The sequence below is a fragment of the Pseudoalteromonas sp. HM-SA03 genome (genome assembly GCF_002289345.1).
Taxonomy (GTDB): Bacteria; Pseudomonadota; Gammaproteobacteria; order Enterobacterales; family Alteromonadaceae; genus Pseudoalteromonas.
The window spans coordinates 7388-65058 of sequence record NZ_NSDG01000004.1; the positions used below are offsets into that span (position 1 = coordinate 7388).

Genomic DNA, 57671 nt, shown 5'->3' on the forward strand with positions numbered 1-57671 from the left:
CGTGCGCAGAAGTTTGATCGGTCACTACGTCAGGCGTGATATTGCGCTCAACCAATTCAGCATAAACATCCGCTGCATTGCCCAGCAGGCCAACTGATACCGGTTGCCCTGCAGCCTTCGCTTCATCAATGATAGCTAACGCATCATCAAGTGTGGTTGCCTTTCGGTCCACATAACGTGTGTTAAGACGAAAATCGATTCGTGACTCATCACACTCAACAACGAGGGCGCTAAAGCCTGCCATTGTTGCCGCGAGTGGTTGTGCGCCGCCCATGCCGCCAAGGCCACCCGTTAAGATCCACTTGCCTTTTGCCTCACCATTAAAGTGTTGCTTTGCCATTGCTACAAAGGTCTCGTATGTGCCTTGTACTATGCCCTGTGAGCCAATATAGATCCAAGAACCAGCGGTCATCTGGCCGTACATCATCAGGCCTTTTTTATCGAGTTCGTTAAAGTGATCCCAGTTAGCCCAATGTGGTACTAAATTTGAGTTAGCAATTAATACGCGAGGAGCGTTGCTATGAGTTTTGAATACGCCAACAGGTTTACCCGATTGCACCAGTAAGGTTTCGTCTTCTTCTAAGCGGTCTAACGTTTCAACGATTTTATCGAAGCATGCCCAGTCGCGAGCGGCGCGGCCAATACCACCATAAACCACGAGTGCATTTGGGTGCTCAGCAACTTCAGGGTCAAGGTTATTCATCAACATGCGCTTTGCGGCTTCAGTAAGCCAGTTCTTTGCGGTAATGTCTGTACCTCGTGGCGCGCGGATCTCGCGGCTAGGGTCTAATCTTGGGTTATCACTCATTCTGCTCTCTCCTATTGTATATACAACCTAAGTGAAACGTCTAGTTGTTGCGATTGCTTAGTTTCGCTAGGTTGTTAGTCTATTTGTATTGCATGGCAATCTAGGCCGCCATGTCGTTTTAATTTACCTGTCGCGATGTTTGGCGACACTTTATGTGTTACGACCTTTGCTTAAAGGTAAGATGACCACCTAAGCGATATTTACTGCCAGGCGAAATTAATCTTGCGAAGCTAACAATCCCTTTTGCAGACCAAGTTCGGCGGATCATTTGTAAGCATGGTTCTTCATTATAAAGCCCAAGCCACTGGCAAACCTCTCGTGAGGGCATAACTGCTTCAACGGTGTGTCTAGCCTCTGTGAGTGGCGCGACTTGAGATAAATATTCATGAGGGGTAGTCAGTTCAAAGTTTTGGTCTAAATACTCCGGTGCCAACTGTGGATTGACAAAGCGCTCTTCGACTTGCAGTGGTTGTTCATTTTCATTATGTACAATTACGCTTCTATAGACTGGTGCGTCTGCTTCCACACCTAGTGCAATGGCGATAGGTGCTACTGCTGCAATAAGTTCAAGCGTTAGTACGGTGCATGAGTATTTGCCATTGCGTGCGTTGACCTCGTCGGCAATATTGCGGATCTCAAGTAACGAAGACTGAGATTTAAAACTGGCAACAAAAGTACCTAGACCTTGGCTACGAGTTAAAATTCCGGCTTCAGTTAGCTCGCTTAGTGCTCGTCTTGCGGTCATTCGGCTAACATTAAATTGGTCAGCTAACTCATTCTCCGACGGCACGCGCTCGTTTTCGAGCCAGCGCGCGGCACGAATATTATCGATAATATATTGTTTTATCAGCGCAAATTTAGGAAGCTCAGGCACAATTGTTGTCTCGAGTTCATATTTATGTAAATAAAGATGGCACACTTCTCTTGTATATACAAGTATCCCTGATAGACTCAATGAATAAATCTCGCAGTGAGCGAGTTTATTTTAATGTGTTGGCATATGGATTTGATTTAGATTAGGACAAGTATGATGTTAGAAGCCGATTTGCTTATTATCGATGTCAATATTGCAACTATGGATCCCAATTTGGATACCCCTTATGGTGCGATAGAAAACGCAGCGATCGCCATTAAAGATGGCAAAATTAATTGGTTAGGCCCTCGTAGTGAACTACCTGAGGTTGACGCCATTGCAACACCTATCCATAAAGCCAATGGCCAATGGTTGACCCCAGGGTTAATCGACTGCCACACGCATATTTTATTTGCAGGTTCTCGGGCCAACGAATTTGAGCAACGATTACTGGGGGCGTCATATCAAGAGATTGCCGCGCAAGGTGGTGGTATCGCAAGTACCGTTAAGGCGACACGATTAGCAGACAGAGAAACGCTTTATGTTAACGGTAAGAACCGTTTGAATAGTTTACTCAAAGAAGGGGTTACCACGGTTGAAAGTAAATCGGGTTACGGCCTTGATGTTGAAAATGAGCTAAAACTGCTAGAAATTAATCAACTACTTAATGAGCATCATCCGATTGATGTGCATAGCACGTTCTTGGGCGCGCATGCATTACCCCCAGAATACAAAGACAATAGCCAAGCCTACATTGATTTAGTCTGTGATGAGATGCTGCCACAAGTTGCTTCGCGTCAGTTAGCGACAGCTGTTGATGTATTTTGTGAGAACGTCGGATTTACTTATCAGCAAACCGAGCAAGTATTTACTCGAGCACAACAGTTGGGATTACAGGTTAAATGTCATGCTGAGCAGCTATCTAATCAACATGGCAGCGAGCTGGTGGCAAAGTTTAAAGGGCTTTCAGCGGATCATATTGAATATCTTGATGAAGCCGGTGTGGAAGCGATGGCGAAAGGGGATGTGACTGCGGTACTTTTACCCGGCGCTTTTTACTTCTTACGAGAAACGCAATTACCACCAATTGAGTTGCTCAGAAAGCACAAAGTAGCAATGGCACTTGCGAGCGACTTCAATCCAGGTACAGCGCCTTTGTGCTCACTGCGATTGATGCTAAATATGGCATGCACATTATTTAGGATGACACCGGAAGAAGCGCTTAGCGGTGTTACAGTTAATGCTGCGAAAGCCTTGGGTTTGAGCGATCGCGGAGTATTGAAAGTTGGAACACGGGCGGACTTAGCTTTATGGGAGATTACCCATCCTGCACAGCTAAGTTATCAATTTGGTGTAGCGGACCTGTCAAATTTGTGGATCTTGGGTAAACTTAATCAGTAATGATCCTTTAATAAGCAACAAATTATGCTTTCAATTTCAACAGCTAGTGGCGGAGCCACAGAATTATTGCTGTCTGAAGGAATAGCGATATTTATTACACCTATGATGGCTGGTATGGCCGGAGCCATTTTAATGGGGGTGTTAGCATTAATGCTACAGCGCCCCTCTGGTATGCTCAAGTTAGCTCACCTTAGCAGTGCAACATTTGCGATACTGCTCGCCTTTACGGGCAATATCACTATATTACATTTACTTACTTTGACGTTACTCCTTTATTTGTTCCATGGCTTACAGGAGCACAAAAGCGGCTTACTGCTGATAAGTGCGGCGGCGATAATCACTTTGGTAATGTGGACGGTATCTGAATATTTATGGGCATTTCCTGCCCAGCGTGGCGCAATTGTCATTGTGTTTATGTATATTCTTTTTCTTGCCTATCAAGCGTATAGCAGCGCAAATGAATTCGAATTGAAAGAACGCGATGATGACCACACCGAGCATGAAAGTTTGGGGTTACCTGGTCGGCAAAGTTTTAAACGTGCTTTTAATGAATTTCGCCAAACGGAAGGGAGCCCTTGTATGCTCGTACTTGTTCGTCTCATGGGTTTCGAGCAGGTGAATTTTCATTTAGGGCGTGAGTTTGGTGACTTGCTGTTAGCTCAGTCGGCTAATCGTATTGCACAACGTTTGCAATCTGGCGATGTTATGACTATCACTCATGGCAATGAAACTGCGAAAATGGCGCATCTAGGTGGCCTTAACTTTGCGTTTGTGTGTTCGTTAAAGCATGGGAGGCACTTTCATGAGCAGTTGATAGAAGAAATATCAAATAGCACTTTGAAGCCATTCAATGTTGGTAGTTGTACGTTAGAGATCATGATGCGTGCGAGTTACGTGAATTGCGATGAAGAAATGGGGCAGCTTGAGAACCTGATTTCTTGCGTGTTTTTAGCGCTGGATACACAGTCAGAAGCGCATCAATATGGCCAGCAACAGGTTGTTCCGTATCAGCAACGTATGCAAATCCATCGGCTGGAGCAACAGGTTAGGTTGTCGGAGTTAGCTAAAATCAACTTTAGATCTGAATTTGAGCTCTATTTTCATCCTGTCGTTCGTCATGAAGATAACAGCATTGAGTTTGTGGAATTACTGTTGCGTTGGCAGCATCCAAAGCAAGGGATTTTAAGTGCCAATGAGTTTATTGATGATATTCGTTTAGTTGGACTTGCCATTCCCGTTGCTGAATATGTACTAGAGCGTGCTTGCGAAATCGCATTGGCACTGAAAATGGAAGGGATCAGCGTTCCCATCAGTATTAATGTCTTTGGTGCTGAGCTCTTGAGCGAAAGCTTTATCGAGTTTATTGATTACACCATGCTCAACCATCAGTTAAGCTCTGGGGCTATCATTATCGAGTGTCCAGCTAGTATGCTTGCCGAACTAGATGAGCAAGAAATTGCGATGATCAGTCGTTTGAAGAACTTGGGTGTAAAAATGTGTGTCGATAGCTTTGGTGATGCGCCGCTGGTGCTCGCTAAATTACCGGCGCTGCGTTTTGAGTACGTAAAACTGTCGCGCAATATGACGCAAGAACCAGAGCATATGGGGCATACCAAATCCTTGGTAAAAGGCATTGTAGAGATGCATCAAGAAAAGCACTGTCGCGTGATTGGCGAGGGCATTGAATCTCTCGGGCAACTCGAGTTTGTAAAAAGCATTGGCACGGTGGCAGCGCAAGGGTTTTACTTTTCTCGACCACAGAACAGCAATATTTTGATCAGCTGGCTGAAACAGAGGCTGCCTCAATAACTAAGAATGGCTTACCGTTACATTGGTTTTGGCTACGACAGTGTTTAGCGTTTCTGTTGACGGGTACTTAAATAAGCATTCGCAAGGTTTGTTAGTATTTGACCACAATGTTCGATACCCGCCTGCTCACCGAGTGGGTGTCTAGCCGGGGCTGCTTCACATAAGTGCAAATATTTAGCATTTCGAGCCTGAGCCATACGGTAAACAAAATATTCGGCATCGCTACTTGTGAAACCTTGATAGGTCAGGGCGCTTGCAGGCATATCGACGATGGCATCAACGTCTAACTCTACGCCTAATGGAATGTCGCTTGGCATGGTCGCCAACGCTTTGTCGAGTGATGCGGATAAACTCTGAGTTTGTCTGGTTTTTATCGCTTGATAACTTGAAAATCCGAATCCTGCATTTTGCAATTGAGTAAGGATTGTTTGGTTATTTTTGTGCTCGTGCAAGCCGATGACATGATAATGCGACAAACTACCAGCTTGATGCGCGTAACTGAAGCCATTACCGCTATGTCGACCTTCACAAGCTCGAAAGTCAGCATGAGGGTCAAAGTTGATGGCACCAGCGGCACGCTTGCTGGCCTCAAAATGTGCCTGCAAAATACCAAAAGCATTATTGTGACCACCACCAATGATAATTGGCTCCAAGCCTGCAGCAAAGATAGGTGCTAGGGTTGCAATAACTTGGTTGTCGAGGTCTGCACAGAGAGTGCGTAGCTGCGCTAGCTGTTCGCTATTAGCGTTATCGAGCGATAGTGCACGCGTTTGAAAAGCATGGGTATCCACTTCGCCTAGCAACAAAACCTTATCGCCTGACAAAAACTGGTTATCGGGCTGATTCAAAAAGCGTTTTAAGAAGGCTTGCCAACCAAGCTCGGCACCGCCTTGCCCGCAATTGGCGCGCGGACCTATATCCTCGGGGATCCCCAACAACACGTAACGGATCCCAAATTGGGCCGCGTCTCTAAGCGAAGCCGCGTAGTCATGATTACATTGTAAAAAGCTTATACTTTGCCAAATTCTGGTTTCACCGGCTCTTGCACTGACAAAAGTGGCAATATCGCTTTCATCATATATGCGGACTGCTGTACTCATGACTGTTACTTATAGCGCTTAATTGTCTTCGTTATCATCTTCTAAAATTAACTCTTCCGCAGAGATGATAATGCCCGTGGAGTCGGCGTAAACAAAATCATCTTCGTAAAAAGAGACACCTGCGAAATTAACGGGAATGCCAACTTCACCGCTACCACTGCTATCTGCTGCCACTGGGATAGAAGCGATTGCTTGAATGCCAATATCGCTTTCTTCTAGTTCATCAACATGGCGCACCGCGCCGTAAACGATGATGCCTTGCCAGTTGTTCTCGACCGCCAGCTCAGCTAAATCAATATCAACCAGTGCACGACGAGTTGAACCACCACCATCAACGAGCAGCACACGACCAGTACCGTCTTGTTGTAGTACATCTTGGATCTGCTCATTGTTTTCAAAACATTTGACGGTAGTGATACGACCACTAAATGACGTCTGGCCGCCAAAATTGATGAACATAGGCTCTAGCACATCAACCACATCAGCAAAGTGGTCACAAAGATCAGAAGTGCTGTATTCCATATTGAATCCTCGAATATTGATTGTCGATAACCAGTATACTCTCATACTTGTGCTTAGCAATGCTTTGATTCAACTTACATATTTGTGTCTTAAAAGTGTCACCCATTTGTTATTTTGCTCTTCTATGCTGATATTGTGAGCAATTAGGCGTGACTCGAATGATGAAAGCAAAACTAGCCGAGCTAGACACTGCATTATACTTTGTAGTGTTTTGCCCTAAACCAAGAAACTGGTTTAGATTGATAGCATTAGGTCTATCCAAAAGTGGCAACGGTGGACTCTATGTGTTGGTAGCAATTGCGTGTGCTCTTTTTATGGAGCAGCTAGGTCAGCAGTTAGCACTCACCGTGATTTTGGCCTTTGTAATTGAAAGGCCGCTTTACTTCTATCTAAAAAATCGTTTTGCACGATTACGACCATGTGACTGCTACGCAGTGAAAGCTCTACTAACGCCGAGTGATAAATTTAGTCTGCCTTCGGGGCATAGTGCTGGAGCTTGGCTATATGCAACATGCTTGATGGAGCAAATTCCACTGGCTGCTTTTCCATTGATGATTTGGGCTTCAGGGGTGTCATTGTCACGCGTAATTGTAGGGGTACATTATCCACTTGATGTGGTGCTTGGTGCGGCAATGGGTGTCGCCTGTGCAAGTTTAGCGATAGTGATATTAGGAAACGTATGAAAATACTATATGGTGTTCAAGGAACGGGAAATGGTCATACGACTCGGGCTCGGGTAATGGCAAGTTGCTTTCGCAACATGGGAGTTTCTGTTGACTACTTTTTTTCTGGACGTCCTTCGGAAAATTACTTCGATATGCATGATTTTGGTGATTATCGCAGTTGCCGAGGGTTGTCATTTGTTACCGAGCGTGGCCAGTTAAATCGCTTAAAAACTTTCCAATCGCTCAAGTTTGGTGAGTTTATTCGCGACGTAAAAAAGTTAGATGTATCAGGTTATGATTTGATCTTTAACGACTTTGAGCCTGTTAGTGCGTGGGCTGGAAAGCTGGCGAAGGTTCCGGTGATAGCAATGAGCCATCAAGCGTCATATTTATATGATGCTGTTCCACAATTTGCCGTACAGCCTTGGCACAAAGCCCTGATCCGGTATTTTGCGCCAGCAGATATTCATCTTGGGGTACACTGGCAACCGTTTGATAAGCATATTATTCCGCCTTTTATTCCTTATGAGGCAGAGCAGGAACAGTGTGCATCGATAATTAATAAAGTCTTGGTCTATCTGCCGTTTGAAGCATTGGATAGCATTATTGAGTTGTTAAAAGACTTCCCCGATAAGGAGTTTTACTGCTATCACCCAGCTGCCGAAAATGCTTCTTTGCAACATATTCATCTGAGAAAACCGAGTCGTTCTGGGTTTATTCAGGACTTGAAAAATACTAGTGGTGTAATTGCAAATGCTGGGTTTGAGCTTTCTAGTGAAGCGTTAAAACTCGGCAAAAAACTGCTACTTAAGCCATTAGGTGGTCAATTTGAACAGCAAAATAATGCGCAGACGCTATCCGAGCTTGGTCACGCCCAAGTGATGAATTATCTCAATGCTGGGGCGCTGGAAGAATGGCTGCGAACAGGCGCGAAAGCATCGTTTTATTTTCCATCCGATCCTAGCTTGCTAGTGGACTGGTTGATAGGGGGCCAATGGCACAATATTGATTTATTGCACAATCAACTCTGGAACGGTGTTAATAATTTGCATGTAAAAGCGGCGTAAATGTAATGGTTTGCAATATAAACCCAGAATAATTACCTATTATGAGGCAAGGTAGAAAGGCTTCAGCTATACTTTAGCCAGTCTATTAATATTGTAGGTAAGCCGATGGCGGTATTAGAAAATCTGACTATCAGACGTCGTTTGCAAGTGAATGCATTAGTGGTAGGGATTGCCTTGGTTGTTATGTTAATTATGATCATGTACGAAGCTCGTACTATGCTTAAATTGAATGAAACCATTCAATATGCAGAAGAGCTCGACATTCATGAATTGGCAATGCGCAAATATGAGAAAAACTTCCTTTTTTACAAGCAAGTAGATGCACTTGATGAGTTTGAAAACGAGTATCGTGAGCTACAAACTAAGCTCGCTTTGTTGCAAGGTACTTTTTCTGATTTTGATATCGATTTAGGTCGGATCAACGAGTTTGAACGCTTAGCAAAAAGCTATTACGATGATTTTCAAAAAGTGGTGCAGTTACAAAAAACGATTGGTTTGCACCCAAAAGATGCGCTTTACGGTGAGCTTCGCGGTGCGGTACACGAAGTAGAAACACTGTTGAAAGAGCAGCAGAACTATCAACTCCTTTCAACTATGCTGCAGCTTCGCCGAGCTGAAAAAGACTTTATGTTACGTTTTGATATCAAATACTTGAAACGGTTTGACGAGCTAGTTGCGCAGTTTTCTCAGGAGATTCGCAGCGCTGGATTTAATGCTCAATATCAATCGACATTGCTTAGCTTACTGAACACCTATCAATCCAAATTTGCGAGTTTGGTTAAAGCTCAAGAAACACTTGGCTTAGATTTAACGAGTGGTGCGTTAGGTAAGATGAAAGTGAGTGTTGAAAAAAGTGATGCGGTAGTCTCTGAGGTTGTAGAACAGGCAAAAACAGAGATTAAAGAAAACGTAGATCAAACTCAAATGCTCGCCATTGGTGTATTTATTGTGGCTAGTATTATCGTGATGACACTCGTACTATCGACCAGTCGCTCAATCATTCAACCCGTAGAGCGTGTTTATCAAACCATTGAACGCATTCGCCGTGAAAACAATTTAAGTCTGCAAATTGAGCAAAGCGGCAACGACGAAATCACGATTATGACCCGTGATTTTAATAGCTTAATTTCTGACTTTAGAGATCTCATTGCAGATGTGAATGGAGCATTGGCAACCATTAATGAAGCCACGGATCATTTAACGGAGACAACTGCTCAAACGAGTACTGGTATGGCTGAGCAGTTGCACGAAGCGGATATGGTCGCAACCGCTGCGACCGAGATGCAAGCGACGATCCAAGACATTTCTCATAATACGGGTGAAGCGGCGCATAAAGCCGAGACAACGAATGAAAATGCGCAACAAGGTCGCCGTGAGGTCACAGCAACAATTGAGCACATCATGCAGTTATCGGAATCGTTAGGTGGTGCTTCAAGCGTTGTTGCTCAGTTAGAGCGTGACGGTGAAACCATTGGCTCGGTGTTGGATGTGATCCGTGGTATTGCAGAGCAAACAAACTTACTTGCGCTAAACGCTGCCATTGAAGCCGCGCGCGCAGGTGAGCAAGGTCGCGGTTTTGCTGTTGTGGCGGATGAAGTTCGGTCGCTTGCGCAGCGTACTCAAGACTCCACGCAAGAAATCGAAAGCATCATTTCTACGCTGCAACAGCGTACACGAGAAGTGGTGAATATCATGGATCAATGCCGTGAGCAGGGTAATGAAAGTGTGTCGCAAGCTGAAAAAGCAGGGGAGTTGCTCAGTATGATCACGCAAGATGTACAAACTATTATGGAAATGAGTACCCATATTGCGACGGCAATTGATGAGCAAAATCAAGTTGCTTCTGAAGTAAACAAGAATGTAGTAAAAATCAGAGATATTGCACAGAGTGCTTCTGAGCATGCACATTCTAACGCACAAAGCAGTGAAGAAGTTGCAGAGCAAGCGCGCGTATTACACGAAGCCGTTGCTAAGTATCAGGTATAAATACCAATTCAACCTAAGGTTCTTCTTTATGTCAAAGCCCCACTTAATTTATTGTGGGGCTTTTTATTTAACCTGAGGTTTGGATAAGAAATGAACTAGCTTATTATTTTTAAAGTTCAGGTTGATTGCCATTTTGAATATTGAGAAGCATATTGCATTTAAAGTGATTCTATTCAACATCGTGAGTAATATGCACTGTTGCAGAAATTTTCCGTATCGTCTTGGGTAGGGGTTTGTATCTTTAAAAGGTATGTTTTATAAAAAGAAAATCATATGTTAAAAAGGAATATTTAAATGAAACTTTCCACACGTAATTCTTGTATCCGGGGGCTATTTTTACTTTTGGCTATGGGAAACTTTTCTGTTCAAGCCTCGATGCTATGCAGAGATAGCTTTGATACTTTACGCAATAACATGACTAATATGAATTATAAAAGCTTTGATCAAACACCTAACTCTGGGTGGCGAGTACTGTATAATCAGGGTTGTTATTTAGAAGCTGCAGTGCTCATTGAGCAATATAAAACCATTACTGGAGAGCAGCAAGCAAGTTTGCAATGGCATCTATTTCAGAATTACGCGATGGCGGGAAAGCGAGAAAAGGCGATAGAGGATGGAGAGGCAATTCTGCTCTCTGCGAAGAATAACCCTGCCGAGTTCCTTTGGGTAGAGTATATAGCTGCGAGCGTTGCGTTTTTAAAAGAAGATAGAGTGACACCAATGAAGATGCGTAACAAACTGGCGGCACAAGCTAATTTCTTCCCCAATAAGATGAATCTAAAAGTTTTAGATAGCTTGGTCGATAATATCAAATCTTCGTATCAGTCTGCTTATCAACAGTAAATTTAAGGCACAAACTTGATAGGTACGCTGTCCTTTTGGGTTTTATACTCTTCTACCGCGTTTACGTATTCTTGCCACAGCGCATCGTGTTGCGTGGCTAAAGTGTATAAGTATTGCCAGCTGTAGAGCCCTGAGTCGTGGCTATCATCAAAAACAAAGCGTGCAGCATAGTGACCAACGGGCTCAATTTTCTTTATGGTGACATTCTGTTTGTTTAGCACGAGTTGCTTTTGCGCTGGACTATGTCCTTGCACTTCGGCTGATGGTGAATGTGTTCGTAAGAATTCGGCACTTAGCGTAAAACAGCGGCCGTCCTCAAAATAAACATCGAGCACTTTACTGAGTGTATGATAATGAAGTTTGGTGACTTGATACATAATTGGTATAACTCAAAAAGCGGAGCAAGGCTCCGCTTTTGATTTTAATTTACAGAATGAAGCGGCTTAAATCTTCATCCTGAACAAGCATGTCTAAATGCTGTTCAACGTAGGCGGCATCAATCGTCAAGGTATCACCGGCCTTTTCACTGGCATCGAATGAAATCTCTTCCATCAGTTTTTCCATCACAGTGTGAAGGCGGCGCGCACCGATGTTTTCAGTTTTCTCGTTGACCTGATATGCAGCTTCAGCCAGTTTGGTGATAGCGTCATCGGTAAAGTCGATAGTGACGTTTTCTGTTTTCAGTAGCGCTTGTTGCTGCTCTGTAAGAGATGCATTTGGCTCAGTTAGAATACGTTTGAAATCACCCGCAGTCAGTGCTTCTAGTTCAACGCGAATAGGTAAACGACCTTGTAGTTCAGGGATTAAATCCGACGGCTTGGCCATTTGGAACGCACCTGACGCGATAAATAAAATGTGGTCGGTTTTTACCATGCCGTGTTTAGTATTAACGGTTGAACCTTCGATAAGTGGTAGTAAGTCGCGTTGTACACCTTCACGGCTAACATCTGGGCCAGAAGATTCTCCGCGCTTACAAATTTTATCGATTTCATCAATAAACACGATACCGTTTTGTTCAACTGACTCAATAGCTTGCTCTTTAAGCTCTTCTGGATTAACAAGCTTTGCAGCTTCTTCTTCAATCAATAGCTTAAGTGCTTCTTTAATTTTCAGCTTACGGTTCTTTTTCTTGTCACCCGACATGTTTTGGAACATGCTCTGTAGCTGGTTGGTCATTTCTTCCATACCAGGAGGAGACATGATCTCAACATGAGGTGCCGTTTCTGCGATATCGATCTCAATTTCTTTGTCGTCTAACTGACCTTCACGTAGTTTCTTACGGAATACTTGACGTGTTGACGAATTTTCATTTGGCTGAGACTCACCCCAAGCGTCTTTTGCTGGTGGTAATAGTGCATCTAAAATACGCTCTTCGGCGGCTTCTTCAGCGCGGAATTTGAATTTTTTAGTTTGTTGTTCACGTGTTAGCTTAAAAGAAACTTCGACTAGATCACGGATGATGGTTTCAACTTCTTTACCAACATAACCCACTTCGGTGAACTTAGTCGCTTCTACTTTGATAAATGGTGCGTTAGCAAGCTTTGCTAGACGGCGGGCAATTTCAGTTTTACCCACACCCGTTGGGCCGATCATCAAAATATTTTTTGGTGTAACTTCTGCACGCAACTCTTCATCAAGCTGCATACGACGCCAACGGTTGCGCAGTGCAATCGCGACGGCTTTTTTGGCTTTGTCCTGACCGATAATGTGTTGATCAAGCTCGTGCACAATCTCTCTTGGAGTCATAGCTGTCATGACGAGTCCTATTACAATTCTTCGATAGTTTGGAAATTATTGGTAAATACGCAGATATCACCAGCGATCTTCAGGCTCTTTTCCACGATTTCTTTCGCACTTAAGTCGGTATTTTCAAGTAGTGCGGTTGCAGCCGCCTGTGCGAAATTACCACCACTGCCGATAGCAATAAGGTCATGCTCTGGCTGCACCACATCGCCGTTACCTGTGATGATAAGCGAGGCGGTTTCGTCGGCTACCGCAAGTAGGGCTTCAAGCTTTCTTAATGCTCTGTCGGTACGCCAGTCTTTTGCCATTTCTACGGCTGCTTTAGTGAGATGGCCTTGGTGCATCTCAAGCTTTGCTTCAAAGCGTTCAAATAATGTAAATGCATCAGCTGTACCGCCAGCGAAACCTGCCAGTACTTTACCATTGTATAGACGGCGTACTTTACGTGCGTTGCCTTTCATAACTGTGTTACCAAGCGAAACTTGGCCATCACCGCCGATAACCACTTTGTCATCGCGACGAACACTAACGATGGTAGTCATAGTAATCCTTATCTGGGCTTGTGCCCGTGTAACTCTAGATTAGTAGGAAATATGGGTGGACTTATAAAAATCAAGTCCAGCCCCAAATCCCGCAGCCAAATATCCCAACACGCTGCAATTTGTTTTTATCGCTTTCCGCTAAACGCTTGGTATCGTAGGGGCCAAGACGGACACGATACCAGACACCGTTACTCCCTTCGGTACGGCGGATCTCCGCGATTAGTCCAGCAAACGCAACTTTGGCTTTCATGGCTTCGGCTTGGCTATGGGTTCTAAATGAACCACACTGCATTTGATAGGGACCTTTGCTCTCGATCTCTTTAACTTCGACCTTAATTTCATGATTTTTAATTTCTTCAATGAACTCAGGTGGGCGAGGCTTTGGTTTACTAACCTTTTGCTCGGCAACTGGGTGCGGGTTTTTGGCTTGCTCTACTTCTTTAGGATCGGCATTGGTTTTTATAAACCAAAGACCGTAGGCAAACCCACCGATCAGTAGAAATGCAAAAATAGCAGCAATAACAGGAAATTTCGCCGATTTTTCTGGCTTGTCTTTCCCCTTGCCTTTAGGTTTCTTATTGATGTAATCGTGCTGTGCCATAGGTTATTTGATTTTAATAGCTATCCATTGGATCAACATCTATGCTCCAGCGTACTCGATTGGCAGACTCATGCGTAGCGATATAGTGCGCAAGTTGCGAAAGGTAGTCCCGCAGCACAGTGCGTTGTTGTGCGTGTATATGTAATTGATATCTGAACTTTCCAGCTATTCGTTCAAGTGGTGCTGGAATTGGACCCAGCAATTGTATACCAGGATAGGGGGTAGCTGGAACCAAATCCGATAAAAAGCGCAATACTGTATTTATATTTGTTGCCTCGGCGCGGATTATAGCTAAGTGTGCGAAGGGAGGAAGCATTGCTTCTTCACGCTCTTGTAAGGCATATCGCGCAAAGTCGCCGTAGCCGTTATTGATTAAATCTTGCAATAATGGGTGTTCTGGAAAATGCGTTTGCAATAATACAGTTCCTGCTTCACCGGCGCGTCCGGCTCGTCCAGCAACTTGCGTAATAAGCTGCGCCATTTGCTCGGTTGCTCTAAAATCACAAGAGTAAAGCCCTGAGTCCACATCCAAGATAATCACAAGACTGACATCGGCAAAGTGATGGCCCTTGGCAAGCATTTGAGTGCCGACCAGAATTCGCGCGCCACCTTGATTAATTTCTTCAAGGGCGCTTTCAAGGCTGCCTTTACGGCGCGTAGAATCTCGATCAATGCGAGTGACGGGAATATCAGCGAAGCGTTCGCTTAAAAACCCTTCGAGTTGTTCTGTACCGAGTCCTGTCGGCATGATTTGGGTGCTGCCGCAATCTGGACACTGTCTAGGTACAAAGTCCTGCTCACCGCAATGATGGCATACCAAGCGGTTCATATTTTTATGGTACGTGGCGCTGGTAGAGCAATGTTTACAGGTATTAAGCCATCCGCATTCGTGACACATCAATGTGGGTGCAAAACCCCGACGATTTAGAAACACCATAACCTGCTTTCCGCGAGCGAGTGTTTTTTCCATCCAATGTAAGCTCATTGGTGAAAACCCGCCTTGTTCTGGCTGACCTTTCATGTCTACAAGGTGAAATTGGTTATCGTGCTGGGTCTGCGCTCGTTTACTCAGTGTGACGAGTTGATATTTGTTGGTAATGGCTTTGTGTAATGTTTCTAATGCCGGTGTTGCGGTTCCTAAAAGCAAAGGGCAGTGTGCCTGATGCGCTCTAAATGCAGCGAGATCTCTGGCGTGATAGCGCAGGCCTTCTTGCTGTTTAAACGAGTTGTCGTGCTCTTCGTCAACGATGATCATGCCGAGATTTTGAAATGGCAAAAAAATGGCCGAGCGAGTACCGATAACCAAAGCGCTCAGACCCTTTTCGGCGCGACGCCAAGTATGTAGGCGCTCGTTATCGGTTAGATTTGAGTGCCATAAATCAATGGGTAGATTATTAAAGCGTTTTTTGAAGCGGTTGACCGTTTGTGGTGTGAGCCCAATTTCAGGCACCAAGATCAGTGCTTGTTTACCCGCTTTTATTATGTTTTCAAGGCTCTGTAAGTAGACTTCGGTTTTACCACTTCCCGTTACACCTTCGATTAAAAAGGTACGGTAACCGACTTGTGCATTGACGGCGCTGCAAATAGTCGCTTGTTGGTCGTTTAGGCGTGGCTTTTCGCCTAGCTGTAATTCGTTTTTCGACCAATCACTATCATGCTCAATAGATTGTGAGATAAGCGCTTTTTCTTCCAATGCTTTAATTGTTTGGCTAGCAAATCCGAGCGCTTTGAGTTCGCTTAATTTTATTGCGCCACCTTCATATAATTGAGAAAGCAGTGCTTGTTGCTTTTTGGCTCGCAGTGTTGGTAGTTTCTGCCCTTTTTCCGTTAATCTGACGACAGGGATCTGAGTTTTGTCTGGGCTTCCACCATCTCTGAGTACTGCCGGTAGTGCTGTAAATAAGGTATCGCCAATTGGATGACAGTAATACTGGGAGACAAAGTGTAAAAAGCTAAGTTGTGCTTGATTAAAGACAGGATGCTCGTCCAACACCTCAATAATTTGCTTGAGTTTTTCTTTTGGTACATCGGTGTCGTCTTTTTTAGCAAGCGCAATCGCTGTGCAACGACGGTTGGCAAAATTGACGGTGACTCTCATTCCTGCTTCAACTTGCATGGTTGGTGCTAGCAAATAGTCGAATGTTCGGTGCAGTGGCAGCTTTAAAGCTACTTCAAGAATGAGCATGTATTACAATTCCATAAAGTGAGCGCAGTGACGAAGTATATACCTAAGGCGGTACGAATTGAAAACGTACTCTGCGACGGCGATAAAAAACTCTGAAATATTGCTTGTAGATTGTTCAGTTAAGCACTAAAATACGCGTCCACATTTTTGTATAACTACGTATGGTGCCAGACTTCGGGTTTGGAGAGCGATACGGCCTTAACTAGAGGTTGCTATGAAAGAAGGTATTCACCCTAATTACGAGACGATCACTGCATCGTGCTCTTGCGGTAACAAGTTCGAAACTCGTTCAACGCTATGTAAAGATATTCACCTAGACGTATGTTCTGCATGTCACCCGTTCTACACTGGTAAGCAGAAGATCCTTGACACAGGTGGCCGTGTAGATCGCTTTAACAAGCGTTTCGGTGCACTTAGCAGCAAGAAGTAATCTTGTTGGTCTAGTCGAAAGAAGCACCTTAGGGTGCTTTTTTTGTGCCTGTTTGAAAATACCTTCCCGATTTATACATCCTGTTCTTCATCAACATACAGACCGTCAGTCATCCCGTCTTATTGTGACTTTTACTCTTCTAAAATAAAAAACTTGCCAGTTTGGCAGCAAAACTTTACTGATCTTTTAGGTAGAGTAAAAACTCTATTTAGTAGATAAATACTGAACATTTACGAACTTAAGTTGTGAAAATAATCAAAGCTCATATAGTAAATAGTATCAGGTATGAGCACTTTATATAAACTAAAGTCAATATATTGCGATTAAATGTCGCTATCTTGACGTTAAAATTAGTTAAGTTGCTATTTTTTTATTGTTTTTATGGTTGGTGTACATTTGTGCTAATTTTCTACATTTCGAGTTCGTTTTAGGGTTTTATTTTTTAAGTTTTAGCCATTTTATTTGTGAAATATTTCTTAAAATTGAGCTTATCTTCTCGGAAAAGTATAGAAAATACCGTGCTAGTGGATAGACCTGATTTTACTTGAATAATGAGCAAAACTCGGTATTGTGTGAATACGGTCGATTAACTATATGTCCTATTGACATACCGCGACAGCAAAGCACATACGCTTGTTGAGTGGTTGAATGTCGTCGCTCATATAGTTAATCGCACTGTGTGTTGCTCTAACCTGCCTGATAGGTTGCCAACATTCAGAATGCGAACGTTTACCACACTCTCACATTAACTTCGTAGGAAAATATCGCGCCATGACAGATTTTCGTCAACAAGCTCTAGATTATCACGAGAAGCCCGTTCCAGGTAAAATCAGTGTTGAACTCACTAAACCTGCCGAGACCGTAAAAGACTTAGCACTTGCATACAGCCCTGGTGTTGCAGAGCCAGTACGTGAAATCGCGGCTGATCCGGCGAATGCATACCGTTACACGGGTAAGGGAAATATGGTTGCGGTGATCAGTAATGGTACGGCAATTCTTGGCTTGGGTAATTTAGGTCCTTTGGCATCAAAGCCTGTTATGGAAGGTAAGGCACTATTATTTAAGCGTTTTGCGGGTCTTGATTCAATCGATATCGAAGTTAAGCACAATACCACCGAAGACTTCATCAATACGGTGGCAAATATTGCAGACACGTTTGGCGGTATTAACCTTGAAGATATTAAAGCGCCTGAGTGCTTTGAAATTGAGCGCGCGCTAATCGAACGTTGTGACGTTCCTGTATTCCATGATGATCAGCACGGCACCGCAATTGTAACTGCTGCGGGTATGCTGAACGCGTTGGAAATCCAAGGTAAAGATATTCACGATGCGATTATTGTGTGTCTTGGCGCGGGAGCAGCCGCTATCGCTTGTATGGAATTATTGATCAAGTGTGGCGCCCAACGTGAACACATCTATATGTTGGACAGAAAAGGCGTGATCCATACTCGTCGTGATGACCTAAATGAATACAAAGAGCTGTTTGCAAACAACACGGATAAGCGTACGTTACAAGATGTGATTGCGGATGCGGACGTATTTGTTGGTGTTTCTGGCCCAGACTTACTTTCTGCTGAAGATCTAAAGTTAATGGCTGACAAGCCCGTGGTATTCGCTTGTTCTAACCCAGATCCAGAGATCAGTCCTGAAGTTGCACACGGTGCACGCAATGATTTGATCATGGCGACAGGTCGCTCAGATTATCCAAACCAAGTAAATAACGTGCTGTGTTTCCCGTTTATCTTCCGTGGTGCGCTTGATGTACGTGCAACCGCTATCAATGACGAGATGAAGATTGCAGCGGTTGAAGCAATTAGGACGATTGCGAAAGAGCCTGTGCCTGCCGACGTGTTAAAAGCGGCTGACGTGGATAGCCTTGAGTTTGGTCCTGAGTATATTATTCCAAAACCAATGGACCCGCGTTTGTTACCTCGTATCGCAAAAGCGGTTGCAGTAGCTGCAATTGAATCAGGCGTGGCACAAATCGATATGCCAGCTGGATATATGGAATAATAAAATTGATATCATCCAAATGAAAAAAGCCTCGATTGAGGCTTTTTTTGTATCTGTTTCCCAGAACGAGAGAGTAATCATCACTCTTCGTTTATTTCTGGGATCTCCAAACCGCGTTCTTCCATTATTTGTCTTACCTCTAACGGAATTCGCTCTGGGTTATCTTTTCTCAAGTCTTCATCGCTCGGCAGTGGCTGACCTGTGAAGGCATGTAGAAACGCCTCACATAAAAGCTCACTGTTCGTGGCATGACGTAAGTTATTCACTTGGCGACGTGTACGCTCATCAGTTAGCACTTTGAGTACATTCAGAGGTATGCTCACCGTGATCTTTTTTACTTGCTCTGCTTTCTTACCGTGTTCTGCATATGGGTGAATATACTCACCGTTCCATTTTGCCATAATTGTGTACTTGCCTCAGTTACATCAATGCCAATATGACTGGGTTCTGGTCTACATTATTCACCAACCGCATGAATATAGGGATAACCTTACAAATTAAAGATAAATCCCAAACTCAAATAGATGAACAAACTAATCCGCCATAGCGAGATAGAAGAATCTCTGCCATAGTTTTCAATAACTCAGTCGTATTAGCAACGCCTAGAGTGGCGAAATTTTATCGGTTTAAAAAAGATAGTCAAATACTAGTTATTTAGCCATTTAGCAGTATAAATGTTTTGACTTCTAGTTTCTGTTGCTCTAACCTTTTAGACGTCTAAACATCCAACTATCTAGGTGACCTTATGAGTCAAGTTAACAAATCAACGGTTGCAGTGCGTCACGGTATAGAAGCTGATAAAGCACATGGGGCGGTAGTGCCACCGCTTTACCTTTCTACCACCTATTCTTTTGCTGATTTTGATACCAAACGCGACTACGATTATGGCCGCAGCGGTAACTTTAATCGTGATGTGCTTGCTCAGGCACTTACCGAACTTGAAGGTGGCGCTCGTGGTATTATTACCGCGACTGGCATGGCAGCCGTTCACCTAGTAACTCAGTTGCTTAACCATGACGATACNCATGACTGTTACGGTGGTAGCTATCGCTTATTCACATCACTTGCAAAGCGTGGACTACTCAAATTAGCCGTCTTGGATCTCACGCAACCAGAAAGTCTTGCACAGCTGCAGCAGATCAAACCTAAATTAGTTTGGATTGAAACACCAAGTAACCCCATATTAAGGCTAACGGATATAGAAGCTGTCGTAAATGCAGCGCACGCTGTAGGGGCTTTGGTCGCCGCTGATAACACCTTCTTGTCTCCTGCACTACAAAATCCCATTACCTTTGGCGTGGATGTAGTCGTGCATTCAACCACTAAATATATCAATGGTCATTCAGATGTTGTGGGGGGCGCGGTGATCGCACGTACACAGGAGTTGGGTGATGAGTTAGCTTGGTGGGCGAATAATATCGGTATTACAGGTGCACCTTTTGATAGTTACCTTACTCTACGTGGACTGCGCACCTTAAACGTGCGTTTACGCCAGCATCAAGAAAATGCTCAGCTGATTGCGGAGTATTTAGAAAAGTCGCCGTATGTTAGCCAAGTTTATTACCCTGGCCTTGAGTCGCATCCTCAACACGAACTTGCGAAAAAACAACAGCTCGGCTTTGGTGGCATGGTGAGCTTCGATATCAAAGGCGATTTGCACACATCTGCGAAGTTTTTAACGTCTCTAACGCACTTTTCATTGGCTGAATCTTTAGGTGGGGTTGAGAGTCTAATTTGCCATCCTGCGACGATGACACATGCAGGAATGGATCCGCAAGCGCGTTTGGAAGCGGGGGTGGGCGACACGTTGATTCGTATTTCTGTAGGCATTGAAGATGCACAGGATCTCATTGCAGATCTGGAATCAGGATTTGCATGTATTGATGAAAGTCAGGCGAGTGATGATGCTAAGTCATTCAAATTAACGCCTGCACATACAGTAGCGTTGTGGTGAGTAAATGGCAAGAGTAGTACATAAGTTTGGTGGTTCGAGTTTAAGCTCGCCAGAGCGTTATCAGGCGGTTGCCAAGATAGTGTTAGAGCAATGTCAGCTAGGTGACAGTGTTGTGGTTTCTGCTGCAGGAAAAACAACGAATACCCTAGTGAAGTTATGGCAAAGTTTTGAGCAGCAAGATGTTCGCGCATTCAACGATGTTTTATTACAAGTTGAAAATCATCAACGTGAATTAATTGATGCCTTGTTTGTAGGTGAACAACACAGTGTGTTACTCAAACAGCTTGTCAATGAGCTGCAAGCAATCGCTTTAGGACGAGAAGAACAGCAGCTTCACTACGCGAGTTTACTTGCACATGGAGAGCTATGGTCGGCTCGTATATTAGCAAACTACCTAAGCTCTCAAGGTGTTGAAGCCAAAGCTGTCGACGCTCGTAGGTTATTCGTACAACAAGAGGGAGTGTTACTCCACGCCCATAACAAAGAAGCGTGCTATCGCGCCATTGATGACCACGCTATCTATATTGTTACCGGTTTTATTGCTGCAAATGCACAAGGTGAAACGGTGACTTTAGGCCGAAATGGCAGTGACTATAGCGCAACTTTGTTGGCAAGTTATCTTGATGCGGCTCAAGTATCAATTTGGACGGATACAACTGGTGTGTTCAGCACAGATCCACGTAAAGTCGCTAATGCCATAAAATACACTAAAGTATGTCGTGGCCAAGCTGAATTACTCGCACGATTAGGTAATCCGGTACTGCATGCAAAAACGCTGTCTCCACTTAAAGATACCGACATAAAACTACAAGTTCGTAGCAGCTTTGATGCCGATGCGCTTGGCACTGAGATAGTAAAGGCAGGCTATAGCAAAGAGAAGCGCTTTATTACCACTTTTGGACAACTTGACCTGTTACGCGTTGAGCAGCTAAAAAGTGGTGAAGTGAAACAGCTAAGCCAGCTTATTCAGCATAGCATTCATCATTTTGTTAAAGGTGGAGAGGCACACTTACTGGTGCCATCTGAGTTTAGCCATGTTGTGATCAAAGCGCTGGATTCGCGAGCCAATATTATTGAGTCGCAAGTACAAGGCTTTGCTATTGTTGCCCCAAGTCAGGATGTTGCTGGCTTACATCAGCAAGCACTGGAATTATTGGATGAACATGCGATTGTCACCCGTTTTGTGCTGCAAGAGCGCCATTACAGCTTAGTGTTAACCGATCAAGCAATTGATAGCGATCTACTTGCTATATTGCACGAACGTTTGGTCAATAAAGGCAGAGAGCTTGCTGTGATTGTAGCTGGTGTTGGCAATGTGGGTGAAGTGTTTATCGAACAATGCAAAAGCCAAGTCGCTAAGCTGAGTGAGCACTTTGATCTTAAGTTGGTTGGCTTACTGCGTTCTAAGCAAATGTTGTTCTGTCCAAGCGGGCTGAACTTAGCATCGTGGCAACAGCAATGGCAAAATGAGGCCATCGACTACAATGAAGCAGAGCTATTCACTCGTATTAAAGAGCTAGATTACGAGCATAAAGTGGTGGTTGATATTACTGCGAGCGAGCGTTTCAGTGAGTTGTATCCGCAGTTTGTTGAACATGACTGTCATTTGATCAGCGCCAACAAATATGCCGGCACGGCACAACAAGGTTGGTACTCCAAGCTGCGTCAGCAGTTACAAGAGCGTAACCTGTTATGGCGTTACAACACCAGTGTTGGCGCAGGTCTACCCATTAACTTTGCGTTGGCTGATCTGCAAAATAGTGGCGATGAAGTGGTGAGAATTGAAGGCGTCTTTTCCGGCACTTTATCTTGGCTGTGTAGTCGCTATGATGGTTCTGAAGCATTTTCTGAGCTAGTGCTCGGGGCGCAAGAGCTTGGTTTTACTGAGCCCGATCCGCGCGAAGACCTATCTGGCCGTGATATGCAGCGTAAGCTTTTGATTTTAGCAAGAGAGTTAGGCATTGAACTTGAGCTTGACGATATTGAATTAGAGGCGTTAATGCCTGAGTCATTGAGTGTGGGTTCATGGCAAATGTTTTTAGAAAATCGCCAGCAACTCGATGACTTTTATACGACACACCATGCAAAGGCCACAGCGAATGACGCTGCGCTTCGTTATACTGGCGCGCTTGAAATTGCAAGCAATGGCAAAGTATCTGCAAAAGTAGGCATTGCACAGGTATCAAATGGCTCGGCAATCGCGAATTTAACACCGGGTGATAATATTTTTGTGATCCACACTAAATGGTATGACCAAAACCCGCTGGTGATCCAAGGCCCAGGGGCAGGTAAAGAAGTGACAGCAGCAGGAATACATTCCGATTTATTTTGGCTGACGCAAAATCTAAAATAACTCTTTTAAGAAAATAGATATAATACAACTGGTATCAGACAAAAATGCCGATACATCTGTATCGGCATTTCTATTTTAGAATAATTCTTCGTGAGTCGGTAGCGGCGCGGTATCGTCAAACGGTGTGCTGCTATCTGTATCTAATACGTATTTGGTTGGGGCCGTACCTTGTTCGAAATACTCAAACCGAGATGTGTAATCGTTCTTGCGAGACAAAAGCCCTGTCTTTAAGTCAATCCGAGTTGAAATAAGCCCAGGAGGCGGCTCTATCGGAGCCAAAGGCTCGTCTTTAAGCGCCTCACGCATAAAGTCTATCCAAGCAGGTTGTGCTGAAATCGCTCCGGCTTCTGCGCCAACAAGTTGATTATTACCAAGGTTAGCGTTGTAGGCTGCACGACCCAAAGATTTACTCGCATCGTCGAAGCCAACCCAAACTGTAGTGAGGACATTACGGTTAAAGCCCGTGAACCAAGTATCTACCGAGTCGTTGGTGGTCCCCGTTTTTCCAGCAAGGTCACGACGTTTTAACCACTGACCACGCCAGCCTGTACCGCTCCAGCCTGTATCGTGTTTCCAGCTACCGCCACCCCAGATAGCACTGTGAAGCGCATCAGCAATTAGAAATGCGTTTTGCTCTGAGATCACTTGCGGTGCACAGCGCTCTGGTTGCTCTTCCAGCTGCTGCTCATCGCAGACCAATAACGGCTCTGCCAAACCCAGCTCGGTACCGAATGAGTCGGTAATTTTATCAATAAAATACGGCTCAATCAGGTGACCACCGTTGGCAAAAGTAGCCATGCCGCGCGCCATTTCAAGAGGAGTCAATGCGGCACTACCGAGCGCCAATGATTCACTACGGTTAATATCTGCGTCTTGGAAACCAAATTTAAGCAAATGATCAGCGGCCTTATTTATGCCAACGCCTTTGATCAAACGAACAGATACCACGTTTTTCGATTGTGCAAGCGCTCGGCGAATACGGATGGGGCCGTTATACACTTCAGGGCTATTTTTTGGACGCCAAGCTACGCCAACGCTTCTGTCCCAATGATTAATCGGGGCATCATTAAGAATGGTGGCTAGGGTATAGCCATTTTCTAATGCGGATGAATAAATAAAGGGTTTGATGTTTGAACCCACCTGACGCTTAGCTTGGGTTGCACGATTGTATTGGCTAAGCTCAAAACTGTAGCCACCCACAATTGCCTTTACACGTCCATCCTGGGGATCGAGTGAGACAAGAGCACTGGATGCCTGCGGCAACTGACTTAACATCCAGCCGTCGTCTTGTTTGCGGACATACACTTGCATGCCCGGCGTGAGGATATCTGCGGTTGTTTTTGGTGGTAGGCTTTGGCGCGTCTCACTGATGTATTGTCTGGCCCAACTTAAGCCTGACCATTCCAATGTAATTTGTTCACCGGTTTTTAAGAGTAGGCCGGCGGTTTTTTCTGCAATGCTTAGCACGACAGCGGCTTTTAACGGTCCAATTTCATTGACCTTTTTAAGGCGAGTAATAATGCCTTCACGACTTAGCGGCGATTCCATTTCAGCTTGCCAATAGGTTTCTTCTGCGCCTCTAAAGCCGTGACGCATATCGTAGGCATGTAAATTATCAACTAATGCATGCTGAGCAGCCTGTTGCATGTCAGATTCCACACTGGTGTAAACTTTCATACCTGAGTTATAAGCTTTATCAGTACCGTAGCGTTCGACCATATAGGCACGAACCATTTCAGAAATATAAGGTGCATAAAGCTCGATTTCGGCACCATGGAATTTAGCCGTGATGGGAGCTTGTGTCGCCTCATCATATTCTGCTCGGGTAATATACTTTTCTGCAAGCATTCGCCCGAGCACAACATTCCGGCGCAATTGCGCGCGCTCAGGATTACGAATTGGATTTAACGCAGAGGGGGCTTTTGGCAGACCTGCAATCATTGCCATTTCTGCTAAAGTTAACTCTGATAGTGTGCGGCCGTAATAGACTTGCGCAGCTGCACCAATACCAAAGGCGCGATTACCCAGTTCAATTTTGTTTAAGTAAAGCTCAAAAATTTCATCTTTCGTTAATAGCCGCTCAATATGCAGTGCAATAAAGATTTCTTTCACTTTACGAATATAGGCTTTCTCTCTTGTTAAGAAAAAGTTTCTGGCAAGTTGCATGGTGAGCGTACTGGCTCCCTGCTTTTTTTGTCCTGTGGTGATAAGCACTAAAGCGGAGCGGACGATACCTATCGGGTCTACGCCGAAATGATCGTAAAAACGGTTATCTTCGGTCGCTAAGAATGCCTTTCGCATGGGGAGTGGAACATCCTGCAAACGTACAGGGATCCTGCGCTTTTCACCAAACTGGTTGATGAGTTTTCCGTCTCGTGTAAAGACTTGCATGGGTGTTTGTAGTTGAACATCTTTCAAAACTTCTACACTTGGTATGTCAGATTTGACATAATAATAAAGACTGATAAGTGTCAACACGCCTAAGAGGGTACAAACAAAAACGAATTGTAAAAATCTTTTCAATAATTTCACGGAATTATCCCTAGTTAGACTCCCAATTACAGGTAGACACTGCTAGTATATCTTGATTAAAAAACGATTAATATTTTTGTGTGCTAAATTTTTATAGTACACAGTCTTAAAAGGAAACGGGCGCTTCACATGCTGAGCCAACTACTAAAAAAACAAGCACCTCTGATGATAGGGATCGACATCGGCTCCCATTGTGTCAAAGCTGTGTTGCTGTCGAAGACAAGTTCCAGCTATCGTGTAGAAGCCGTTGCGATTGAACCTGTTCCGAAAGGAGCTGTAAATGAAAGGGCCATTCAAGACATTGAAGCGATCGGCAACGCGATAACTAAAATGAAGCGGCGCATTCCAAAGCTCACGCAATATGCAGCAGTTGCCGTATCCGGTCAGACCGTGATTACAAAAGTGATCTTTATGGATGTGTCATTAACTGATGCTGAACTCGAGTCTCAGATAGCCATTGAAGCTGATAGCTTAATTCCTTACCCATTAGATGAAGTTAGTCTAGATTTTGAAAAAATTGGAGTAAACGAAGCCGATCCGTCAAAAATGAATGTACTGCTTTCTGCGGCGCGTACCGAAAGCGTGCAAGCACGAGTAGGTGCATTGGAAGAAGCAGGCTTCAAAGCGAAAGTTGTCGATGTAGAGAACTATGCACTGAGTAGAGCCATGGACGTTATTTATCCTGAGCTACCCAACGATGCCTTCGATAAAATCGTAGCAATGATAGATATTGGCGCTGTACTTACGCTGATAAGCGTTATTCAATCAGGGAAAACGATTTACACCCGTGATCAAGTGTTTGGTGGCGAACAATATACCAACAGCATTGTGGCTTATTACAACAAAACCTACGATGAAGCAGAACTGGCGAAAACGACGGGAGATTTACCTCCCAACTATACCTTTGAAGTCTTGGCTCCTTTCCAAACTTCTATGTTGCAGCAAATTCGTCGAGCAGTGCAAATGTTTATGACGACCAGTGGTAAAGATCATATCGACTACATCGTGTTGACGGGTGGAACGGCTTTAGTGGATGGCTTAGATAAACTGCTCATTGATGAGCTTGGGATCCACACAATAGTGGCAGACCCGTTTACTGATATGGAGATTGCACCAAAAGTAGACAGGCATGTGCTACAAAAGCATACAGCGCAGTTCGCCTTAGCGACAGGTTTAGCACTAAGGAGCTTCTCATCATGCCACATATAAATTTGCTTCCTTGGCGCGAGCAGCAAAGGCAAGCGTCGCAACAAATCTTTCTGACTATCATCGCGGTGATCATCGCGGCTTGTTTGCTGTTAATGTACATGCTTGGCAGCTTTTATGACGGTTTAAAAACTGGGCAAGAAATTAAAAACCGCTACCTCGAAAGTGAGATCTCTCAACTAGATTCCCGGATAGTTGCTATTAACGATCTGAATAAGCAAAAAGAAAATTTACAGCGCCGTATTCGGCTTATTGAAGAGTTGCAACTCAACCGTAGTCTCGGTACGCAAATTATCGATGAAATAGCACGAGTGGTTCCGGCTGGGGTTTATCTCACCAGTCTTGAGCGACAAGACAATATGATAAAAGTCATTGGTCGTAGTGAATCAAACAACCGCTTATCACAGATGCTACGACAAGTTGAATCGTCATATTTATTAGAACGACCGGTGATCCAAGGCATAGTTGCCGGTGAGCAAAGTTCAAAATTACTGAGTGATTTTACGATGCATTTTTATGTTAAGTCTCATGAAGACATCCACTTAGCCGATAAAGCGAAATAGGGCGGAGGCACAGTGCATGAATTTTGACTTAAACAGTTTAAAGGAAATCGATTGGAATGAGCTGGAGCTCGATAATATTGGTCATTGGCCATTTCCTGTAAAAGTTTTATGTTCCGTTCTGGTGGTTTTACTCATGTTGGTGTTGGGTTATAACCTGATGGTTTCAAGTTCCATTGCTCGCTACGACCAAGCGGTTAAAAAAGAGCAAGAGCTAAGAACGAGTTACCGAATTAAATACGCAAGAGCAAACAATTTAGAGCTATATAAACAGCAAATGATTGATATGGAAGCGCAATTTACAGAGCTGTTGAGACGACTGCCAAGCTCCAACGAAACGCCTGGGTTACTGGATGATTTGACTTATGTTGGTACCTCTAGCGGATTAACCTTCCTAAAAATTGGTTGGATGCCAGAGGTACGTAAAGAGTTTTATACTGAATTGCCGATTAAGTTAGAAGTGATAGGTAAGTATCATGAATTTGGTCAGTTTGTAAGTAAAGTATCTGAGTTGCCTCGTATCGTCAGCCTACATGATTTTAGAATTGAAAATGCAGGAAATGGCGAGCTGGTATTTAGTGTTGTGGCAAAAACTTATCGCTATGAGCAAGGAGGTCAGAAATGATCCGGTTAATGCTCTGCGTAACCACATTGATGTTCATCTCAGGTTGTAATGATAGTACGGCAGAACAAAAAGAATTTATTGATCAGGTAAAAGCAAGCTCAACACCGAAAATTGAGCCTATACCTGAAATGCAGGACTATGAGCCATTTAAGTATAGTGCTTCGGAGTTACGTAGTCCTTTTGTTGCGCCGCAGCCCGAAGTGATTGAAAATAAACTGGTTCAAATTAAAAACTGCTTACACCCAGATCCTGATAGAGCTCGCTATCCGTTAGAGAAGTTTCCGTTGGATAACCTGCGTATGAAAGGCATTATCGCTAAATCTGACGGTCGTTGGGCACTAATCGAAGCGGCAACGCAGGGGTTATATCGTGTTAAACGTGGTGAATATATGGGTTTGTATCATGGCAAAGTGCTGAGTGTACATGCTGATCATTTAGAATTATTAGAATTGATCCCAGATGGAACGGGATGTTGGAAAGAAAGGCTAACAAAAGTGGAAATGTTAGAAGCGGAACAAGGTGGCGCGAGTGAATACTAACAATAACGTTATAAAATCAACCATTAAAAGCACTCGAACACTATGGCGTTCCGTGCTCGGTGTTGCCTTAGTTGGCCTTTCGTCAATTGTGCATGCCATTCCTATGTTGTATGACATTCGCTATAACCCCGTTCCGACAGGTGAAACTCAGCTACAACTGGTGTTTGATGAAAAACTCAATACAGAGCCAAAAGTTCGTGTTGTCGGCGAAAGTGCTAGCATTGAATTATTTTTTCAGCAGGCTGAGTTTGAAGAAAGCTTAAAAGCTTTGAGTATTGATAAAGCTGGTATTCAAGGCATTACCAGTGAACTCAGAGATGGTGGTTTTGCCGTTTCCATCAACATGGATGAACTGAAGCTATATAAAACCGAAGTTAAGAATAATCTTGTGATAGTGGAAGTGTCTAACAAACCGATTGTCTCTGAACAAGATCAAAGTCAAAAAGTCACTGCATTTATCAACCAAATTCAAGCTATCGATTTTCGTCGCGGTGAGAAAGGTGAAGCTAAAGTACTTGCGTTTCTTGAGCACAACCAAGCGGCCATCGATGTACAAGAGCGCGGTGGTAAAATCATTGCGGACTTCCACCATATCGATATTGCAGAAGACCTGCTATACGAACTCGATGTGTTAGATTTTGGCACTGTGGTATCTCGCATAGAAACCTTTAAAGAAGACAATAAAAGCCGTATTGTGATTGAGCCAAATGCGGCATTCAAGTTTACCTATCAACAGCTTGATAACATCTTTACCTTATCAGTTGAAAAAGACGAAGGTAATAAAACCTTTGGCGATAAAAAAGAGTACAAAGGTCAGCCGATCACGCTGAATTTTCAGGATATTCCAATTCGCTCTGTACTACAGATCATCGCCGATACAAATAACTTTAACCTAGTAACGAGTGACACCGTATCTGGCAATATTACTCTGCGTTTAGATGGTGTACCTTGGGATCAAGCGCTTGATGTTGTGTTACGTGTGAAAGGACTAGATAAGCGTATGGATGGCTCTATTTTGATGGTCGCGCCATCTGAAGAGCTAGCGGCTAGGGAAGCCAAAGAATTACAAGCACGTCAACAAGTTGAAGAGCTAGAGCCATTATATAGCGAGTATATTCAACTTAATTACGCGAAAGCGGAAGAATTTGCTGACTTACTTAAAACAGATATCAATTCTATAATTAGTCATCGTGGTAGTGTGTCCGTTGATAAACGCACCAATACTTTATTAATTAAAGATACCTCACGCAGTATTGAAAGTGTACGTCGGATGGTTGAAACCCTAGATGTGCCAGTAAAACAGGTGCGTATTGAATCGCGCATGGTTACTGTAGATGACACAGTACAAGAAGACTTAGGTGTTCGCTGGGGCTTTAGTGATCAGCAAGGCAGTGATGCTATCTCTGGTACGCTAGACGGTGCTAATGCGCTATCCAATGGTAATATTCCGTCGTTGGAAAACCGCTTAAACGTTAATTTAGGCGTGAAAGGAGTCCCTGCTGGTAGTATTGGTATGCACATTGCGAAATTAGCTGATGGCACGTTGATCGATCTTGAGTTGTCTGCACTGGAGCAAGAGAATAAAGGTGAGATAATCGCAACGCCAAGTATCACCACGGCCAATCAGAAAAAGGCGCGTATAGAACAAGGTACAGAAATTCCTTACGTAGAGGCATCATCAAGTGGTGCAACGACGGTGAGTTTCAAAAAAGCGGTTCTGAGCTTGGAGGTGACACCGCAAATCACACCTGATAATAAAATAATTCTCGACTTAGTGATTACACAAGACACTAAAGGTGATACCGTGCAAACGCCAAATGGCCCGGCGACGGCAATCAATACCCAAGAGATCCAAACACAAGTACTGGTCGAAAATGGTCAAACTATCGTACTGGGTGGTATCTATCAGCAAGAAGTGAAAACGGCAGTGAGTAAGATCCCAATTTTGGGCGATATCCCATATTTAGGTCTATTGTTTAAGAACTCTCGTGATATTAATGAAAAGCGAGAATTGCTGATATTTGTGACGCCTAAGATCATTCAAGACAGTTTATAGGCCCGTTGACAGTAAAAGTATTGCGCTTTTTGCGTGGTTTGACTTGAAATTGTTCACGGATTACTGAGATAATCCCCTCCTTAATTTTGGGGCCAGGTCGTTAGGCGGGGTTTTATTTCAAATTTTAGAGTTCGTTTGTACTAAAAAGATATGGCTGAGAAACGTAATATATTTCTAGTAGGCCCGATGGGGGCTGGTAAAAGCACGATTGGTCGTCACATTGCAGATCAATTACACCTTGAATTTTTTGATTCGGATCAGGAAATTGAGCGCCGTACAGGTGCTGATATTTCTTGGGTGTTCGATATTGAAGGCGAAGAGGGGTTCCGCAAGCGTGAAGAAAGCGTCATCTCTGACCTAACAGAAATGCAAGGCATTGTGTTAGCGACAGGTGGTGGCTCTGTGATCAGCAAAGAAGTGCGCAACAAGTTGTCTGCGCGCGGTATTGTTGTTTATCTAGAAACGCCGATCGAAAAACAGGTAGCTCGTACTCAGCGTGATAAGCGTCGTCCATTACTACAAACCAGTGAAGACTCACGTGACGTACTAGAGCGCTTAGCCGATGAGCGTGAACCACTATATAGAGAAGTGGCAGATCACGTTGTTCGTACGGATGAGCAAAGCGCTAAAGTAGTTGCAAACCAAATTATTGAAAAATTAGATTTCTAATATCAACACCGTAGGAGGGAAGCCATGCTTGAATTAAAGGTTGATTTAAACGAGCGAAGCTATCCCATCTTCATCGGTGAACATCTCTTATCAGATAAAGGACGGCTTAAGCAGTATGTTGGGCAAAGTCGTCCTGTTATCGTCACCAATACAACCATTGCACCTTTATATTTAGACAGTCTGTTAGCGATATTTGACGCTCAAAAACCGCTACACTTTGTTATCCCTGATGGTGAACAATACAAATCACTAGAGTGGTTTGAAAAGATCTCTGCTTTTTTGCTCGAGCATAATTGTGGTCGAGATACGTGTTTGATTGCCCTCGGTGGTGGCGTGGTTGGCGACTTGACTGGTTTTGTTGCAGCATGCTATCAGCGTGGTGTTCCGTTTATTCAAATCCCTACGACTTTGCTGTCACAAGTAGATTCGTCGGTTGGTGGTAAAACAGCGGTAAATCATCCGCTAGGTAAAAACATGATTGGTGCTTTCTATCAGCCAAAAGCGGTTTTTATCGACACCAAGACCTTAAGTACATTACCAGCAAGAGAGTTTGCTGCGGGTATGGCTGAAGTCATTAAATATGCGTTGATCTATGATGCATCTTTTCTTGATACATTAACGGAGCAACACCCTCAGCTCAGCGCTCTAGATGCTGAAAGCCTTCAACAAGTTATTTATAAGTGTTGTGCAATAAAAGCTGAGATTGTCGCAAAAGACGAAACCGAAGCTGGGTTGCGTGCATTACTCAACCTGGGTCACACTTTTGGCCATGCGATTGAAGCGCAAATGGGCTATGGTAACTGGTTGCATGGTGAGGCCGTTGCTGCTGGTATGATGATAGCAGCAAATCTAGCTTACCAGCGCGGCGCGCTTAGTGCTGCTGATGTTGAAAAGATCCGTCGCGTTATTGCGCTTTATCAATTACCGACAGAAGCGCCAAGCGAGATGACCGCAGCGCAGTTTTTACAACATATGCGCAAAGACAAAAAGAACAAACAAGGCAAAATTCGCTTTATTCTGCCAACGCAACTAGGTCAATGTGCGCTAGTGGATGATGTTAGCGATGAAACCGTGGTAACTCTAATAGGTCGTTAAATGCAGTCGCAAATTTTACCAAGCAGAGCTGCATTGGTAGATAGAATTGCTATGCAATTCGACTATGGCCAAAACCTGATAACCCTAGTCGGTTCTTCTGGTCTTGGTAAAAGCTACCTTGCAGAGTCGTTTCTTACCGATAAATACCCAGACTTTAACAAAGCGTTTGTAAAGTTGACTGCAAATACTCAAGAGTTTGATGTAGTGCGGCAGTTGCTTGAGCATAGCTTTCGCAGTCCTCTCATTGATCAGAAGTTATCTCTAAGTGAAAACTTCATGCTGCTCCACGATGAACAAGCTTGTGGACCATGTTTATGGGTTTTAGACAACGCTAGGCATTTAACCCAAGAGCTTGCGGAACAACTACAAAAGCTCGCAAAATCTTCTCGCGAAACAATTTACATACTCGCTACGGCGCAGCAGCCTCAGCTGCTCCCTGAAAGTCTGGATATTCATATCGAGCCTTTATCCGTGCTCGAAAGTAAGCGCTTGATGAGCATGTTTTACAAAGACTTACCGCCTGACGAAGATCCTATTTTTAATACGTTTGTTGCTGAAGCTCGAGGTAATCCGAGTGTTTTACTTTCTTGGCAGCCACAGCAACAGAGCTTGAATTTACGTGAACAAAGCTCCAAAGTAGGTAGCAAATCACAATGGCAATGGTATGTTATTGCGCTTTGTTTGGTATTAACAGCGTTGATGGTTGCTTTAGTGTATAAGCAAGAATTAAAACGATACTGGACACCGACTCAAGGTAATGAAGGAGCAGTAGCTACTGCTATTGATGCGCAAGCTGTATTTGAAGCGCCAAATGCTACAGTTGAAAAAGTTGAAATTGAAAACGACGTGCAACCAGAGTTGCCAACCGAAGCGCCAACGCAAATCGAAACTGCGCCTGTTGGCAGTATTTTATCTGCACTAACTGAAGCAAAAGAAGATACTACAAACAACAATAACGCGCTATCAGAGCAAGCGATTACACCTGAAGAAGCCGATGTGGATAGTACTTCTGCCACTTTATCGCCAGTAAAAGAGCTTCAGCACGCGGAACTTGAACCATTGACTGGTAACCCTTGGTATCTCAGTCGTTCAGATGATGAATGGGTGATCCAATTACTTGCTGTGACAGAAAGTGAGATTGCAGCTGGGTTTATGGCGGAGCATAACGAGGTAGTGACACAGCAGTTTACTGTTTTAAGAAATGGCCGAACTTGGTTTGTGGTTACAACTGATGCTTATGAGAGTTTGGCCACAGCGAAGCAAGCAAAGGCAGTATTGCCAGAAGCGCTACAAAAAGGTCAGCCATTTTTTAAGAGAATGAGTAAAATTAAACAAGAAATTACTCAGTCTCTCGGTAATTAGCCACATTTAGTGTAAAATCGCGCAACCACTCACGACATAGAACGAGCATGCAACAAAAGACTAGAGCCTTCTTAAAATGGGCAGGCGGAAAATACAGCTTAGTAGAAGATATTTCTAAGCGCCTACAAGCAGCAAGTAATGAAGCCGACACGCTAGTAGAACCTTTTGTTGGAGCGGGATCTGTATTCCTGAATACTCAGTTTAAGCATTATGTATTAAATGACATTAACGCAGATCTTATCAACCTGTATAAAGAATTAAAACGTATTCCTGATGAATTTATCAGTGACGCTAAAAGGCTATTTGTCGAGCTGAATAACCATCCAGATGCTTATTATGCGTATCGACAACAGTTTAACGAAAGCATTGATGTGTATGAGCGTGCGATTCTATTTCTATATATGAACCGCCATGGCTACAATGGTTTATGTCGTTATAACTTAAAGGGGATCTTTAACGTCCCTTTTGGTAAGTACAAAAAGCCTTACTTTCCAGAGCGCGAGTTATATGTGTTTGCTGAAAAAGCCCAGCAGGCCACCTTTACCTGTCAAAGTTACAGCCAAGTATTTGAAACCATGCCAAAGAACGCAGTAGTGTATTGCGATCCACCGTATGTACCTTTGAGCAAAACTGCGTCATTTACTAGCTATGCAAAAGGTGGCTTTAACTTAGACGACCAAGCGCAATTGGCGAACCTTGCGGAAACTGCAGCTTTTGAAAAACAAACGCCAGTGTTAATCTCCAATCACGACACGGTATGGACACGAAAGATTTATAATCAAGCGAGGCTAGATGTGATCAAGGTGAAACGCACAATTAGTCCTAAAGGTAATGGGCGGAATAAAGTTGACGAACTAATGGCGTTATATCACCGTCCGTAATTTGCTGCGGCATAAAGGACTAAGCCAAAACTACACCATTTACAAACCAAATTAAGCCAATGACAAAGGCGGCGACAAAAACGATGCCCGCAAAAGCAAACGGCCAAAAATGCTTTTTGTTAAAGTCATATGCTTGTTTTTGACCACTCTGCACACCAAACATCGCTGCACAGACACTTTGAACTAACGCGAATTTACTATTGGAAGAAGCCATAGTGTTTACCTCTTACCAGTTGATTGGTTCAACTGGTATTAGTAAGGAGATGAAACTTTACTACGGCTTTGATTGTCTTTAGAGCCAAGTAATAACTCAAGCAAATCCAAATAATGGAATTGGCCACTCGAACTACCGCCAGTCAACCACGCAGCCCAACTGGTGTGTGCTTCTTGCTGACATTCCACAGCATTTATTCGACTGCTTAAATTGCCAGTGCTACAAGTGCATGCGGAGTAATTTGCGGCAAGATTTTCATCATTGTCGAAAGAAAATACCCCTGCCGACACGGCTAATACCGTCCCAAGCAGAGCAATCCGTGCTTTATATCTAGAAACCATAACCCTATCCCCAGAAGTTAGATATCATATAATGATACACAATGTTCGTTTATTGCACAATCATAAAGCACCTTAAATCGCAGACATTTTGGGCAATTTACGGTACAGTATCGCGGTCTTACGTTTAGGGGAAAAGTATGTCTGATTTTTTAATTGCACCATCCATTCTATCCGCAGATTTTGCGAGGTTAGGCGAAGATGTTGAAAAGGTACTGACAGCAGGTGCCGACGTGGTTCATTTCGATGTAATGGATAATCACTATGTGCCAAATTTAACTTTTGGTCCAATGATTTGTGACGCATTAAGAAATTACGGAATTACAGCTCCTATCGACGTACACTTGATGATAAAGCCTGTAGATAGTCTAATTCCCGAGTTTGCTAAAGCCGGGGCGAGCATTATTACATTTCACCCAGAGGCCAGCGAGCATATAGACAGAAGCCTTGCGCTGATTAAAGAGTCAGGTTGTAAAGCGGGCTTGGTATTTAATCCGGGCACACCACTGCATTATCTTGATCATGTGATGGATAAAATTGATCAAATCCTCTTGATGTCAGTAAACCCGGGCTTTGGTGGACAAAGTTTTATCCCACATACACTTGAGAAATTAAAAGAAGCGAGAGCACGCATTGACGCTTCCGGTCGCGATATTCGTCTTGAAGTGGATGGGGGAATTAAGGTGGACAACATTGCTGAGGTCGCAGCTGCCGGTGCAGACATGTTTGTTGCAGGTTCCGCTATCTTTAATCAACCCGATTACAAAGCGGTAATAGACGCCATGCGTCAAGAATTAGCAAAGGTAAAATAATGCGTTTTGAGGGTATTTTATTTGACCTCGATGGCACGTTAGTTGATAGCGTCGAGGATATGTATATGGCGCTCAATTTAACGCTGTCTGAGCTTGCTCACCCAATTGTTAGTCATGCTCTAGTGCGTGAATGGGTAGGTAACGGCATCGATATGTTAGTAAAAAGAGGTCTAAGCGGTAGCCATGAAGTTAGCGAAGCGCTATCCGAAAGTTTAGCGCACACCGCCATTGAGCGCTTTAAAGTGCATTATGATGAATTAGTTGGTCAGTATGCAGGTTTATATCCGCATGTTGAGACGGGGTTATCTGCATTTGCCACAGTGCCAAAAGCCATCGTGACCAATAAAAATCGTGCATTTACGCTAAAACTGCTGGATAAATTAAATCTCACTTCGCATTTTGATTGTATCGTCTGTGGTGACGATACAGATAAAAAGCCCTCACCAGCACCGCTATTGCTGGCAGCCGAGCGTCTTGGTATACCTGCGGATAAGCTAATCATGGTTGGCGATTCTAAAAGCGATATTTTGGCCGCTCAGGGCGCTAAGATACCTGTGATTGCTTTAAATTATGGGTATAATCAGGGATTCGATTTGAAAGAGTTCAATCCACAGTACCTTTGTGATGGATTCTTAGATATTATTCCCATTATCAATCAACGTTAATTCAATGAAGAAATAAAGGAACGACATGAGTAAACCTGTAGTATTAAGTGGTATTCAGCCAACCGGTGGTATGACAATAGGCAATTACGTAGGTGCCATTAACCAGTGGCTTAAACTACAAAACGATCATGATTGTTACTTTATGTTGGTTGACTTGCATGCCATTACGGTTCGCCAAGAGCCACAGCAGCTACGCGATCGCGTATTAGACGGCGTAGCACTATATACCGCTTGCGGCATTGACCCAGATAAATCGTCACTATTTGTACAATCACAGGTTCCTGAGCATGCTCAACTAGGTTGGGTGCTAAACTGTTATGCACAGATGGGTGAGTTAAACCGCATGACGCAGTTTAAAGATAAGTCAGCAAAGCACGCCAATAACGTCAACGTTGGCTTATTCGCCTATCCAGTATTGCAAGCTGCGGATATTTTATTGTATCAAGCGGATCAAGTACCAGTTGGTGAAGACCAAAAACAGCACCTTGAGTTGACCCGCGATATCGCAACGCGCTTTAACAACCTGTATGGCGATGTCTTTAAGATCCCAGAGCCTTATATTCCAGAGTTTGGCGCTCGTGTTATGAGTCTGCAAGATCCGAGCAAGAAGATGTCAAAATCAGACGAAAACCCAAATGGTTTTGTGATGCTGTTGGATGAACCGAAGAAGATAGAGAAAAAGCTGAAAAAAGCGGTAACGGATTCAGATGAGCAAGCACGTATTTACTTTGATCGTGTTGAAAAGCCAGGAGTATCCAACTTACTGACGCTACTAAGTGTTGCGACTAAGCGCTCAATTGAAGAGTTAGTGCCAGAGTACGAAGACAAAATGTACGGTCATTTGAAGAAAGACACTGCCGATGCGGTAGTGAATATGCTTGAGCCGATCCAAGCGCGCTTTAAAGAAATCCGTGAAGATCAAACTCTGCTGAACGAAATCATGAAAAAAGGCGCGGAAAAAGCAAGTATTCGTGCCGAAAAAACACTGAAAGCTGTGTATGACGCCGTCGGTTTTATTCCTCGCGGTTAATAAAACACAATAAAAAGACACCATTTATGGTGTCTTTTTGTATTACAAGGGTCTACAGACCCTTGGTTTAAAGCAGATACTAGATATAAGAAAATCCTCCTGTTGAGTTCGTGATAAAATAGATTTATAACGAACATCTTTACCCCAGTGGCGAATAGGCCGCTTGGTTCTTTTAGTGGTACCTACATGCTGTTGATGATTGATAACTATGATTCCTTTACCTACAACCTAGTGCAGTATTTTCAGCGCTTAGATGTGGATGTGCTGGTAAAGCGAAATGATGAAATCAGCACCTCACAAATCAAGCAGCTTAATCCCAAATATGTTGTGCTATCTCCTGGCCCTTGCAGTCCTGATGAAGCGGGGATCTCGCTTGAAGTCGTAAAACGTCTACAGGGACAAATCCCTATTCTCGGCATTTGCCTTGGTCATCAAACTATTGCACAAGCTTTAGGTGGCAAAGTCATTCGCGCAAAACAAGTGATGCATGGGAAAACGTCTCAAGTGCACCATCACAATATAGGCGTATTTCAAGGCCTGCCATCACCATACGAAGTATGCCGCTACCACTCTTTGGTTGTTGAGCAAAGTAGCTTACCAAAGTCTCTAGCCGTAACGGCCTGGACACAGACACAAGAGGGTGAGCGTGATGAAATTATGGGACTCTTGGCATCCGATAGAGCACTTGAAGGTGTGCAATTTCACCCAGAAGCTATCCTCACTGAACACGGCTTAGCATTACTTGATAACTTTATAAAACGCTTCTAAAGTTTAAACAAAACCAACAGGATTTCGCCTAGGTGTTATGCATCCATATTCGCGGCGTTTTTGTTGGTTAGACTGGTTTTTGATACATAACTTTTTGATTCTATTGTGCGCAATATCAAATCATAATATTGCTTTTACTGGTATAATGTTAATCAGTAAGACGATTCTGTTGAGTGCTTAACTCAGTGTTTTTCCTTTAGATAAGTAGCATGCATGACGCAAGAAAATAAGCAAATTAGAATGGCACAAGCGCTATCCGAGCGTGCCCATGACCTTCTTATCAGCCTCAACTTTGCGCAAAAGCAAATAGGCTATATCCATACATTTGATATTAGCTATGGGGAGAATATCGCACAGCGCACTATGCTAGAGGTGGAAATTGCAGCGGCTGCAAAACGCCAAGAAAGCAGCACAAGCCATCACAAATATATTGCCAAAGCGAGTAAGCATCTACATTCAGTTATTGAAGAAGCTATCACAAAGCAACTGCATGACCTTGATAATATCTATCATGAAGTCATTGGCATTCAAGACTCCGTTCCTGCGATTTTAGACATTCTTGCCGTGCGCTCAGCCTCAGTTGGGCGTTTAGAACCTTTGGTTAATGACTTAAGTTGGTTGGGTCGTGAGCTGGTTTCGCTAGTCAACTTGCCACAGTATCGCAAAAAAAACAGTAAAGGCACGTCCATTAAGGTCGATACGCCGGCATTAGCATTAAGGTATTTAGGCCTTGAGAACTTGCAAATGGTGATCCCGACAATGGCGGTAAGACACTGGATGCCGCATGCTACAGAACCATTTGGCTTAATGAAGCGTAAATTACGCGAGCTGAGCATGAGCACGGCCATTGCGGCAAAAGAGCTGGCACCATTTTTTGGGGTAAAAGAACAGCATGCGTTTACTTTAGGCATGTTACTAGAACTTGGGAAAGTGGCCTTGATCCGTCTTTATTTACGCACCTTCGAAAAGGTGTGGCAAGCCAAGGTACAAATAGCACGAGACAAAAAGCAAAAAGACCTACACACCGCATTAATGGAGTTATCACCTGATCCGTTATTTTTACGTAATTTGTTGATAGAACATTCAGCAGAGATTTCACGTCAGCTAATTGAAAAAATGGAGTTACGTTATTTGCCCTTTAATGCAGTCATGGAAGAGTATGCGCAAACTTATCTACCAAATGCGCATAAAAACATTGCTGACCCATTACCACTGACACAAGTGATGCAAAAAGCCTATGGCTACGCACAACTGCTTGTTTTAAAAGATAGCCAGTTAATTGAAGACGACGAAGCCGAGATTTTGCTCAATCATTTAGAACTTACCGAGGAAATGCGTCAGCAATTGGCAAAATGTGCGTTCCATAACCTGCAGTTGACGATTTTGTAAAAAAAATTGAAATTTTTTTTGCGACTATTCATTCAAAACCTAATCTTAAATGATCTGTGCAAGGCTGCACAGCGCTTGCTTTACCCTAAATATCTGCCCTAGATAGTTATTCACTTGAGTTGAGAATATATGTTAAACCCTTGAATGCTAAGGGCTGAGAACGTGGTATAAGTGAGACAAATGGCGCTTTTTCTGGAATAATGAGCGTATGAATTTTGTGCCATCAAGGGGCGGGTCAAAATACATAGCACCGAATTGGTGTGAATAAATATCCTATCAAGTGGCGGCAACGCGCCGACCTCCAAAAGGAAATGACTCCTTGTTTGCACTTTCACTCACCAAATATGAGGAAATAAAATGACTATCAATCGTGAATTGTTTGACGACGTAATGGTACCTAACTACGCACCTTCAGCGGTAATTCCAGTGAAAGGTGAAGGTTCTCGAGTATGGGATCAGGAAGGTCGTGAGTACATCGATTTTGCTGGTGGTATCGCAGTTAACTGTCTAGGTCATTGTCACCCAGCTTTGGTGGGCGCGCTTAAAGAGCAAGGCGAGAAAATTTGGCATCTATCTAACGTGATGACCAATGAGCCTGCATTACGTTTAGCGAAAAAGCTAACCGATGCCACGTTCGCAGAAAAAGTCTACTTTGCAAACTCAGGTGCAGAAGCGAACGAAGCGGCGCTTAAACTAGCACGCCGTTGGGCACTAGATAAGTTTGGTGCTGAAAAGTCGCAAATCATCTCTTTCAACAAAGGTTTCCACGGCCGTACTTTCTTCACTGTAACTGTAGGTGGTCAAGCTGCATACTCTGATGGCTTTGGTCCAAAGCCGGGCGACATTGTTCACACAGACTATAACGATTTAGCGGCATTTGAAGCGCTTATCTCAGACAACACTTGTGCCGTGATGATGGAGCCGCTACAAGGCGAAGGTGGTATCGTTTCACCAACGGCTGAGTTTGTAAAAGGTGTTCGCGAGCTGTGTGACAAGCACAACGCGCTACTTATTTTTGATGAAGTGCAAACTGGTGTTGGCCGTACTGGTGACCTGTATGCATACCAAGGTTTAAACGTAACCCCTGATATTTTAACAACGGCTAAAGCACTTGGCGGTGGTTTCCCTATCGGCGCGATGATCACAACAACTGAGATTGCTGCGCACCTAAAAGTAGGTACTCACGGTTCTACATACGGCGGTAACCCGCTGGCGTGTGCGGTTGCAGAAGCGGCATTTGACACAGTAAACACAACAGCAGTACTTGATGGCGTAAAAGCAAAAGAGCAGCTGTTCCGTGAACTACTAAACGACATCAACGAAAAGTACAACGTATTCACCGAAGTACGTGGTAAAGGTCTATTGCTTGGTGGTGTAGTCACTGAAAAGTACGAAGGCAAAGCAAAAGAATTCTTGGTTGAAGGTATCAAGCAAGGCGTGATGTCACTGGTTGCTGGTGCAAACGTAGTACGTTTCACTCCATCTCTAGTTATTCCAGAAGCTGACATCCGCGAAGGGATGGCACGCTTCGAAAAAGCCGTTGCTGCGGTAGTTGCTAACAACGCTTAATACTGGTTGCAAGGTCACCTTTTGGTGGCCTTGTTGTTATCCACATTTTTGAGGAGTAAGCGGGCTCATGATGATCCTTCGCCCAATCCAAGAAAGCGATTATCCAGCGCTTTTAAACATTGCTCACGAATCAGGCCACGGTTTTACCTCTTTGCCTGTTAACGAAGAGCTATTACAGAAGAAGATTGCACGCTCTGTTGCTTCATTTGGCAAGCAAGCAGACAAGCCTTTTGATGAAGGCTATTTATTTGTATTAGAAGATACTGAAACAGGCGAGGTGGTTGGTACCAGCGGTATCGAAGCAGCGGTTGGTTTAGATGATGCGTTTTATCATTATCACCTAAGCAAAGTGATCCACTCTTCACGCACACTCGATGTTTATAAAGCAGTGGATATTTTAACGCTATGTAATGACTACACTGGCGCGACGGAATTATGCACCCTGTTTTTGAAAGATGGCTATCGCAAAGGCGCAAACGGCAAACTGCTATCTCGCTCTCGCTTTATGTTTATTAACCAACATCGTGCTCGTTTTGCTGAAACCGTTATCGCGGAAATGCGTGGTGTTTCTAACGAGCAAGGCGAAAGCCCGTTCTGGCAATGGCTTGAAGAGCATTTCTTCTCGATGGATTTCCCGACAGCGGATTATCTAACGGGTATCGGCCAAAAGGTCTTTATTGCTGAATTAATGCCAAAGTACCCAATCTACGTGAACCTGCTTAGTAAAGAAGCACAAGCGGTGATTGGTGAAGTTCACGACAATACGCGCCCTGCTATTGAGCTATTAAAGAGCGAAGGTTTCACATTTAATGGTTATGTTGATATCTTCGACGCGGGTCCAACGGTAGAAGCTAAAGTGGGGAACATCCGCACGGTTCGCAATAGTGAAACTCGTACTGTGAAAATAGGCGAAAGCAACGGTGGATTCCCTGTTATGGTCGCAAATGGTAAACTTGTTGATTATCGCGCGACAGTAATTGAGTTAGCCCTGACTGATGGCAATGAAGTAACGCTTGCTCCACATGTTGCCGCGGCGCTAAAAGTTGAAGAAGGCGATCAAGTAAGCCTAGTAAAGATTTAAGATTGGGAACAGATTATGACAACACATGCAGCACAACTAATAAATGGTGAGTGGATTGCAGGACAAGGCGCAAGCTTTAGCTCTGTAAACCCAGCAAACAACGACGTTATTTGGAGCGCAAACGCAGCTACTGCTGAGCAAGTTGACGGCGCGGTAAAAGCTGCTCGTGAAGCTTTCTATTCATGGAGCGACATGAGCTTTGAAGCGCGTCTAGAAATTGTTAAGCGTTTCGCTGAAGTATTAAAAGAAAATAGCGAAGAGCTGGCTATTGCAATTGCTAAAGAAACGGGTAAGCCACTTTGGGAAACTCGTACAGAAGCGGGTGCTATGGTAGGTAAAATCGCGATTTCTGAGAAAGCCTATCAAGAGCGTACAGGTGTTGTTGAAAATCCAATGCCAGTTGGCCGTGCCGTGATCCGTCACAAGGCACATGGTGTAGTTGCTGTATTTGGCCCATATAACTTCCCTGGTCACTTACCTAATGGCCACATCGTACCTGCGCTACTTGCTGGTAACACGGTTATCTTTAAGCCATCTGAACTAACGCCATATGTTGCTGAGCTAACGCTTAAATACTGGCAACAAGCGGGTCTTCCTGCTGGCGTGATTAACCTAGTTCAGGGTGAAGTTGAAACAGGTAAAGCACTTGCGTCACACGCGGGTATTGACGGCTTATTCTTTACTGGCTCTTCTCGTACGGGTCACTTGCTACATGAGCAATATGCAGGTCAACCGGGTAAGATTTTAGCGCTTGAAATGGGCGGTAATAACCCGCTTATCGTAAAAGACGTAGCGGATACCAAAGCGGCAGTACACGACATTATTCAATCTGCGTTTATCTCAAGTGGTCAACGTTGTACTTGTGCTCGTAAACTATTCCTTCCTGCGGGTGAACAAGGTGACACAATCCTTGAGCAGCTGATCAAAGCAACTAAAGCGATTAAAGTGGGTAACTTTGACGATGCAGATCAACCGTTCATGGGCTCAATGATCTCAAATGCAGCAGCCGCTGGCATGGTAAAAGCACAGCAACAGCTTGTTGAGCTCGGTGGTGAGTCGCTTATCGAGCTGACGCACACAGAAGGCACAGGCTTTGTGACGCCAGGTATCATCGAATGTACTAACATTGCAGACTTCCCTGATGAAGAGCACTTTGGTCCGCTGTTAAAAATATTCCGTTACACAGACTTTGACGCTGCTATTGAAAAAGCGAACGAGACAAGCTTTGGCTTATCAGCAGGTCTGCTTGGCGACAACGAAGCTGATTACGACCGTTTCTTACGTCGTATTCGCGCAGGTATCGTAAACTGGAACCGCCCAATCACTGGCGCTTCAAGTGCAGCTCCGTTTGGTGGTATCGGTGCATCAGGTAACCACCGTGCAAGTGCATACTACGCGGCAGATTACTGTGCATACCCAGTGGCTTCTGTGGAACTAGAAAAGGTAACTTTACCTTCTAGCTTGAGCCCAGGTTTATCTTTGGATTAAAATGCCAATATTGAGGTTTACTCAATAAAAATTGATTAGAAAAGCAGCTTCGGCTGCTTTTTTGTGTCTAGTTGACTACAAAAGTAGCAATCGAAAAAACTTTCTGCTTAAATCAATAGGAGATGTCTTTGATAGGTTCGGGTGAGCAAAGTATGGTTTTAGATAAACAAGGGTACGATGATTTAGTCATGTATTTGACGCAAAACTTAGCCTTGTTTGAGAAGTCTGGGACGGTTGAACCAGGGGCTCCAACAGTCATGGAATTAATCGAAGATGTGATCGCTGAAAACGTTATCCGTATATGCGAGCAGCACACAGAGTTATCTACAGAGCAGCGCAGTATGATCGTGCGTGAGGTAGATGGCATTGTGTACGACTTACAAGAAGTGCTATCAAGTGTTGTTGATAGACGTGTCACCGTAGAACAAAAAGAGTTTATCGAAGAATTCGCAGGTTTGGTCAAAAACCTGTTTGATTCTGCTGTATAGCTTGGCACAATCACTATCGACAGTGTAGAAAACACACTTAGAGGCAATTCTAGGTTTAAGATACACCGCCATTTGGCGGTGTTATGCTTTATAGAGGATAACTATGTTAGCTAGCGTAAAATGGGTTGAAGGAGATACCTTTATCGGTCGCTCTGCGTCGGGACATAATGTGGTATTTGATGCCGGTTCTGATAGTGCTGCGCCAAGTCCAATGGAGATGGTATTAATGTCAGCGGGATGTTGTTCGTCAGTCGATGTAGTCAGCATTCTACAAAAGGCGCGTCAGGATGTGACCGACGTGGAAGTAAAATTAACCGCAGAGCGCGCAGAAAGCGCACCTAGGGTTTTTACCAAGATCAATTTACACTTCGTGGTGAAAGGGCGTAATGTCTCTGAAAAACACCTAGAAAGAGCCGTAAGTTTATCCGCTGAAAAGTATTGCTCAGTGGCATTAATGCTTGAAAAAGCAGTAGAAATTACGCATAGCCATGAAGTGGTTGAAATTGACGAAAAATAACGCTTTTTCATAGCGCTATTTTCGTATAAAATCCGCGAACTTTTGTTTCTGCAGCGCAGATTTTTTGTATTAAGGTGGGTCTATCGTGAACAAGCCCTTTGATAAAATTAAACTCCATGGCTTTAACAACTTAACTAAGAGTTTAAGCTTTAGCATTTACGATATTTGCTACGCCAAGACCGAGCAGCAACGTAAAGAATATCTAGAATACATTGATGAGCAGTATAGTGCTGATCGTTTGACGGATATTCTAAAAGACGTAACGGATATTATCGGTGCAAACGTACTGAATATCGCGCGTCAAGATTATGAACCACAAGGGGCGAGTGTGACGATCTTAGTATCAGAAGAGCCTGTTGAACAGCAGACTTTTGATAGTAATGAAGCACCAGGACCATTGCCTGATTCAGTGGTAGCACATTTGGATAAGAGTCACATCTGTGTTCATACTTATCCTGAAGCGCACCCACATGATGGCATTTGTACTTTTAGAGCAGATATCGAAGTTTCAACGTGTGGCATTATTTCGCCACTTAAAGCGCTTAACTTCTTAATTCACTCTTTAGAGTCAGATGTGGTGACGATTGATTATCGTGTTCGTGGATTTACTCGTGACGTTAATGGTGTAAAACACTATATCGACCACGCAATTCACTCGATCCAGAATTACATGACGGAAGATACTAAAGACGCATACCACATGGTAGACGTAAACGTGTATCAAGAGAACCTATTCCACACTAAGATGATGCTTAAGGAAACAGACCTAAATGCATATCTATTTGGAATTAGTACTGATGATTTAGACGCAGATGAAGAGGAAGAAATTCGTCTTAAGCTGAATCGTGAAATTCAGGAAGTGTTCTACGGTCGCAATTTACCAGAAACTGAATAATCAGCGGTAAATTGAGGAATTAAAAAAGGCGCGCAAGCGCCTTTTTTAATGTCTGAGACTTGTAAGATATTCAGCCTACATTTAATTTAAATGTGGACAATATTTGCTCGCTATCAATAGCGGCTAAAGCATCTAATCGGTGGGCTTATTCGGTAGGCAATAGTGCAGGCTGAAACCAGCTGAAAGAAGACATTAATTATCCGAGGCTCAGATTAGGTACTAACCTCTCATTTCATAACGCTATTAAAGGACTAAAAAATGGCATTTGATGATCTCATCTCGCGCTTAGGTGATAATCAGGAAAGCACCAGTAATAGCACTGAGCATGAAGCGTCAAGTGAAGTACAACTTCTTGCTGCAACAGCGATGTCCTCTATTCAAAGACGAAAGCTTCCTATTGAAATCATGCATGTGCTTCATGGTCGTATTTGGAGCATCATTCCGTTTAGACAAGCACCGCTTTTTAGATATCACTCTCAGGCTCAATTTTGGATACTTGCAAGCAAGCGCTGGCAGCGAGTGAATTATTCTAGCTTTAGTCACCACAGTGGTGAGCGATATGCCTTTGTGCCATATCAATCACTTGATGTAAAAGATAAACTGACAAGCTATGGGGGAGGAAATCGCAGTGCGCAAGATTTTAATAGCTTGGTGCAAGCAGATATGCCTCGAGGGCTTAGTCAAGCTGAAATTAATCGCGCCTTACTTGGTGGCAGTAAAGCAATAAAATCTGAAGTGGTACTCGAGCCAACAGTTTTTATTTCTAATCCAAATAACAATTCCAAAGTGGAACTAAAACGCTCCCAACAAGTTTATATGCGTTTTAGCGATCACATGTTTCATGCTGGAGATACCGTAGAGTCCGTCGCTAACCAATATGCGGGTAGGCCCGATCCTAAGCTGATTTATGGTTACAACGACCATGTCAATCGCAACAATCCTCCAAAGGCTGGTGATCGTTTACGGGTACCGAGTGGTTGGGATACTAAAGTGGGTGGCTCGGTAAGTAATGCCCGCGCAGTAAGGTTGCAGTGGCAAGGTCCAAGCAAGGGAAGCGCAGTGCTTGATGTACCAAAACTACCACCAGATCAATTACACTTTTGGGACACTCGACTTAAACTCGATCCCGGCGTTTATGTTCTTACCGCGAGCGCAGGTTCAGCCAATCATAGTATTGACGTTGAAGTACTCGGTGTTAAGTCAAGTGCCGCATGGATAAAAGTGAGGGCGTATTACGATGATGAATGGCAGACCGCGCTTCCCCTTGAACAAGTCAATATTCATTTAGGTAATACACTTATCCACGGAAAACTTAAACTCAATTCAAGTGGTGATAAAAGCACAGATGCAAATGCACTTGAACGAGCAGAGTCAACGGCAAATGAGGCTGGAGTTGTGGTAAAAAGCGACTTACCACAAGAGGGGCAAGTCACTGTAGAAGTTGCTCGTAACGAAGCGCTAGAAGCGGAAATCAATAACCTCAAATCATCATTACACATGCAGCTTGATGGTGCATATCGAGATACCGTATCGAATATGAGTGGGTTTCAATCTGATTGGGACGAATATGGTTTTGCTGCAATTGCAATTAATGGCGCGCAAGGTGCGTATCAAGGTGGAAGTAAGTGGCTTGAAGACCAAGCAGATTTGTTCGAAGCACAAACATGGATTGACTTAGGAAAAACCATTAAGTCCGTCGCAGGTAGCGCATATGATACCACCGCAGATTATGCTAGCGAGCGCTTTGAGCAATTGCGACAAAGTGCTAATGAAATGTCCAATTGGATTGAAGAGGATGCCAGTGAAGACTTGCTCAGTTGGAACTGGTATCAAGCCAATACACAGCGAGCATTAGATGCAGCCGAACAGGCTTATCGCGATGTACATCATGATACTACTCAGTACCTTAACGACGCTGCAGACGCAATTAAAAATACAAGCCATTATGCAAATGCGTTATACACGCATCGTCATGCAATTACCAACTTACTTGATGATATCGCGAAAGGGGAGGTCGCTAAAGTACAACAATTTGTTGATACCACTTTAGTTGATATTGACCCTGAATTAGCCGCTAGCATAAAAAGCACTCCTGATTTCTATTTAGTGTTGGCGCTCATAGACGATCATGATAGTGCACTAACTTATGTTGCTTACGCTTCACTCTTTATGGAAGCTGTGCCTCCTAATTTTTATGCATACATTGGCGGAAAAGGCGGCGCTTATGTCGCGATAGAGGTTTGTTTGTTACTAGCAACGTCATTACTTACATTAGGAGCGGGTACAGCCGCAAGAGTAACAGCACTTGCTGCCAAGTTATCAGCCAACGGTGCCAGAGCCGCAAGTACATCAGTAAAAGTTAAAAAAGCACAAGCGGCAATCAGCGCTTTTATCCGCACGCTTGAAGACTTTAACGACAGCACTACAACCTTAAAAAACCTCGGGAAAAAGCTTACAACCGCGCGTTCAAGTGGGTTGCTACTTAAAGGCAAAACCAACTCGACGCTAACTGCGAAAAAGCAAACAACAAAACGACAGACACGATGCCGGAGGTGTAATAGTGAAAAGCATACCACTCCCCGCGTATCCAAGAAAAAAGGAAATATAGATTATATTTAAAGGAGTTATTTATGCCTAAAGGGAATGTAAACAAATCTAATAGTGATTATAGAGGTGCATTATTAAAAGTAGTAGAGAATGATCTTGAACACCCAATTAATAATGGTATTCATATGGAAGCTCACCATTTAATTTCTAATGAATCAATTAAGCAAGCTAAAATGCAAAGCTTTTTGGTGGATGCTGGTTACGACATAAATCACTTATCTAATTTAGCTTTTCTACCCGCGACTTTACCGGGAGCTTGCCATCTTAATGTTCAAGTTCATAGAGGGAATCATTTCGGTACGTTAAGTGAGCAGGATAATGATGATGATGCTGTTCACCCTGTTTATTATCATGATGTTGTTAGAAAAATGTTGATAGAATTAAAAATCAAGAAATTAAATGATTGTGGAGGGGAGCCTGAAAAGGTGGAAAAAAAATTACGTAAGTGCATGGCTCAATTAAGTGAAGATATACTTGAAGAAATAGAATATTTTACACTTCCTTTATCGCCAATCATGAAAGCATTTCATCCATTATCAAAGGTTGGGTGCGGTAACTGTATAAATGTAAAAGAGCATCAGGAGGACTCATCGAATTGTGACGTAAGTGATAGAGATCATAGCGGTGAAACACATCCAAAGTATAAAAGTGGAAAATTTTTAAAAACTATTGATATAGCGAAGGTAAAATATAACTTAAGGATAGGAAAATGAGTAGGCTAAATGAAGTTTACTACGTTGCTTGTGGTAATAGCTATGAAGAGCAAATGAGATTATCGATTAATAAAAAGTCTGATGGCTATTTTTTTTATGGTGAAATAGCCAAAGAAGGAGAGCCTATATTCTTTGAGCCTAGCTTTCAAGAGCGAAATAAAAAGCTGGGTATTGCTTCAGTAAAAACAGACGTAATGTTCGACGGGCCGAGCTTTGTTGTTAACAACAATATAAAAAAAGAGTTGGATAAATATGATTTGCACGGTATTCAGCTATGTCCTGCTATAGTTATTGAATCAACAGGGTGGGATGAAGGATACTGGTATTTAAATATTTATCAGTATCTTGATTGTTGGGATAAAGATAAATCGATCACTCGACCTCTAAAAGCTGGAAGAGATATTGAAGATACGAAAGTACTAAAATATCACCTTGATAAAAGTGTACTAAATAAAATCCCAGAAAATAATCGTATGATATTTAAGATGGGTGGGGGTTTTTATAGCCATATATTTATACATGAAAAACTTGTCACCTACTTCTTGAAAAATAATATTACAGGAATACGCTTTTTTAAAGTATCTGACTTTGAAGAAGGGATGCAAATCTAGAACTATAAAATTAAATGTCAAAAAATTACAATGAAGAATACTATATACTTCTCACGGATTACAATGAAAATACATTGTATACAATGCCGCTAGAGCGAAGTGCGACTCGTCACTTTGGTATTAAAAAGCTTAATTGGGGAGATGAGCCTCTTTTTTTTGAGAACTTTTACAAGGAAAGGGATGCTTTAAATAATTTTACACGTCCAATTTTGGACGTATTTTTTGATGCTACAGTACCTATTATAAACTCAAAAATAAGAGATAAGTTAAAGTTTTTATATCTAAAAGATATGCAACTTTATCCTGCTGTTTTTATTAATGATGAAGGAGCTTATATAGAAGACTATTGGTATATGAACTTTTGGCAAGAACTTGACTGTTGGGATCGGGAAAAGTCAAAGATAGAAACATTCACAGCAGAAGAAATGTTAGATCCAGATTATTTAGAGGACTGTGAGATATATAAATATCATTTAGACAGTGAAGTGTTAGACAACATCCCAGAAGAAGAACGTTTGATCTTTAAACAAGCTGGTGGTGTAAAGTATATTTTTGTTCATCAAACGGTTGCAGATATCTTTTTTGAGGAGAAGGCGACAGGCGTTAACTTAGTCAAAGTATCCGACTTTGAAGAAGGGATGCTGTTTTAGTTTTATATCTGTGTAAAACAAAAAATAAAACCCGCGGGAGCGGGCTTTATTTGTCCTATTTGGGTTCGCTTTCTAATTCCTCATCTGGCGTATCAGGGCGCTGCCGTTCGACAAAAATGGTAGCTAGTATGGTGGTGACTACGCAGGAAAGTAAAATCGACTTTAGGATTTCGTAGTTATAGTATATTAAGCCCCAGCTCCAGAATTGTTTGGCAAAGCTTTCATCTACGCCGAAATGTTCTAAATTACGAATAATATTTTCACCGAAGGCCGCGAGGTCAACTAGAATAAACGCAAAGTAAATGCCATATAGGATAGGGTCTGCATGAGTCATATATATGGAACGCCAATTATCAGGTGCTGTGCGTCTAACATAACGAAGAGATAATCGAACGCGATATTTCATTATCATTAGGATTGTTAGATCAACAAGGAAATGGGATCCAAACATCAAAAGGTTGCCTTGAAAAGGTGGTAGTCCCATACTATTTAACGAAACAACGTAACTCACTAAACCATATTCTATAGATGTCATTATTAACAGTAGTGCCGCAATGTGCTTTATATTTTCATGGTTTTTAGCCATAAAGCAAAATATAATAATGCAGGCAAGCATTACAGTATCTGCATAATGATTGAAATGGATATAAATTACTGAAAGTGAAGCTGCAATTGCTGCACAAATAAGTAAAAAGATCCAAGATGTTCGCATTTTATTTCCTTACAGTAAGCCCTATAACTTCAGCTTTCGGTGTGTTGTAGCAGTTAATAAGCTTAGTTTTAGATGCTAATAGTGATTGTAAATTTGGCCTATGGTTTTTCGGATGGTTCCAACTTAGGGTCATCTATTTTTGCGCCACCAGTTCCGCCGATGGTTTTTCTAATTTCATCAATACCTAAGACTGTAAAGTTGAAGGTACTAGCTTTTGCATCTGCAAATAGCACCCTAGGATCATCAGCTTTAGCTCCACCAGAACCACCAAAAACTTTTCTACTATCGCTACACTGGATTAGCTTTAGGCGAGAAGTGTGTGGTTCTGAAGATGCTGTTGTAAGTCTTGGATCATCACCTTTGGTTCCACTGCTTCCACCTACTACTCGGGTAGTTGAGCTTTTCTCCAGTTGAAACTTGTAATCTGATGACTGTGCTATTGGTTCGCATTTTACCTTTGGCTCTGCGACTTTATTGCCACCACTTCCACCAATCACCTGATTAACTGAGTCAGCACTAAGTGATGATTGTTTACTTGGCGCTGCTGAGTCACTTTCGAGTTTTGGATCTTTTACTTTTGGCCCAAGCGATCCACCAGATACCCTGTTAGCTTGTTTTTGGGAAAGTGCTGTTAAAGTTACGAGTCGGTTAGCTATATTTTTTATAAAAAAGCGCATAATGACGTCCTTTCTAAGTTAAGTTTTGCGGTGTTTAATTTCCACTCCACTTTACTCCTTAACAATAAAGTTGAAAACATTGTGTTGCAAATGGACCTTATTCGTAACTTTATTGTTTGCCATTGTGGTGAGGGGCAATGAAAGTGCGCGTCTTTCATTAGCCATTATCCTCGTTACTTGATTTGCTATTTCGTGGTGTTGGAGACTTGCGCCATAACTTGGCATCGTCAATTTTGTCTCTTAAGGCAAGGATTTGTTCTCTAAGTGGATTAAGGTTGATGCCGCAGGCGTCGCACCATACTTCAAAATATTCGTAGGGAAATTTGCTGACGCCTTTTTCGTAGTTTTCGTAAGTGCCACGCTCCACGCCGACCAAGTTAGCCATTTCTTGCGTGGTTTTGCCGGCGACTTTGCGCATGCGGCGCAGGTCGTCTCCTGTAAAGCGCTTATCATATTTCCCCACCAACTCAATCCTTTTTGCCTGTCGCACTCGCGTCACAAACAGCATCAATCCCCATGTAGCCGGATGTATGCTATTTGTTTGTCTCTATTGTTCGCTTAACCAAGTTGCATTTTTGTATCTAAACCGTAAACGCGAGTCTATCGTAGAAATTTTCTTTTTCAAGTGTATTCAGTCGAAAAATGAACATTTTGTTGCATTTAATGAATCTTCGCTCGATTTTTTAGGCGAAGCCTGAGATGAGTAACTCTTGAGTCAACGGAGGTGTTGCTATGATGGTGCTGGCGTTTTTGATTAATTTACAAATAAATTCAAAAAAATTTTCTTCGCGCAGATTTTTGCCCGAAGCTTTTGTTACTTTAGTGTGAAATAAAGTGACATGTTGGAGAGCAATATGGATTATCTACGCCAATATCATGACTTAACGATTTATTACGATGCCCTCAAGAAGGCGGCAAGGCAGGGTGACGAGGTGCCAGACACCACAACCAAATGGTTAGCACTGGTGGAAACAACCTTGTTTGAACTGCAAGAGCTTGCCCATATGGAAAAGGCTTACATGCAGAAGTCAAAAACGATGAATAATCTGGTTGAGTTGGTGTATTCCAGTGCCCCAAGCATGGAGTAACTAAAAGGGTAATTGCTTTTTGAGTTTTTGCGGTGAGGGGGAACGTTTTACTCTAATTTTACGTTCCCCCTTTTTTCTTTTTGTGCCCGTTTATCGCCTTATGTGTAGGCGATAAACGGGTCGTACTACAGTTCGTAAGTAAAACTTAGACCATAAACGCGCGGCTCGCCGTACTGTACATAGGTATTGTCTTGCCAGCCGTCTAGTGGATTATTACCAAACCTAAAGCCACGCACTACAATGTCTTCGTCTGCTAGGTTTCTACCCCAAGCCGTTAATGACCAGTTGTCGCCATAGTAACTAAGGCTTGCGTTGATTAGGTTATGATTGCGTGCTTGCTCGTTGTGACTGTCCGAGAGGTAATAGTTGTCTTTGCCTTCCACACCCAATTCAACCACTAGGTTATCCATTAACTCGTAATTGACGGCAAACGAGTATTGATAATTTGGCGCTTGTGCTTGGTCACGACCATCAAGGTTTAGGCCACTGGCAGCCACAAAGTCTTCAATCTCGGTCTCTAAATAGCCTGCGCTATAGCTAAAACCAAGGCGGTCCGTGTATTGTAGGTTGCCTTCTACTTCTAGGCCGTAGTTACTGCCTTTACTGGCGTTGTCGATGTAGCCTGCAAATTGTTGGTTAGAAACTTGCCATTGCTTTAACTGGATATCATCGCGTTGCATATAAAACGCGGTAACACGCACAAGGTGACGTTTGTCTTCAGATTCACCTTTTACGCCAAACTCAGCGTTCCAAACATACTCAGGGTCAAAGTAATGGTGTTCGGCCGGAATGTTTAAACCTTCATCTTTGGCTTTTGCCAGTGCTTCGCCGTTTACACCGCCGACTTTGTAACCGCGAGTAAGGCTGGTGTAGATCATCGTGCGCGGTACAACTTGATATTCAAGTGCGACTTTTCCGCCCCACATTACATCATCGGTTTCAATGGTAAAGCCGTTACTATCTAAATAGTCAGCGTCATATTGCTCCGCGCGAAGGCCACCGATAAGACGGGTTTTGTCAGATAGGTGATGTACGTATTGACCAAAAATCGCTCTACTTTCTACGGTGTATGCTGACGTAAATGGGTTCTCAAGCCAAGTGTAATGACGGGTCAAATCAACATCGTTACGCTTTGCAAAAACACCTACCACCCAGTCATTTTGCTTATCTTTGATTAAAAACTCTATATTGCCATTTTCATGGTTACGCTCGTAGGCATCGGTTGAGCTGTATCCTTCTGGGTGCAAGCCTGCTGCACATAGCGCTGGTTGAGCTGCGTCGTTACATACCCAATCTTCGTCGTAGCTATATAAAGTATCAGCATCTAGCCCAGATACTTTAAATTCGATATTGAATAAGTCTGAGCGAGTGTAAATTCCGCGTAGTGAAAACGCATCGGAGCTGAGGTTGTCTTGGCCCGGGGTATCAGCGACGCTGTTACGTGAATTATCTAGGGTAAAACCGTCGTACCCGTTTTCAGTATCAATATGGTGATAAGCGAACTCTAGTGCGAGGTTGTCGCTCACTTGAGAGTTAAGTTTCACTCTTGCTACTTGCTCGTCTTGTTGCTGAGTGGGTTTGTTTAGGTAGAGGTTATCTACGTAACCGTCAGACTCTCGCTGATAAAGGCTGACGCGCACTGCGGTGTCGTCGCTTAATCCAGTGCCCGCAGCAAGGCCTGCTTCATAGCTACCGTAATTGCCTGCACCTAATTTCACTTTTAATGATGGCGCTGTGGTGGCGGCTTGGGTATTTACTTCAACGATTCCAGCTAAAGCATCTGAACCGAATTTAGTGCCTTGAGGGCCGCGATACACTATCACTGACTCAGTATCAAAAAGCAGCGCACTTGCGCCTAATCCTGAATAATTAATACCGTCAATTAATAAGCCAACGCTGGGATAAATAGGATCAACAAACTGTGAACGTAAGCCGATACCACGGATTTGCATAAAGCGACCACGAGATGCACCTGCCGTAAAGTTAACGTTAGCGGTGGCACCTAGTATCTCATCTAAATATTGCGCACCACGCTTAGTGATAGTGAGTTCGTCAACCACAGAAGCGCTTGCACTTAATGTCTGGATAGTTTCATTCTGAAAATCGCCAGTGACGACAATGGTTTCTAGGTTATCGTCGGCAAGTACCTGATGAGAGAAAAATGGCAGCAGTGCCAAGGTGATCGTAGAGAGTTTTAACTTCATGCTTAATCTTTGTCCCATTTTTAATTGGGCACAGTTTAACAAAAGCCAGACCAGTTGACAGTGAAATTGTGTTATATGTTAGCCCGAAAATGTTAAACAAATAGGCCAGATATGAGTTTTAAAGTCGATTTTAAAGTCCGAGATTACGAGTGTGACTTACAGGGAATAGTTAATAACAGCGTGTATTTTAATTATTTAGAGCATGCAAGGCATGAGTTTTTACTGGCGAATAACGTTGATTTTGCAGCGCTTGCTGAGCAAAAAGTGAACTTAGTCGTTATTCGGAGCGAAATGAATTACAAAGACTCGTTACGCCCAGGTGATGAGTTTTATGTTGAAGTCGCACTCGAGCGTGAAAGCAGAGTAAAGTTCGCATTTAAGCAAAAAGTAATAAGAGCGCATGACGATAAGCTAATGCTAGATGCTGTGGTAACAGGGACTTCGGTGAATGAGCGCGGTAGACCGTTTTTACCAGACGCTATTACGCACTTATTTGAAGAGCAGCAATTTGTGAAATAGTTGGTGTTAAAATATTCAGGTAAGACAATTTTACAGAATTTTACTGCAATTTTTGTGTCTTGAAACGTTATAATAAACTCAGGGCATAAAATAGATGGTTTACCATGAAATTCATCAGCATAATCGGCGCAATAATGGCGCTAAGTGGATGTATATCGACAGGGAAGGTAGACACGGAAGCGCTTAAGTATTCCGCTTGGCAGTTACAGAGTATAAATGGTCAACATATTACGCAGTTACAATCAGACGCTGGACTTGGTGAAAAGCCTATTGATATTCGTTTTATCGATGCACTGCAGGTCAACGGTTTTGCGGGTTGTAATCGCTTTTTTGGCGAAGGCGAAATTGTCGAAGGGCAGCTAAAAGTTAAAAACTTAGGCATGACGCGTAAATACTGTGGTGAAGAAATCGCTCAGGTTGAATCACAGCTTATCAACCAATTACAAATTGGTGTATTGCTTGAAGTAAATGCTAATAAGTTGACCTTGAAAGGAAAACCTCAGTTTAGTTTTATTAAACAATAAGCTGAAAATAAGAATTCCAGTGTCAGTGCTTGCGAGCTTTCGTGTTAGCAAGTAGACTGGCGCTAATTCGTTACTTGTCGGAGTGCCTTGAGTTTTTGCAGCAAATTTGTGTGCAGATATTCGGGCTGAGATCGCATTTTGCGGGATCCGTGGACCTGATCAGGTTAATGCCTGCGTAGGGAACAAGACAGCAAACGCGTTGCGTTTGTCTGTAGCAATAGTGGTTTATTGCTATCCACCTTACCCGAGGACTATCCTCGTCTCTCTCCTTTTGGAGATCTGACAAGACACCTTTGTATGAAAATAAGAGGGACGTCATGTCAAACAATAGTAGCAAGCTAAGTCGTCGTGAAGCGCGAGCAGCCGCGGCAGAATTTATCCATAACCTTAGAGGCCAACCTTTTCCAAACTCACATAAAGTTTATGTGGAGGGCGAACAAGCAGGCGTACGCGTTGGTATGCGTGAAATCACGCTAAGTGATTCGTTTGTTGGTGGCACCGAAGAAAATCCGGTATTTGAATCAAACGATCCCATTCGTGTTTATGATACTTCAGGTCCATACACAGATCCTGAAGTGCCGGTTGACGTTCGTGCTGGTCTTCCTAAATTTAGAGAGCAGTGGATAGTTGAGCGCGATGATACCGAAATGCTAGAGTCGGTGACGTCACAGTTTTCTCAGCAGCGTATGGCGGATGAAGGGCTTGACCATATTCGCTTTGAACATTTACCTAAAATTCGCCGTGCTAAGGCGGGTAAAAATGTCACGCAAATGCACTACGCCCGTCAAGGCATAGTGACGCCTGAAATGGAATATGTAGCGATCCGTGAAAATATGGGACGCGCTAAGTTGCGTGAAGAATTGCTCGCGCAGCAACACAAAGGCCAATCGTTTGGAGCCAGTATTCCTGAGTTTATTACGCCTGAATTTGTCCGTGATGAAATTGCCCGTGGTCGTGCTGTACTGCCAAACAATATTAATCACCCTGAGACCGAGCCGATGATCATCGGACGTAACTTCCTAGTAAAAGTTAACGCCAATATCGGTAACTCATCAGTGACCTCTTCTATCGAAGAAGAAGTAGAAAAAATGGTATGGTCGACCCGTTGGGGTGCAGATACCGTAATGGATCTGTCGACAGGGCGCTACATTCATGAAACCCGCGAGTGGGTGGTACGTAACTCTCCAGTGCCTATCGGTACGGTTCCAATCTATCAGGCACTAGAAAAAGTAAATGGTGTTGCTGAAGATCTAACGTGGGAGATCTTCCGCGATACCTTGATTGAGCAAGCTGAGCAAGGCGTGGATTACTTTACTATCCACGCGGGAGTACTACTGCGTTACGTGCCGATGACGGCAAAACGCGTGACGGGTATTGTGTCTCGCGGTGGTTCAATTATGGCGAAGTGGTGTTTAGCGCATCATAAAGAAAACTTCCTCTACACGCACTTTGAAGACATCTGTGAAATCTTAAAGCAATACGATGTTTGTTTCTCGTTAGGTGATGGCTTGCGTCCGGGTTCTATTGCCGATGCCAATGATGAAGCACAATTTAGTGAACTGCGTACCCTTGGTGAGTTGACTAAGCTTGCGTGGAAACACGATGTTCAGGTCTTTATTGAAGGCCCAGGACACGTGCCGATGCATATGATCAAAGAGAATATGGAAGAGCAGCTAAAGCACTGCGATGAAGCACCGTTTTACACGCTTGGC

54 protein-coding genes, 1 pseudogene and 1 riboswitch (2 of these 56 running past the window's edge) are annotated in these 57671 nt (G+C 43.3%); of the genes and pseudogenes, 38 read left to right on the forward strand and 17 right to left on the reverse strand.

Going from position 1 to position 57671, the window contains the following annotated elements; genetic code table 11:
• Both hutU and hutC read right to left on the reverse strand, forming a co-directional pair.
• Window positions 1-808 (reverse strand): annotated as a pseudogene (gene hutU / locus CKO50_RS00675) (urocanate hydratase) (it extends 867 nt beyond the left edge of the window).
• A 157-nt stretch (window positions 809-965) separates the two neighbouring features.
• Complete coding sequence (gene hutC, locus CKO50_RS00680; RefSeq protein WP_010368955.1) at window positions 966-1727, reverse strand: histidine utilization repressor; 762 nt, start codon at window positions 1725-1727, stop codon at window positions 966-968.
• Between the two features lie 111 nt (window positions 1728-1838).
• Between hutC and hutI the strand changes: the two genes are divergently transcribed.
• Together hutI and CKO50_RS00690 are read left to right on the forward strand one after the other, a co-directional pair.
• On the forward strand, window positions 1839-3062 hold the full coding sequence (gene hutI / locus CKO50_RS00685; RefSeq protein WP_095726610.1) for an imidazolonepropionase: 1224 nt from the start codon (window positions 1839-1841) through the stop codon (window positions 3060-3062).
• A gap of 24 nt (window positions 3063-3086) precedes the next feature.
• Complete coding sequence (locus CKO50_RS00690; RefSeq protein ID WP_095726611.1) at window positions 3087-4871, forward strand: EAL domain-containing protein; 1785 nt, start codon at window positions 3087-3089, stop codon at window positions 4869-4871.
• Between the two features lie 44 nt (window positions 4872-4915).
• Here CKO50_RS00690 and CKO50_RS00695 read toward each other — a convergent pair whose 3' ends face one another.
• Both CKO50_RS00695 and rraA read right to left on the reverse strand, forming a co-directional pair.
• Window positions 4916-5971 (reverse strand): formimidoylglutamase, encoded by a 1056-nt coding sequence (locus tag CKO50_RS00695; RefSeq protein ID WP_095726612.1) that lies wholly within the window; start codon window positions 5969-5971, stop codon window positions 4916-4918.
• An 18-nt stretch (window positions 5972-5989) separates the two neighbouring features.
• On the reverse strand, window positions 5990-6493 hold the full coding sequence (gene rraA / locus CKO50_RS00700; RefSeq protein WP_010607046.1) for a ribonuclease E activity regulator RraA: 504 nt from the start codon (window positions 6491-6493) through the stop codon (window positions 5990-5992).
• Window positions 6494-6651: 158 nt separating this feature from the next.
• Here rraA and CKO50_RS00705 point away from each other — a divergent pair, with 158 nt between their 5' ends.
• The 4 genes from CKO50_RS00705 (at window position 6652) to CKO50_RS00720 (ending at window position 11054) form a co-directional block, all read left to right on the forward strand.
• Window positions 6652-7176, forward strand: coding sequence for a phosphatase PAP2 family protein (locus tag CKO50_RS00705; protein ID WP_095726613.1), 525 nt, complete (start codon window positions 6652-6654; stop codon window positions 7174-7176).
• A complete protein-coding gene (locus CKO50_RS00710) occupies window positions 7173-8225 on the forward strand; it encodes an MJ1255/VC2487 family glycosyltransferase (RefSeq protein WP_095726614.1) in 1053 nt (350 codons plus the stop codon). The genes CKO50_RS00705 and CKO50_RS00710 overlap by 4 nt, the downstream gene beginning before the upstream one ends.
• 105 nt (window positions 8226-8330) lie before the next feature.
• Window positions 8331-10211, forward strand: coding sequence for a methyl-accepting chemotaxis protein (locus tag CKO50_RS00715; protein WP_095726615.1), 1881 nt, complete (start codon window positions 8331-8333; stop codon window positions 10209-10211).
• A gap of 294 nt (window positions 10212-10505) precedes the next feature.
• A complete protein-coding gene (locus tag CKO50_RS00720; protein ID WP_095726616.1) occupies window positions 10506-11054 on the forward strand; it encodes a hypothetical protein in 549 nt (182 codons plus the stop codon).
• Between the two features lie 2 nt (window positions 11055-11056).
• Here the strand turns inward: CKO50_RS00720 and CKO50_RS00725 are convergent, their stop codons facing one another.
• The 5 genes from CKO50_RS00725 to priA all read right to left on the reverse strand — a co-directional run bounded on the left by CKO50_RS00725 (window position 11057) and on the right by priA (window position 16125).
• Window positions 11057-11431 (reverse strand): gamma-butyrobetaine hydroxylase-like domain-containing protein, encoded by a 375-nt coding sequence (locus CKO50_RS00725; RefSeq protein ID WP_095726617.1) that lies wholly within the window; start codon window positions 11429-11431, stop codon window positions 11057-11059.
• A 49-nt stretch (window positions 11432-11480) separates the two neighbouring features.
• Window positions 11481-12809 carry an HslU--HslV peptidase ATPase subunit gene (gene hslU, locus CKO50_RS00730; protein ID WP_095726618.1) on the reverse strand — a complete coding sequence of 443 codons (1329 nt, stop codon included), beginning with the start codon at window positions 12807-12809 and terminating at the stop codon, window positions 11481-11483.
• 11 nt (window positions 12810-12820) lie between these two features.
• Entirely contained in the window at window positions 12821-13339 is a 519-nt protein-coding gene (gene hslV / locus CKO50_RS00735) for an ATP-dependent protease subunit HslV (protein ID WP_095726619.1), read from the reverse strand.
• Window positions 13340-13409: 70 nt separating this feature from the next.
• Complete coding sequence (locus CKO50_RS00740; protein WP_010368930.1) at window positions 13410-13940, reverse strand: SPOR domain-containing protein; 531 nt, start codon at window positions 13938-13940, stop codon at window positions 13410-13412.
• Window positions 13941-13953: 13 nt separating this feature from the next.
• The gene (priA, locus tag CKO50_RS00745; RefSeq protein ID WP_095726620.1) at window positions 13954-16125 is read right to left on the reverse strand and encodes a primosomal protein N'; all 2172 of its coding nucleotides are present in this window, start codon (window positions 16123-16125) and stop codon (window positions 13954-13956) included.
• Between the two features lie 214 nt (window positions 16126-16339).
• Here priA and rpmE point away from each other — a divergent pair, with 214 nt between their 5' ends.
• Both rpmE and CKO50_RS00755 read left to right on the forward strand, forming a co-directional pair.
• Window positions 16340-16555, forward strand: a complete 216-nt coding sequence (gene rpmE / locus CKO50_RS00750) for a 50S ribosomal protein L31 (RefSeq protein WP_010607053.1) — start codon at window positions 16340-16342, stop codon at window positions 16553-16555.
• 771 nt (window positions 16556-17326) lie between these two features.
• Entirely contained in the window at window positions 17327-18568 is a 1242-nt protein-coding gene (locus tag CKO50_RS00755) for a malic enzyme-like NAD(P)-binding protein (RefSeq protein ID WP_095726621.1), read from the forward strand.
• 80 nt (window positions 18569-18648) lie between these two features.
• Here the strand turns inward: CKO50_RS00755 and metJ are convergent, their stop codons facing one another.
• On the reverse strand, window positions 18649-18969 hold the full coding sequence (metJ, locus tag CKO50_RS00760; RefSeq protein WP_010368921.1) for a met regulon transcriptional regulator MetJ: 321 nt from the start codon (window positions 18967-18969) through the stop codon (window positions 18649-18651).
• Between the two features lie 344 nt (window positions 18970-19313).
• Between metJ and metB the strand changes: the two genes are divergently transcribed.
• Both metB and metL read left to right on the forward strand, forming a co-directional pair.
• Window positions 19314-20522 carry a cystathionine gamma-synthase gene (gene metB / locus CKO50_RS00765; RefSeq protein ID WP_095726622.1) on the forward strand — a complete coding sequence of 403 codons (1209 nt, stop codon included), beginning with the start codon at window positions 19314-19316 and terminating at the stop codon, window positions 20520-20522.
• 4 nt (window positions 20523-20526) lie between these two features.
• Window positions 20527-22875 carry a bifunctional aspartate kinase/homoserine dehydrogenase II gene (gene metL / locus CKO50_RS00770; protein ID WP_095726623.1) on the forward strand — a complete coding sequence of 783 codons (2349 nt, stop codon included), beginning with the start codon at window positions 20527-20529 and terminating at the stop codon, window positions 22873-22875.
• Window positions 22876-22950: 75 nt separating this feature from the next.
• Here the strand turns inward: metL and CKO50_RS00775 are convergent, their stop codons facing one another.
• Window positions 22951-25407, reverse strand: a complete 2457-nt coding sequence (locus CKO50_RS00775; protein ID WP_095726624.1) for a penicillin-binding protein 1A — start codon at window positions 25405-25407, stop codon at window positions 22951-22953.
• A 129-nt stretch (window positions 25408-25536) separates the two neighbouring features.
• On the opposite strand from CKO50_RS00775, the gene CKO50_RS00780 reads away from it, so the two are divergent.
• The 9 genes from CKO50_RS00780 (at window position 25537) to CKO50_RS00820 (ending at window position 34400) form a co-directional block, all read left to right on the forward strand.
• Complete coding sequence (locus tag CKO50_RS00780; RefSeq protein WP_095726625.1) at window positions 25537-26616, forward strand: pilus assembly protein PilM; 1080 nt, start codon at window positions 25537-25539, stop codon at window positions 26614-26616.
• Window positions 26604-27176, forward strand: coding sequence for a PilN domain-containing protein (locus tag CKO50_RS00785; protein ID WP_095726626.1), 573 nt, complete (start codon window positions 26604-26606; stop codon window positions 27174-27176). The genes CKO50_RS00780 and CKO50_RS00785 overlap by 13 nt, the downstream gene beginning before the upstream one ends.
• A 16-nt stretch (window positions 27177-27192) precedes the next feature.
• Window positions 27193-27798 carry a type 4a pilus biogenesis protein PilO gene (locus tag CKO50_RS00790; RefSeq protein ID WP_095726627.1) on the forward strand — a complete coding sequence of 202 codons (606 nt, stop codon included), beginning with the start codon at window positions 27193-27195 and terminating at the stop codon, window positions 27796-27798.
• Window positions 27795-28337, forward strand: a complete 543-nt coding sequence (locus tag CKO50_RS00795) for a pilus assembly protein PilP (protein ID WP_095726628.1) — start codon at window positions 27795-27797, stop codon at window positions 28335-28337. The genes CKO50_RS00790 and CKO50_RS00795 overlap by 4 nt, the downstream gene beginning before the upstream one ends.
• A complete protein-coding gene (locus CKO50_RS00800) occupies window positions 28327-30393 on the forward strand; it encodes a type IV pilus secretin PilQ (protein ID WP_095726629.1) in 2067 nt (688 codons plus the stop codon). Before CKO50_RS00795 ends, CKO50_RS00800 begins: the two co-directional genes overlap by 11 nt.
• 150 nt (window positions 30394-30543) lie before the next feature.
• Complete coding sequence (gene aroK / locus CKO50_RS00805; protein WP_010607062.1) at window positions 30544-31062, forward strand: shikimate kinase AroK; 519 nt, start codon at window positions 30544-30546, stop codon at window positions 31060-31062.
• 24 nt (window positions 31063-31086) lie between these two features.
• Entirely contained in the window at window positions 31087-32157 is a 1071-nt protein-coding gene (gene aroB, locus CKO50_RS00810; RefSeq protein ID WP_095726630.1) for a 3-dehydroquinate synthase, read from the forward strand.
• Window positions 32158-33519 (forward strand): SPOR domain-containing protein, encoded by a 1362-nt coding sequence (locus CKO50_RS00815; RefSeq protein WP_095726631.1) that lies wholly within the window; start codon window positions 32158-32160, stop codon window positions 33517-33519.
• Window positions 33520-33566: 47 nt separating this feature from the next.
• Window positions 33567-34400 carry a Dam family site-specific DNA-(adenine-N6)-methyltransferase gene (locus CKO50_RS00820; protein ID WP_095726632.1) on the forward strand — a complete coding sequence of 278 codons (834 nt, stop codon included), beginning with the start codon at window positions 33567-33569 and terminating at the stop codon, window positions 34398-34400.
• Between the two features lie 19 nt (window positions 34401-34419).
• Here CKO50_RS00820 and CKO50_RS00825 read toward each other — a convergent pair whose 3' ends face one another.
• Entirely contained in the window at window positions 34420-34614 is a 195-nt protein-coding gene (locus CKO50_RS00825; protein WP_010368896.1) for a DUF2970 domain-containing protein, read from the reverse strand.
• Between the two features lie 38 nt (window positions 34615-34652).
• A complete protein-coding gene (locus CKO50_RS00830; RefSeq protein ID WP_095726633.1) occupies window positions 34653-34955 on the reverse strand; it encodes a hypothetical protein in 303 nt (100 codons plus the stop codon).
• A 137-nt stretch (window positions 34956-35092) separates the two neighbouring features.
• Between CKO50_RS00830 and rpe the strand changes: the two genes are divergently transcribed.
• From rpe to CKO50_RS00905, 15 genes are all read left to right on the forward strand, one after another.
• A complete protein-coding gene (rpe, locus tag CKO50_RS00835; protein ID WP_010368892.1) occupies window positions 35093-35764 on the forward strand; it encodes a ribulose-phosphate 3-epimerase in 672 nt (223 codons plus the stop codon).
• Entirely contained in the window at window positions 35764-36429 is a 666-nt protein-coding gene (locus CKO50_RS00840; protein WP_095726634.1) for an HAD-IA family hydrolase, read from the forward strand. The genes rpe and CKO50_RS00840 overlap by 1 nt, the downstream gene beginning before the upstream one ends.
• Window positions 36430-36454: 25 nt before the next feature.
• A complete protein-coding gene (gene trpS / locus CKO50_RS00845; RefSeq protein ID WP_039494036.1) occupies window positions 36455-37459 on the forward strand; it encodes a tryptophan--tRNA ligase in 1005 nt (334 codons plus the stop codon).
• A gap of 186 nt (window positions 37460-37645) precedes the next feature.
• Window positions 37646-38227: an aminodeoxychorismate/anthranilate synthase component II gene (locus tag CKO50_RS00850; protein ID WP_095726635.1), complete on the forward strand. Its 582-nt coding sequence runs from the start codon at window positions 37646-37648 to the stop codon at window positions 38225-38227.
• 213 nt (window positions 38228-38440) lie between these two features.
• Window positions 38441-39616, forward strand: coding sequence for an HDOD domain-containing protein (locus tag CKO50_RS00855; protein ID WP_095726636.1), 1176 nt, complete (start codon window positions 38441-38443; stop codon window positions 39614-39616).
• A gap of 357 nt (window positions 39617-39973) precedes the next feature.
• Window positions 39974-41185: an aspartate aminotransferase family protein gene (locus CKO50_RS00860; protein ID WP_095726637.1), complete on the forward strand. Its 1212-nt coding sequence runs from the start codon at window positions 39974-39976 to the stop codon at window positions 41183-41185.
• Window positions 41186-41252: 67 nt separating this feature from the next.
• Window positions 41253-42266 (forward strand): arginine N-succinyltransferase, encoded by a 1014-nt coding sequence (gene astA / locus CKO50_RS00865; RefSeq protein WP_010607072.1) that lies wholly within the window; start codon window positions 41253-41255, stop codon window positions 42264-42266.
• 15 nt (window positions 42267-42281) lie between these two features.
• Window positions 42282-43754, forward strand: a complete 1473-nt coding sequence (gene astD / locus CKO50_RS00870) for a succinylglutamate-semialdehyde dehydrogenase (protein WP_010368876.1) — start codon at window positions 42282-42284, stop codon at window positions 43752-43754.
• Between the two features lie 152 nt (window positions 43755-43906).
• Complete coding sequence (locus CKO50_RS00875) at window positions 43907-44242, forward strand: DUF3802 family protein (RefSeq protein WP_029215895.1); 336 nt, start codon at window positions 43907-43909, stop codon at window positions 44240-44242.
• Between the two features lie 103 nt (window positions 44243-44345).
• Window positions 44346-44759 carry an OsmC family protein gene (locus tag CKO50_RS00880; protein WP_010607074.1) on the forward strand — a complete coding sequence of 138 codons (414 nt, stop codon included), beginning with the start codon at window positions 44346-44348 and terminating at the stop codon, window positions 44757-44759.
• A gap of 85 nt (window positions 44760-44844) precedes the next feature.
• A complete protein-coding gene (gene speD, locus CKO50_RS00885; protein ID WP_095726638.1) occupies window positions 44845-45654 on the forward strand; it encodes an adenosylmethionine decarboxylase in 810 nt (269 codons plus the stop codon).
• Between the two features lie 258 nt (window positions 45655-45912).
• Window positions 45913-48273, forward strand: a complete 2361-nt coding sequence (locus tag CKO50_RS00890) for a hypothetical protein (protein WP_095726639.1) — start codon at window positions 45913-45915, stop codon at window positions 48271-48273.
• Between the two features lie 11 nt (window positions 48274-48284).
• Window positions 48285-48974 (forward strand): AHH domain-containing protein, encoded by a 690-nt coding sequence (locus tag CKO50_RS00895; protein ID WP_095726640.1) that lies wholly within the window; start codon window positions 48285-48287, stop codon window positions 48972-48974.
• Entirely contained in the window at window positions 48971-49585 is a 615-nt protein-coding gene (locus CKO50_RS00900; protein ID WP_095726641.1) for a DUF1629 domain-containing protein, read from the forward strand. The genes CKO50_RS00895 and CKO50_RS00900 overlap by 4 nt, the downstream gene beginning before the upstream one ends.
• A 14-nt stretch (window positions 49586-49599) precedes the next feature.
• The gene (locus CKO50_RS00905; protein WP_095726642.1) at window positions 49600-50235 is read left to right on the forward strand and encodes a DUF1629 domain-containing protein; all 636 of its coding nucleotides are present in this window, start codon (window positions 49600-49602) and stop codon (window positions 50233-50235) included.
• A 55-nt stretch (window positions 50236-50290) separates the two neighbouring features.
• Here CKO50_RS00905 and CKO50_RS00910 read toward each other — a convergent pair whose 3' ends face one another.
• The 3 genes from CKO50_RS00910 to CKO50_RS00920 all read right to left on the reverse strand — a co-directional run bounded on the left by CKO50_RS00910 (window position 50291) and on the right by CKO50_RS00920 (window position 52132).
• Complete coding sequence (locus tag CKO50_RS00910; RefSeq protein ID WP_095726643.1) at window positions 50291-50947, reverse strand: hypothetical protein; 657 nt, start codon at window positions 50945-50947, stop codon at window positions 50291-50293.
• A gap of 98 nt (window positions 50948-51045) precedes the next feature.
• Window positions 51046-51624, reverse strand: coding sequence for a hypothetical protein (locus CKO50_RS00915; protein ID WP_095726644.1), 579 nt, complete (start codon window positions 51622-51624; stop codon window positions 51046-51048).
• Between the two features lie 157 nt (window positions 51625-51781).
• A complete protein-coding gene (locus CKO50_RS00920) occupies window positions 51782-52132 on the reverse strand; it encodes a helix-turn-helix transcriptional regulator (RefSeq protein WP_095726645.1) in 351 nt (116 codons plus the stop codon).
• Between the two features lie 346 nt (window positions 52133-52478).
• Between CKO50_RS00920 and CKO50_RS00925 the strand changes: the two genes are divergently transcribed.
• On the forward strand, window positions 52479-52712 hold the full coding sequence (locus CKO50_RS00925) for a hypothetical protein (protein ID WP_010607079.1): 234 nt from the start codon (window positions 52479-52481) through the stop codon (window positions 52710-52712).
• A 125-nt stretch (window positions 52713-52837) separates the two neighbouring features.
• Here CKO50_RS00925 and CKO50_RS00930 read toward each other — a convergent pair whose 3' ends face one another.
• A complete protein-coding gene (locus CKO50_RS00930) occupies window positions 52838-54916 on the reverse strand; it encodes a TonB-dependent receptor (RefSeq protein WP_095726646.1) in 2079 nt (692 codons plus the stop codon).
• A 111-nt stretch (window positions 54917-55027) separates the two neighbouring features.
• Here CKO50_RS00930 and CKO50_RS00935 point away from each other — a divergent pair, with 111 nt between their 5' ends.
• The 3 genes from CKO50_RS00935 to thiC all read left to right on the forward strand — a co-directional run.
• Window positions 55028-55435 carry a thioesterase family protein gene (locus CKO50_RS00935; RefSeq protein WP_010607081.1) on the forward strand — a complete coding sequence of 136 codons (408 nt, stop codon included), beginning with the start codon at window positions 55028-55030 and terminating at the stop codon, window positions 55433-55435.
• 104 nt (window positions 55436-55539) lie between these two features.
• On the forward strand, window positions 55540-55959 hold the full coding sequence (locus CKO50_RS00940; RefSeq protein ID WP_010607082.1) for an META domain-containing protein: 420 nt from the start codon (window positions 55540-55542) through the stop codon (window positions 55957-55959).
• A 68-nt stretch (window positions 55960-56027) separates the two neighbouring features.
• A riboswitch (TPP riboswitch) is annotated at window positions 56028-56158 on the forward strand.
• Window positions 56159-56276: 118 nt separating this feature from the next.
• Window positions 56277-57671, forward strand: the 5' portion of a protein-coding gene (gene thiC / locus CKO50_RS00945) for a phosphomethylpyrimidine synthase ThiC (protein WP_095726647.1). 558 nt of this gene lie beyond the right edge of the window; the window shows 1395 of its 1953 coding nt (coding positions 1-1395); the start codon lies at window positions 56277-56279; the stop codon falls past the right edge of the window.

What these genes read in the sequence shown, in the direction of transcription:
- hutI (WP_095726610.1), top strand. Translation starts at nt 1,839, where the DNA reads ATGTTAGAAGCCGATTTGCTTATTATCGATGTCAATATTGCAACTATG.
- CKO50_RS00690 (WP_095726611.1), top strand. Translation starts at nt 3,087, where the DNA reads ATGCTTTCAATTTCAACAGCTAGTGGCGGAGCCACAGAATTATTGCTG.
- CKO50_RS00695 (WP_095726612.1), bottom strand. Translation starts at nt 5,971, where the DNA reads ATGAGTACAGCAGTCCGCATATATGATGAAAGCGATATTGCCACTTTT.
- rraA (WP_010607046.1), bottom strand. Translation starts at nt 6,493, where the DNA reads ATGGAATACAGCACTTCTGATCTTTGTGACCACTTTGCTGATGTGGTT.
- CKO50_RS00705 (WP_095726613.1), top strand. Translation starts at nt 6,652, where the DNA reads ATGATGAAAGCAAAACTAGCCGAGCTAGACACTGCATTATACTTTGTA.
- CKO50_RS00710 (WP_095726614.1), top strand. Translation starts at nt 7,173, where the DNA reads ATGAAAATACTATATGGTGTTCAAGGAACGGGAAATGGTCATACGACT.
- CKO50_RS00715 (WP_095726615.1), top strand. Translation starts at nt 8,331, where the DNA reads ATGGCGGTATTAGAAAATCTGACTATCAGACGTCGTTTGCAAGTGAAT.
- CKO50_RS00720 (WP_095726616.1), top strand. Translation starts at nt 10,506, where the DNA reads ATGAAACTTTCCACACGTAATTCTTGTATCCGGGGGCTATTTTTACTT.
- CKO50_RS00725 (WP_095726617.1), bottom strand. Translation starts at nt 11,431, where the DNA reads ATGTATCAAGTCACCAAACTTCATTATCATACACTCAGTAAAGTGCTC.
- hslU (WP_095726618.1), bottom strand. Translation starts at nt 12,809, where the DNA reads ATGACAGCTATGACTCCAAGAGAGATTGTGCACGAGCTTGATCAACAC.
- hslV (WP_095726619.1), bottom strand. Translation starts at nt 13,339, where the DNA reads ATGACTACCATCGTTAGTGTTCGTCGCGATGACAAAGTGGTTATCGGC.
- CKO50_RS00740 (WP_010368930.1), bottom strand. Translation starts at nt 13,940, where the DNA reads ATGGCACAGCACGATTACATCAATAAGAAACCTAAAGGCAAGGGGAAA.
- priA (WP_095726620.1), bottom strand. Translation starts at nt 16,125, where the DNA reads ATGCTCATTCTTGAAGTAGCTTTAAAGCTGCCACTGCACCGAACATTC.
- rpmE (WP_010607053.1), top strand. Translation starts at nt 16,340, where the DNA reads ATGAAAGAAGGTATTCACCCTAATTACGAGACGATCACTGCATCGTGC.
- CKO50_RS00755 (WP_095726621.1), top strand. Translation starts at nt 17,327, where the DNA reads ATGACAGATTTTCGTCAACAAGCTCTAGATTATCACGAGAAGCCCGTT.
- metJ (WP_010368921.1), bottom strand. Translation starts at nt 18,969, where the DNA reads ATGGCAAAATGGAACGGTGAGTATATTCACCCATATGCAGAACACGGT.
- metL (WP_095726623.1), top strand. Translation starts at nt 20,527, where the DNA reads ATGGCAAGAGTAGTACATAAGTTTGGTGGTTCGAGTTTAAGCTCGCCA.
- CKO50_RS00780 (WP_095726625.1), top strand. Translation starts at nt 25,537, where the DNA reads ATGCTGAGCCAACTACTAAAAAAACAAGCACCTCTGATGATAGGGATC.
- CKO50_RS00785 (WP_095726626.1), top strand. Translation starts at nt 26,604, where the DNA reads ATGCCACATATAAATTTGCTTCCTTGGCGCGAGCAGCAAAGGCAAGCG.
- CKO50_RS00790 (WP_095726627.1), top strand. Translation starts at nt 27,193, where the DNA reads ATGAATTTTGACTTAAACAGTTTAAAGGAAATCGATTGGAATGAGCTG.
- CKO50_RS00795 (WP_095726628.1), top strand. Translation starts at nt 27,795, where the DNA reads ATGATCCGGTTAATGCTCTGCGTAACCACATTGATGTTCATCTCAGGT.
- aroK (WP_010607062.1), top strand. Translation starts at nt 30,544, where the DNA reads ATGGCTGAGAAACGTAATATATTTCTAGTAGGCCCGATGGGGGCTGGT.
- aroB (WP_095726630.1), top strand. Translation starts at nt 31,087, where the DNA reads ATGCTTGAATTAAAGGTTGATTTAAACGAGCGAAGCTATCCCATCTTC.
- CKO50_RS00815 (WP_095726631.1), top strand. Translation starts at nt 32,158, where the DNA reads ATGCAGTCGCAAATTTTACCAAGCAGAGCTGCATTGGTAGATAGAATT.
- CKO50_RS00820 (WP_095726632.1), top strand. Translation starts at nt 33,567, where the DNA reads ATGCAACAAAAGACTAGAGCCTTCTTAAAATGGGCAGGCGGAAAATAC.
- CKO50_RS00825 (WP_010368896.1), bottom strand. Translation starts at nt 34,614, where the DNA reads ATGGCTTCTTCCAATAGTAAATTCGCGTTAGTTCAAAGTGTCTGTGCA.
- CKO50_RS00830 (WP_095726633.1), bottom strand. Translation starts at nt 34,955, where the DNA reads ATGGTTTCTAGATATAAAGCACGGATTGCTCTGCTTGGGACGGTATTA.
- rpe (WP_010368892.1), top strand. Translation starts at nt 35,093, where the DNA reads ATGTCTGATTTTTTAATTGCACCATCCATTCTATCCGCAGATTTTGCG.
- CKO50_RS00840 (WP_095726634.1), top strand. Translation starts at nt 35,764, where the DNA reads ATGCGTTTTGAGGGTATTTTATTTGACCTCGATGGCACGTTAGTTGAT.
- trpS (WP_039494036.1), top strand. Translation starts at nt 36,455, where the DNA reads ATGAGTAAACCTGTAGTATTAAGTGGTATTCAGCCAACCGGTGGTATG.
- CKO50_RS00850 (WP_095726635.1), top strand. Translation starts at nt 37,646, where the DNA reads ATGCTGTTGATGATTGATAACTATGATTCCTTTACCTACAACCTAGTG.
- CKO50_RS00855 (WP_095726636.1), top strand. Translation starts at nt 38,441, where the DNA reads ATGACGCAAGAAAATAAGCAAATTAGAATGGCACAAGCGCTATCCGAG.
- CKO50_RS00860 (WP_095726637.1), top strand. Translation starts at nt 39,974, where the DNA reads ATGACTATCAATCGTGAATTGTTTGACGACGTAATGGTACCTAACTAC.
- astA (WP_010607072.1), top strand. Translation starts at nt 41,253, where the DNA reads ATGATGATCCTTCGCCCAATCCAAGAAAGCGATTATCCAGCGCTTTTA.
- astD (WP_010368876.1), top strand. Translation starts at nt 42,282, where the DNA reads ATGACAACACATGCAGCACAACTAATAAATGGTGAGTGGATTGCAGGA.
- CKO50_RS00875 (WP_029215895.1), top strand. Translation starts at nt 43,907, where the DNA reads ATGGTTTTAGATAAACAAGGGTACGATGATTTAGTCATGTATTTGACG.
- CKO50_RS00880 (WP_010607074.1), top strand. Translation starts at nt 44,346, where the DNA reads ATGTTAGCTAGCGTAAAATGGGTTGAAGGAGATACCTTTATCGGTCGC.
- CKO50_RS00890 (WP_095726639.1), top strand. Translation starts at nt 45,913, where the DNA reads ATGGCATTTGATGATCTCATCTCGCGCTTAGGTGATAATCAGGAAAGC.
- CKO50_RS00895 (WP_095726640.1), top strand. Translation starts at nt 48,285, where the DNA reads ATGCCTAAAGGGAATGTAAACAAATCTAATAGTGATTATAGAGGTGCA.
- CKO50_RS00900 (WP_095726641.1), top strand. Translation starts at nt 48,971, where the DNA reads ATGAGTAGGCTAAATGAAGTTTACTACGTTGCTTGTGGTAATAGCTAT.
- CKO50_RS00905 (WP_095726642.1), top strand. Translation starts at nt 49,600, where the DNA reads ATGTCAAAAAATTACAATGAAGAATACTATATACTTCTCACGGATTAC.
- CKO50_RS00910 (WP_095726643.1), bottom strand. Translation starts at nt 50,947, where the DNA reads ATGCGAACATCTTGGATCTTTTTACTTATTTGTGCAGCAATTGCAGCT.
- CKO50_RS00915 (WP_095726644.1), bottom strand. Translation starts at nt 51,624, where the DNA reads ATGCGCTTTTTTATAAAAAATATAGCTAACCGACTCGTAACTTTAACA.
- CKO50_RS00920 (WP_095726645.1), bottom strand. Translation starts at nt 52,132, where the DNA reads ATGCTGTTTGTGACGCGAGTGCGACAGGCAAAAAGGATTGAGTTGGTG.
- CKO50_RS00925 (WP_010607079.1), top strand. Translation starts at nt 52,479, where the DNA reads ATGGATTATCTACGCCAATATCATGACTTAACGATTTATTACGATGCC.
- CKO50_RS00930 (WP_095726646.1), bottom strand. Translation starts at nt 54,916, where the DNA reads ATGAAGTTAAAACTCTCTACGATCACCTTGGCACTGCTGCCATTTTTC.
- CKO50_RS00935 (WP_010607081.1), top strand. Translation starts at nt 55,028, where the DNA reads ATGAGTTTTAAAGTCGATTTTAAAGTCCGAGATTACGAGTGTGACTTA.
- CKO50_RS00940 (WP_010607082.1), top strand. Translation starts at nt 55,540, where the DNA reads ATGAAATTCATCAGCATAATCGGCGCAATAATGGCGCTAAGTGGATGT.